This is a genomic window from Spongiibacter sp., assembly GCF_984394615.1.
The window spans coordinates 1-57,671 of record NZ_CFHTQA010000022.1 but is presented as its reverse complement, the minus strand read 5'-3'; the positions used below and the strand labels follow the sequence as shown (position 1 = coordinate 57,671).

At 58.0% G+C, this 57,671-nt stretch carries 47 protein-coding genes (1 of these 47 running past the window's edge); 22 read left to right on the top strand and 25 right to left on the bottom strand.

Annotation, left to right across the window (positions count from 1 at the left end; all coding sequences use genetic code 11):
• From prpF to AC5DB9_RS09940, 4 genes are all read right to left on the bottom strand, one after another.
• Positions 1-1,118 carry the 5' portion of a 2-methylaconitate cis-trans isomerase PrpF gene (gene prpF / locus AC5DB9_RS09955; protein ID WP_273008976.1) on the bottom strand. It extends 67 nt beyond the left edge of the window, so the window shows 1,118 of its 1,185 coding nt (coding positions 1-1,118); the start codon lies at positions 1,116-1,118; its stop codon lies off the left edge, out of view.
• A gap of 42 nt (positions 1,119-1,160) precedes the next feature.
• Positions 1,161-3,782 (bottom strand): Fe/S-dependent 2-methylisocitrate dehydratase AcnD, encoded by a 2,622-nt coding sequence (gene acnD / locus AC5DB9_RS09950; RefSeq protein WP_272992686.1) that lies wholly within the window; start codon positions 3,780-3,782, stop codon positions 1,161-1,163.
• Between the two features lie 70 nt (positions 3,783-3,852).
• A complete protein-coding gene (gene prpC, locus AC5DB9_RS09945) occupies positions 3,853-5,037 on the bottom strand; it encodes a bifunctional 2-methylcitrate synthase/citrate synthase (protein WP_272992683.1) in 1,185 nt (394 codons plus the stop codon).
• Between the two features lie 337 nt (positions 5,038-5,374).
• On the bottom strand, positions 5,375-6,589 hold the full coding sequence (locus AC5DB9_RS09940; protein WP_272992681.1) for a DUF3047 domain-containing protein: 1,215 nt from the start codon (positions 6,587-6,589) through the stop codon (positions 5,375-5,377).
• 359 nt (positions 6,590-6,948) lie between these two features.
• Between AC5DB9_RS09940 and AC5DB9_RS09935 the strand changes: the two genes are divergently transcribed.
• The 4 genes from AC5DB9_RS09935 to AC5DB9_RS09920 all read left to right on the top strand — a co-directional run bounded on the left by AC5DB9_RS09935 (position 6,949) and on the right by AC5DB9_RS09920 (position 14,328).
• Positions 6,949-9,621: a hypothetical protein gene (locus AC5DB9_RS09935; protein WP_272992679.1), complete on the top strand. Its 2,673-nt coding sequence runs from the start codon at positions 6,949-6,951 to the stop codon at positions 9,619-9,621.
• 68 nt (positions 9,622-9,689) lie between these two features.
• Positions 9,690-10,985, top strand: a complete 1,296-nt coding sequence (locus AC5DB9_RS09930; protein ID WP_272992677.1) for an OmpA family protein — start codon at positions 9,690-9,692, stop codon at positions 10,983-10,985.
• A gap of 206 nt (positions 10,986-11,191) precedes the next feature.
• Positions 11,192-13,207, top strand: coding sequence for a BCCT family transporter (locus AC5DB9_RS09925; RefSeq protein WP_272992675.1), 2,016 nt, complete (start codon positions 11,192-11,194; stop codon positions 13,205-13,207).
• Positions 13,204-14,328 (top strand): carbohydrate porin, encoded by a 1,125-nt coding sequence (locus AC5DB9_RS09920; protein WP_272992674.1) that lies wholly within the window; start codon positions 13,204-13,206, stop codon positions 14,326-14,328. The genes AC5DB9_RS09925 and AC5DB9_RS09920 overlap by 4 nt, the downstream gene beginning before the upstream one ends.
• 80 nt (positions 14,329-14,408) lie before the next feature.
• On the opposite strand, the gene sat is transcribed toward AC5DB9_RS09920, so the two are convergent.
• Both sat and cysC read right to left on the bottom strand, forming a co-directional pair.
• On the bottom strand, positions 14,409-15,596 hold the full coding sequence (gene sat, locus AC5DB9_RS09915; RefSeq protein WP_022960438.1) for a sulfate adenylyltransferase: 1,188 nt from the start codon (positions 15,594-15,596) through the stop codon (positions 14,409-14,411).
• 35 nt (positions 15,597-15,631) lie between these two features.
• Complete coding sequence (cysC, locus tag AC5DB9_RS09910; protein WP_028968561.1) at positions 15,632-16,243, bottom strand: adenylyl-sulfate kinase; 612 nt, start codon at positions 16,241-16,243, stop codon at positions 15,632-15,634.
• A gap of 162 nt (positions 16,244-16,405) precedes the next feature.
• On the opposite strand from cysC, the gene AC5DB9_RS09905 reads away from it, so the two are divergent.
• Positions 16,406-17,326, top strand: a complete 921-nt coding sequence (locus tag AC5DB9_RS09905) for a LysR family transcriptional regulator (RefSeq protein WP_022960436.1) — start codon at positions 16,406-16,408, stop codon at positions 17,324-17,326.
• Here the strand turns inward: AC5DB9_RS09905 and AC5DB9_RS09900 are convergent.
• The 4 genes from AC5DB9_RS09900 to AC5DB9_RS09885 all read right to left on the bottom strand — a co-directional run bounded on the left by AC5DB9_RS09900 (position 17,286) and on the right by AC5DB9_RS09885 (position 20,829).
• On the bottom strand, positions 17,286-18,458 hold the full coding sequence (locus AC5DB9_RS09900; protein ID WP_272992670.1) for a sulfotransferase family protein: 1,173 nt from the start codon (positions 18,456-18,458) through the stop codon (positions 17,286-17,288). The genes AC5DB9_RS09905 and AC5DB9_RS09900 overlap by 41 nt on opposite strands.
• A 28-nt stretch (positions 18,459-18,486) precedes the next feature.
• Positions 18,487-19,620 (bottom strand): DUF1214 domain-containing protein, encoded by a 1,134-nt coding sequence (locus AC5DB9_RS09895; RefSeq protein ID WP_272992668.1) that lies wholly within the window; start codon positions 19,618-19,620, stop codon positions 18,487-18,489.
• 77 nt (positions 19,621-19,697) lie between these two features.
• Positions 19,698-20,378, bottom strand: a complete 681-nt coding sequence (trmH, locus tag AC5DB9_RS09890; RefSeq protein WP_022960433.1) for a tRNA (guanosine(18)-2'-O)-methyltransferase TrmH — start codon at positions 20,376-20,378, stop codon at positions 19,698-19,700.
• A 25-nt stretch (positions 20,379-20,403) separates the two neighbouring features.
• On the bottom strand, positions 20,404-20,829 hold the full coding sequence (locus AC5DB9_RS09885) for a hotdog fold thioesterase (RefSeq protein ID WP_272992666.1): 426 nt from the start codon (positions 20,827-20,829) through the stop codon (positions 20,404-20,406).
• Between the two features lie 150 nt (positions 20,830-20,979).
• Here AC5DB9_RS09885 and AC5DB9_RS09880 point away from each other — a divergent pair, with 150 nt between their 5' ends.
• Both AC5DB9_RS09880 and AC5DB9_RS09875 read left to right on the top strand, forming a co-directional pair.
• Entirely contained in the window at positions 20,980-22,128 is a 1,149-nt protein-coding gene (locus AC5DB9_RS09880) for an acyl-CoA dehydrogenase family protein (RefSeq protein ID WP_272992664.1), read from the top strand.
• Positions 22,129-22,279: 151 nt separating this feature from the next.
• Entirely contained in the window at positions 22,280-22,933 is a 654-nt protein-coding gene (locus tag AC5DB9_RS09875; RefSeq protein ID WP_272992662.1) for an adenosylcobinamide amidohydrolase, read from the top strand.
• Between the two features lies 1 nt (position 22,934).
• On the opposite strand, the gene tadA is transcribed toward AC5DB9_RS09875, so the two are convergent.
• A complete protein-coding gene (tadA, locus tag AC5DB9_RS09870) occupies positions 22,935-23,459 on the bottom strand; it encodes a tRNA adenosine(34) deaminase TadA (protein ID WP_272992659.1) in 525 nt (174 codons plus the stop codon).
• Positions 23,460-23,475: 16 nt separating this feature from the next.
• Positions 23,476-24,393, bottom strand: a complete 918-nt coding sequence (locus tag AC5DB9_RS09865; protein ID WP_272992657.1) for a LysR family transcriptional regulator — start codon at positions 24,391-24,393, stop codon at positions 23,476-23,478.
• 107 nt (positions 24,394-24,500) lie between these two features.
• On the opposite strand from AC5DB9_RS09865, the gene metE reads away from it, so the two are divergent.
• Both metE and AC5DB9_RS09855 read left to right on the top strand, forming a co-directional pair.
• Positions 24,501-26,780, top strand: coding sequence for a 5-methyltetrahydropteroyltriglutamate--homocysteine S-methyltransferase (gene metE / locus AC5DB9_RS09860; protein ID WP_272992655.1), 2,280 nt, complete (start codon positions 24,501-24,503; stop codon positions 26,778-26,780).
• A 146-nt stretch (positions 26,781-26,926) separates the two neighbouring features.
• Positions 26,927-27,907: an AraC family transcriptional regulator ligand-binding domain-containing protein gene (locus AC5DB9_RS09855; RefSeq protein ID WP_272992653.1), complete on the top strand. Its 981-nt coding sequence runs from the start codon at positions 26,927-26,929 to the stop codon at positions 27,905-27,907.
• Positions 27,908-28,000: 93 nt separating this feature from the next.
• Here AC5DB9_RS09855 and AC5DB9_RS09850 read toward each other — a convergent pair whose 3' ends face one another.
• Positions 28,001-28,468, bottom strand: coding sequence for a YiiD C-terminal domain-containing protein (locus AC5DB9_RS09850; protein WP_022960425.1), 468 nt, complete (start codon positions 28,466-28,468; stop codon positions 28,001-28,003).
• Positions 28,469-28,726: 258 nt separating this feature from the next.
• Here AC5DB9_RS09850 and AC5DB9_RS09845 point away from each other — a divergent pair, with 258 nt between their 5' ends.
• The gene (locus tag AC5DB9_RS09845; RefSeq protein ID WP_272992649.1) at positions 28,727-30,151 is read left to right on the top strand and encodes a helix-turn-helix domain-containing protein; all 1,425 of its coding nucleotides are present in this window, start codon (positions 28,727-28,729) and stop codon (positions 30,149-30,151) included.
• Between the two features lie 60 nt (positions 30,152-30,211).
• On the opposite strand, the gene AC5DB9_RS09840 is transcribed toward AC5DB9_RS09845, so the two are convergent.
• Positions 30,212-31,525, bottom strand: coding sequence for an HmuY family protein (locus AC5DB9_RS09840; RefSeq protein WP_272992647.1), 1,314 nt, complete (start codon positions 31,523-31,525; stop codon positions 30,212-30,214).
• The gene (locus tag AC5DB9_RS09835) at positions 31,525-33,348 is read right to left on the bottom strand and encodes a TonB-dependent receptor plug domain-containing protein (protein WP_272992644.1); all 1,824 of its coding nucleotides are present in this window, start codon (positions 33,346-33,348) and stop codon (positions 31,525-31,527) included. The genes AC5DB9_RS09840 and AC5DB9_RS09835 overlap by 1 nt, the downstream gene beginning before the upstream one ends.
• A gap of 406 nt (positions 33,349-33,754) precedes the next feature.
• Here AC5DB9_RS09835 and AC5DB9_RS09830 point away from each other — a divergent pair, with 406 nt between their 5' ends.
• The 7 genes from AC5DB9_RS09830 to AC5DB9_RS09800 all read left to right on the top strand — a co-directional run bounded on the left by AC5DB9_RS09830 (position 33,755) and on the right by AC5DB9_RS09800 (position 40,625).
• Positions 33,755-34,165 carry a TraR/DksA family transcriptional regulator gene (locus AC5DB9_RS09830; RefSeq protein WP_272992642.1) on the top strand — a complete coding sequence of 137 codons (411 nt, stop codon included), beginning with the start codon at positions 33,755-33,757 and terminating at the stop codon, positions 34,163-34,165.
• On the top strand, positions 34,152-35,360 hold the full coding sequence (gene zigA / locus AC5DB9_RS09825; RefSeq protein WP_272992640.1) for a zinc metallochaperone GTPase ZigA: 1,209 nt from the start codon (positions 34,152-34,154) through the stop codon (positions 35,358-35,360). The genes AC5DB9_RS09830 and zigA overlap by 14 nt, the downstream gene beginning before the upstream one ends.
• Positions 35,357-36,025 (top strand): DUF1826 domain-containing protein, encoded by a 669-nt coding sequence (locus AC5DB9_RS09820; protein ID WP_272992637.1) that lies wholly within the window; start codon positions 35,357-35,359, stop codon positions 36,023-36,025. The genes zigA and AC5DB9_RS09820 overlap by 4 nt, the downstream gene beginning before the upstream one ends.
• Positions 36,026-36,075: 50 nt before the next feature.
• Positions 36,076-38,496, top strand: a complete 2,421-nt coding sequence (locus tag AC5DB9_RS09815) for a TonB-dependent receptor (RefSeq protein ID WP_272992635.1) — start codon at positions 36,076-36,078, stop codon at positions 38,494-38,496.
• A gap of 52 nt (positions 38,497-38,548) precedes the next feature.
• Entirely contained in the window at positions 38,549-39,079 is a 531-nt protein-coding gene (locus AC5DB9_RS09810) for a ZrgA family zinc uptake protein (RefSeq protein WP_272992633.1), read from the top strand.
• Positions 39,080-39,086: 7 nt separating this feature from the next.
• Positions 39,087-39,548: a Fur family transcriptional regulator gene (locus AC5DB9_RS09805; RefSeq protein WP_022960416.1), complete on the top strand. Its 462-nt coding sequence runs from the start codon at positions 39,087-39,089 to the stop codon at positions 39,546-39,548.
• Positions 39,549-39,626: 78 nt separating this feature from the next.
• On the top strand, positions 39,627-40,625 hold the full coding sequence (locus tag AC5DB9_RS09800; protein WP_272992631.1) for a CobW family GTP-binding protein: 999 nt from the start codon (positions 39,627-39,629) through the stop codon (positions 40,623-40,625).
• 2 nt (positions 40,626-40,627) lie between these two features.
• On the opposite strand, the gene AC5DB9_RS09795 is transcribed toward AC5DB9_RS09800, so the two are convergent.
• Positions 40,628-41,200, bottom strand: coding sequence for a DUF3299 domain-containing protein (locus AC5DB9_RS09795; protein WP_273009566.1), 573 nt, complete (start codon positions 41,198-41,200; stop codon positions 40,628-40,630).
• 133 nt (positions 41,201-41,333) lie between these two features.
• On the opposite strand from AC5DB9_RS09795, the gene AC5DB9_RS09790 reads away from it, so the two are divergent.
• Positions 41,334-41,999 (top strand): ABC transporter ATP-binding protein, encoded by a 666-nt coding sequence (locus tag AC5DB9_RS09790; protein WP_272992043.1) that lies wholly within the window; start codon positions 41,334-41,336, stop codon positions 41,997-41,999.
• A complete protein-coding gene (locus AC5DB9_RS09785; RefSeq protein WP_272992041.1) occupies positions 41,999-43,246 on the top strand; it encodes an ABC transporter permease in 1,248 nt (415 codons plus the stop codon). The genes AC5DB9_RS09790 and AC5DB9_RS09785 overlap by 1 nt, the downstream gene beginning before the upstream one ends.
• Before the next feature lie 83 nt (positions 43,247-43,329).
• Here AC5DB9_RS09785 and katG read toward each other — a convergent pair whose 3' ends face one another.
• From katG to AC5DB9_RS09745, 8 genes are all read right to left on the bottom strand, one after another.
• Entirely contained in the window at positions 43,330-45,513 is a 2,184-nt protein-coding gene (gene katG / locus AC5DB9_RS09780; protein ID WP_272992039.1) for a catalase/peroxidase HPI, read from the bottom strand.
• Between the two features lie 217 nt (positions 45,514-45,730).
• Positions 45,731-46,834: an NAD(P)-dependent alcohol dehydrogenase gene (locus AC5DB9_RS09775; RefSeq protein WP_272992037.1), complete on the bottom strand. Its 1,104-nt coding sequence runs from the start codon at positions 46,832-46,834 to the stop codon at positions 45,731-45,733.
• Position 46,835: 1 nt separating this feature from the next.
• A complete protein-coding gene (locus AC5DB9_RS09770) occupies positions 46,836-47,282 on the bottom strand; it encodes a DUF4334 domain-containing protein (protein ID WP_022960409.1) in 447 nt (148 codons plus the stop codon).
• Positions 47,283-47,491: 209 nt separating this feature from the next.
• Positions 47,492-49,102: an ATP-binding cassette domain-containing protein gene (locus tag AC5DB9_RS09765; RefSeq protein ID WP_491732048.1), complete on the bottom strand. Its 1,611-nt coding sequence runs from the start codon at positions 49,100-49,102 to the stop codon at positions 47,492-47,494.
• Entirely contained in the window at positions 49,038-50,723 is a 1,686-nt protein-coding gene (locus AC5DB9_RS09760; RefSeq protein ID WP_272992820.1) for an ABC transporter ATP-binding protein/permease, read from the bottom strand. Before AC5DB9_RS09760 ends, AC5DB9_RS09765 begins: the two co-directional genes overlap by 65 nt.
• A 29-nt stretch (positions 50,724-50,752) precedes the next feature.
• Positions 50,753-50,866 (bottom strand): cytochrome bd-I oxidase subunit CydX, encoded by a 114-nt coding sequence (cydX, locus tag AC5DB9_RS09755; protein WP_022960406.1) that lies wholly within the window; start codon positions 50,864-50,866, stop codon positions 50,753-50,755.
• A gap of 20 nt (positions 50,867-50,886) precedes the next feature.
• Positions 50,887-52,026, bottom strand: a complete 1,140-nt coding sequence (gene cydB / locus AC5DB9_RS09750) for a cytochrome d ubiquinol oxidase subunit II (protein WP_022960405.1) — start codon at positions 52,024-52,026, stop codon at positions 50,887-50,889.
• Positions 52,023-53,582 carry a cytochrome ubiquinol oxidase subunit I gene (locus tag AC5DB9_RS09745; protein WP_022960404.1) on the bottom strand — a complete coding sequence of 520 codons (1,560 nt, stop codon included), beginning with the start codon at positions 53,580-53,582 and terminating at the stop codon, positions 52,023-52,025. The genes cydB and AC5DB9_RS09745 overlap by 4 nt, the downstream gene beginning before the upstream one ends.
• A 512-nt stretch (positions 53,583-54,094) precedes the next feature.
• Between AC5DB9_RS09745 and AC5DB9_RS09740 the strand changes: the two genes are divergently transcribed.
• The gene (locus tag AC5DB9_RS09740; RefSeq protein WP_272992826.1) at positions 54,095-56,032 is read left to right on the top strand and encodes a TonB-dependent receptor; all 1,938 of its coding nucleotides are present in this window, start codon (positions 54,095-54,097) and stop codon (positions 56,030-56,032) included.
• Positions 55,998-56,360 (top strand): TonB-dependent receptor, encoded by a 363-nt coding sequence (locus tag AC5DB9_RS09735; RefSeq protein WP_272992829.1) that lies wholly within the window; start codon positions 55,998-56,000, stop codon positions 56,358-56,360. Before AC5DB9_RS09740 ends, AC5DB9_RS09735 begins: the two co-directional genes overlap by 35 nt.
• Positions 56,361-56,430: 70 nt before the next feature.
• Here AC5DB9_RS09735 and AC5DB9_RS09730 read toward each other — a convergent pair whose 3' ends face one another.
• A complete protein-coding gene (locus AC5DB9_RS09730) occupies positions 56,431-57,225 on the bottom strand; it encodes a PhzF family phenazine biosynthesis protein (protein WP_272992832.1) in 795 nt (264 codons plus the stop codon).
• A gap of 174 nt (positions 57,226-57,399) precedes the next feature.
• Here AC5DB9_RS09730 and AC5DB9_RS09725 point away from each other — a divergent pair.
• A partial coding sequence (locus AC5DB9_RS09725; protein WP_491732047.1) for a GntR family transcriptional regulator occupies positions 57,400-57,671 on the top strand: 272 nt, incomplete at its 3' end.

Below are 57,671 nucleotides of genomic sequence, written 5' to 3'. Positions count from 1 at the left end.
GCGCGCTTCACACGCCACTCGCCGTTTTCTTCTGCCACCTCGGCACCCACACGCAGCGTGCCGGAGGGATGTCCGAAACAGACGGACTCACGAGCACGGCCGCCCGCCGCAAGATTGACCAAGGTGCCGGGAATTGCCGCCGCGGCGGCGATGGCAACGGCCGCTGTACCCATCATGGCGTGGTGCAACTTGCCCATCGACACCGCCCTCACCAAGAGGTCGATATCTTCGGCAGAAACGGTGCCCCCACTTGCTGCAAGGTAGTCAGCAGGCGCGGCCACGAAAGCAATTTTGGGGGTGTGCTGGCGCTGCAGTGCTTCTTCCGGCGCGCGGATCAAGCCCATGCGCAGCGCACCCGCCACGCGAATGGCTTCCAGCTTTTGCAGCGCCACCGTGTCATTATTGATATCGTCGCGAAGCTCAGTGCCCTGGTAGCCAATGTCTGCGGCGTTGACGAATACAGTGGGAATCCCCGCCGTCATCATCGTGGCAGGCAGCGTACCGATCCCCGGCACGTCCAGCTCATCGACAGGATTGCCTGTGGGAAACAGCGACGTATCCTCACCGTCATCGGCCGGGTCGAGAAATTCCAGCACAACCTCTGCGGCGGGAAAGGTCACACCGTCCAGCTCAAAATCGCCGCTTTCCTGCACCTGACCATCGCAGACCGGCACGCGGGCAATAATGGTTTTGCCGATATTGGCCTGCCAGATACGCACCTCGCAGTAGCCGCTTTCCGGCAATCGCGACGGCTCAATCAACCCGGCGTGAATGGCGAAGGCCCCCGCCGCCGTAGACAGATTGCCGCAATTGCCACTCCAATCCACAAAGGGCTTGTCAATTGACACCTGGCCATAGAGGTAGTCCACATCGTGATCAGGCTGCTGGCTTTTCGACAGAATCACGCATTTGCTGGTGCTGGACGTCGCGCCACCCATGCCATCAATATGGGCGGCATAGGGATCGGGACTGCCGATCACCCGCATAAACAGGCGGTCTCTGGCCTCCCCCGGCTGCTGACAAGCAACAGGGAGATCATCCAGCCGAAAAAACACCCCTTTTGAGGTGCCGCCACGCATATAGGTAGCGGGAATACGAAGCTGAGGTGAACACGACATACGCTGTCCTTAAATCGTTAACACGGCGGCAAGGCAACACATTTATGCCGCCTCATTGCCCGCCAGAAAATCCTGAGCAAAGCGCTGCAATACCCCGCCTGCCGCATACACCGAAACCTCTTCGGCTGTATCCAGGCGACAGGTCACCGGCACCTGCACGCTATCGCCGTTCTGGCGGTGAATAATCAAGGTCAGCTCGGCGCGGGGCGCAATGTCGCCCACCACGTCGTACAACTCGGAGCCATCAATCCCAAAGGTATTGCGGTTTTCCCCTGCCTTGAACTCCAGCGGCAGAACACCCATGCCAACCAGATTGGTGCGGTGAATGCGCTCGAAGCCTTCTGCCACAATGGCCTCAACCCCGGCCAGACGCACACCTTTTGCCGCCCAGTCGCGGGATGAGCCCTGTCCGTAATCGGCCCCCGCGACAATAATCAGCGGCTGCTTTCGAGCCATATAGGTTTCAATGGCCTCCCACATGCGCACGATATCGCCCTCCGGCTCCAGTCGTGCCAGCGAGCCCTGGATAAGCTCGCCAGTCTTGCCATCCAAGCACATTTCGTTCAACAACTTGGGATTGGCAAAGGTTGCCCGCTGCGCGGTGAGATGGTCGCCCCGGTGCGTGGCATAAGAGTTAAAGTCCTCCTCGGGCAGCCCCATTTTGGCCAGGTACTCCCCCGCCGCGCTGGAGGCCAGAATCGCATTGGAGGGAGACAGGTGGTCGGTGGTGATATTGTCACCCAGCACCGCCAGCGGGCGCATACCCGTCAGACTGCGCTCTCCGGCCAGTGCGCCCTCCCAGTACGGAGGACGGCGAATATATGTGCTCTGAGGACGCCAGTCATACAATGGGCTCGGTGCCCGGGCGCCGCGATCCAGATCAAACATGGGGATGTACACCTGCCTAAACTGCTCGGGATGGACATGGTCGCGAACAATGGCGTCGATCTCCTCGTCGGAGGGCCACAGCGTTTTCAAGGTAATCGGCATGCCATTGTCATCGAAGCCCAACACGTCTTTTTCAATATCGAAGCGCACCGTACCGGCAATGGCATAGGCCACCACCAGCGGTGGTGACGCCAGAAAGGCCTGCTTGGCATAGGGATGAATGCGGCCATCGAAGTTGCGATTGCCCGACAACACCGCTGTGGCATACAAATCACGAGCGATAATTTCCTGCTGAATCGCCGGGTCCAGTGCCCCGCTCATGCCGTTACAGGTGGTGCAGGCATAGGCGACGATCCCAAAGCCCAGCTTTTCCAGCTCCGGCAGAAGCCCTGCTTCTTCCAAATACAGACGAGCCACCTTGGAACCCGGCGCAAACGAGGTTTTCACCCAGGGCTTACGCAGCAGCCCCAGCGCATTGGCCTTTTTGGCAAGCAAGCCCGCCGCGACCACATTGCGCGGATTCGAGGTATTGGTGCAGGACGTAATGGCCGCAATAATCACCGCGCCATCGGGCAGCTTTCCCTGAGCCTCCTCTTCACGCGCTTTTTCCAGACCCACCGCTATTCCCCGCTCATGAAGGGCTGTGGTCGGCAGGCGGCGATGCGGGTTGGATGGCCCGGCCATATTGCGTGCCACGCTGGACAGATCGAACTCCAACACTCGCTCGTATTCTGCGCCCTCAAGATCGTCGGCCCACAGTCCGGCGGTTTTGGCATACTGTTCAACCAGCTTGACCTGCTCCGGTTCGCGCCCGGTTAGTGCCAGATAATCCAGCGTCTGCTCATCGATATAGAACAGCCCAGCAGAAGCACCAAACTCCGGCGTCATATTGGAAATGGTCGCGCGGTCGCCGATGGTCAGGTCGCGAGCGCCCTCGCCAAAGAACTCCAGATAGGCCGACACCACCTTTTGCTGACGCAGGAACTCCGTCAGCGCCAGCACAATATCGGTCGCGGTGATACCGGGCTGACGCTTGCCGCTCAGTTTCACACCGACAATATCCGGCAGACGCATCATCGATGGACGCCCCAACATCACCGTTTCGGCTTCCAGGCCACCTACGCCAATAGCAATGACGCCCAGCGCATCCACATGCGGGGTGTGGCTGTCGGTGCCTACGCAGGTATCCGGGAAAGCGACGCCGTCGCGAGACTGAATGACCGGCGACATCTTCTCCAGATTAATCTGGTGCATGATGCCGTTGCCTGCGGGAATCACATCCACATTCTCAAATGCGGTTTTGGTCCACTCAATGAAGTGAAAACGGTCTTCATTGCGGCGATCTTCAATCTCGCGATTTTTCTCAAAAGCTTCGGGATCAAACCCCGCCGCTTCCACCGCCAGAGAGTGGTCGACAATCAACTGAGTGGGCACTACCGGATTCACCTTGGCAGGATCCCCTCCCTGCTCGGCAATGGCATCGCGCAAGCCAGCAAGATCAACCAGCGCCGTCTGGCCGAGAATATCGTGGCAAACCACTCTGGCGGGATACCAGGGAAAATCGCTGTCTCGGCGGCGCTCAACCAACTGCGTGAGTGCCTCGGTCAGGGCGTTCGGCTCACAGCGTCGCAGTAACTGTTCGGCGAGCACCCGCGAGGTGTAGGGCAAGCCCTCATAGGCACCCGGCCGGATGGCATTCACCGCGCTGCGCGCGTCGTAATAATCCAGTTCGGTACCCGGCAGAGCAATGCGATAGGCAGTATTTAACGATGACAATGTGGAACCTCATAACATCACAACAGCGGCAGACTAGCGTTGCTGCCGCAACAACAAATGGGAAAAAGCCTCAGGCGCGCTGGGTCATCGGCGTAAACGCCATATCTTCGGGACCGATATAGTTGGCACTGGGTCGAATGATTTTGTTGTCGATACGTTGCTCGATCACATGCGCCGACCAGCCCGCCGTGCGAGCAATTACGAACAGCGGCGTAAACATTGCCGTGGGCACGCCCATCATGTGGTAGCTGACGGCACTGAACCAATCGAGGTTGGGAAACATCTTTTTGACCTCCCACATCACTGACTCCAGTCGCTCGGCGATGTTAAACATCTTCATGCTGCCCGCTTCTTCTGAAAGCTGCCGGGCGATGTTTTTGATCACCTCGTTGCGGGGGTCGCTCACGGTATAGACCGGATGACCAAAACCGATGACCACTTCCTTGTTTTCCACCCGACGGCGAATATCCGCCTCGGCCTCATCCGGCGAGACGTAGCGCTTCTGCACCTCGAAAGCGACTTCATTGGCCCCGCCGTGCTTGGGCCCCCGCAGCGCCCCGATCCCCCCGGCAATGGCCGAGTACATATCGCTGCCAGTGCCCGCAATAACCCGCGAGGTAAAGGTCGAGGCATTAAATTCGTGCTCGGCATACAGAATTAATGAAACGTGCATGGCCTTCACCCAAGACTCGCTGGGAGTCTCGCCATGCAGCAGGTGCAGGAAGTGCCCACCAACCGAATCATCATCGGTTTCCACCTCGATGCGGCGCCCCGAGGTAGACCAGTGATACCAGTAGAGCAGCATGGAACCCAGCGATGCCACCAGCCGGTCAGCAATATCGCGGGCGCCCGGAATATTGTGATCCTCTTTTTCCGGCAACACGCAGCCCAACGCCGAGACGCCACAGCGCATCACATCCATCGGGTGAGCCGCAGCGGGCACGGCCTCCAAGGCGCTTTTCACATTGGCGGGTAGACTGCGCAGCGATTTAAGGCGCGTCTTGTAAGCACGGAGCTCGGCGGCGGTTGGCAGCTTGTCGTGTATCAGCAGATGGGCAACTTCTTCGAATTCACAGTTCTGCGCCAGATCGAGAATGTCGTAACCGCGATAGTGCAGATCGTTGCCCGTGCGCCCCACCGTGCAAATCGCGGTATTGCCGGCCACGACCCCGGACAGGGCGACCGACTTCTTGGGCTTTTTGCCAACCGGCGTCGCGCCCGTTGAGGCTTCTTTTGAGATGAAGGCTTCGCTCATGATCGTTCTCCGCAACCGCTGACCCCAGCAATGGACAGCCAGTTAGTAACTTCAAGATATTCGCAATACTTGCAAAGCGGATCGGCCAGACCATGATCTCTACTGGCCCATTGGCAATGACAATTACTGCGTGTTCACGTACAGCGGGAACTCGGCCCACAGCGCTGCACGGCCGCCATAGTTGCGCGGCAAACATCGTGTAACAAGGGCTAAAAAAGCGGGTTATTGCGAAGAAAATTTGCGAATTTGCAAATCTTGCAAATATTTAAAGACAGGAAAAAGAAGGCCAGCCGCAGGCTCGTCGCCATGTCGGCCGGCAGTGATCACCGCACGGCGCTCAACTGGCACTCTCTGCTGCGCCTTGCGCCACCGTCCAAACGGGGTGATGGCCATCGACATTGTCAAAGCCGATATCCCGATAGCGGCAGCGCCCCTCTCCGCGCTGAAAAACAGAGTTGGCGATTAGCCATACGGCGACAACACGCTCAGGCGGCTCCCCCCCAATAGCCCGCCGGTAATCGGCAAGCAGGGAGCGCCGCTCCTGCAGCCAATGCCCTAATTTTTCGTGATCATTGCGCAGCACCCAATGCGTTTCACGTTGATCCCACCAGGGAAGTGGACACTGAAAAATCGTGCCCTCGGCGAGCTCGGTACTCCACATGTAGGTTAAATCCAGGCCGTTATCAAACTCGACAGCGATAGATAGGTAGTCGTGCGTTGCCTGAATATTTTCTGGCAGATCGGACCGCAGCGACTCAGCCATCCATGCCCAGTTCAGCGTCAACGCATCGTCGAGAGGAAGGTCAATCGGGTATTGAACAATCCCCACATCGCCACAGGTACGACAGCTTATTTCGCCGCAGCCGTTCGTCGAGAAAATGCGCCCCTGGCCCATTCGCCATAAATCCTTCCAGCCCTCGGGCAACGGCTGCGCTTCGGCAACATCGGCAAATAGCTCGGGCGCTGACTGCCGCGCTCTAGCCAGCAACTCGGCATCCGCAAGCGCTGGAACAGGAATCACCGCCATCGTTCCAGTCAGCGGCAAGGGTGGCTGCGCCACCTCATCAATATCGCCAGTGGTCGTCGCAAAATCGCCGGGAGCTACAGCAATAAGCTGTAATTCACCATTACAGTCAGCAGTAAGGATCGTGGCCTCGCTCAAGGCCTTCTGCACCTTGCCCTCACCGAAGCGATACCAAAGCGCGGAATTCGGCCCCAGACCTACGTCGAGCGCCCTGGAAAGATACAGACGTCCGCAGGCGAGCAGCATGACGCGATCACCGGCCTGACACTGCACTCCGGTGGAATGCCAACGCAGCTCTCCCCCAACAAGCGTCATCGGCTCTGGGACATCAATCTCCAATTCAGCGGCCAGGCGCATGACTCGTAAACTGAAGTCACTGGGCGTTACCGGCGTATCGCGCCTAAACCGACTCGCCACAAAGCGCAAAAGAACTGACAGCGGAGATGGCATGCCTTGCGCAGTCACGGTGCCTGGCGCCCCGATAAGTCCCATACGTTGATAAAGTGAGTGAAGCCGGTAGCGCGCCATTAGAAACTCCTTACTTATTGTTCATGTTCAGGAGCTTGCGTCTGACGGCAGGCAATGACAATGTCATTCGCGGTCAAAAACCGCTGCGCATTTGTTTGTGCGGCTTTGGCTGTACAGCTCGGGCATGTCGAAAGGTAAAAATGTCACCCACTTGGAAATTCTGCGTAAAAATGCACAGTTTTTTACCCTGAGCCCGTGCATAGATCACAGAAATGCCCGCCACCCCTGCTCTAACATCTAAGCTTAGATGCGGCAATAGTTGTTTTTACCTGCTACATCCGTGAAACTACTTAAGTTTTTAGACGAACGTATTTAATAACGCCCTGTAACACCTGCTCGACTCTCCTGGAGGGGGATAAATGAAAAGTCTCAGACTCGCGGTGTGGCTCTTGATCACATCCAGCTTACTTGCGGCCTGTGGTGGTGGTGGCGATGCCCGAAGCCCTGATCGTCCCGGCCTAAGCATCGACCCGTCGACCATGCAATTGGAATTCATCGACGGCATCACCACTCTACCGGGAACGGGTAACAACCGTATTTCCGTAAGAATCATGGCCCTGCAGTCTGACGGCATTAACAAAAATGTCGGCCCGGCCCAAAACATTACCTCCCGCGTTAACTGGACGCTCACCAATACCCCTCTTGCGGCACTGTCTTCAGATGAAGATGGCGACCTGTCTTTCCGGACGGTCACCCGCAATGGTATTGGTACTGTTATCGATATCGAGAGCACCCAGCAAATGGAGATCGACGCGGCCGTGGTCAGCGCGTCAATCACTGGCACCTTCCAAGGGACCTCTCGAGTAGGCGACTTCACCATTGTTCCGCCAACCCCGAGTGGCGCCGAGCAACTGGTGGGCAAAGACCTCATCCTGCTTGACCCGACGATTCCCGGTGACAGCGAGACCAATGGTTACCGCCTCCTGCAATACTTCACCAACACCTCGGTGCCGGAGAACCGCACGCATACCGTGGTGATCTGTTCAAGCAGCGAGTTTGCCACCGTGGAAGCTGGCCAGCCCGTCAGCCCCGGCGATGGTGTTGTGGATGTCACGTATACCAACCCCTTCACCCCCGACGGTGATAACACTGCTGTAGAAGTGACCCTGTTCGCCGTTGATGGCGACAGCAATGTTGCCTGCGATGGCGCCTCCTCCGATGGCGTACGAGAACTGAAAGTCACTCTTCGCCCGGCAACCTTCTCCAGCGTTGATATCTGCGCGGTGATCAACCCCGCTGGCGATGCCTGTAGTGCAGGTGGAGCATTCAATGAGGAATACGTTGCGGATTGCCGCGGCCTGGATACTGACAGTATCTTTGTACCCGCCGCGCAAAATCTTCAGTTCGTGGCCCGCAAGACGTTCAACTCGACCACGGATACTACGCAAACGCTCACCGAATACTTGTGTAGCGAAGAACGCGAGAATGCTACTGCACCGACGTGGAGTGTCGACGAGCCCGATATTTTCTCCAGCGATCCCGCTGTTGACCCTGATCAGGGTACAGCCGCCACTATCGACCGCCTCGCCTACGCACAACTTGTCGAAGTTGTCGCCAACCCCAATGCAGTTGTTACCGGTAACTTTGGCGAAGGCGTTCCCGAGCTGCAAGACAGTCTGACACTGAATCTGGTGGATGCGCGCGTAGACGCTATCAAGATTGAGCGCACTGACGGCCTCAACGCGGACGATCCCCAACAGAGCCCAGATACCATCTACGTCAACAGCTTCCTGGATGGCATTGAGTACCGCGCTCTGTGTCAATTCAGCGACCTGTCTGGTACTGAGCAAGAGTTCGAGACCTGCCCCAACGGCCTGATCCGCTGGACCTCTTCCGCGCCTGATGTTGCAGAACCCAGCGCAGAGGCAACACCTGTTATCACTCTCGAGCCGAAAACCGGTGTTCAGTTGGCGGAAGAGCCCTTCCCGTTCACACTGACTGTGACTTACATCGGCAGCGATGAGGACATCAGCGGCAGCCGCAACATTGAAGCGCGCGACCCCGGCGAACTGCAGGCGCTGCGTCTGTTTATGGTGCCGAACCGGTCCGAGCCGGATGAAGTGGAAATCGACCAGTTCGCCTGTGTGGGCCGCTTAGACCTCGTATCGTCAGTCAGCAATGACGAAAACTTTGTAGAGAACGGCCAGCAGTTCGAGATTTACGCCGTATTCTCCAACATCCCGGGCTCTGCAGACCCCAACCTGGATGATCCCAATGCACCGGACTCCGGCCTCGTCTACGTCACCCCTGAGACTGAGATCCAGTTCAGCGCGGAATCGGGCTACTGGAGTGGCAGCTGGGCAGATCCTGCCATGTGTCGGAGCATTTCCAACCTCGGTGAAATCCCCGACCTCGGCGAGGTAACCGGTGGCGTGATTGTTAACTCACCGGCGGCCAGCTTCGACCCGAACAAGAAAGGTCGCCTGAAGTCCGATGGCTTGCTGCGCCTTAACACTGTGTGCGTAACAGGCTTTGCGCTGAAAGACGAAAGCAAGCAAATCCCTGAGGACATCCGTACGGTTGACGGCACCACCATTCTGGTTCTGCCTGTCGCGGACGACACACTGCTTGCCTCGTCTAATGAGCTCTGTGAAACACTGGAGCCGGTACTGACGCTCGGCGGCTCACTGCCATTCGTTGACGGCGACGGCCCAGGCATTCTTCTACCTGTCATCTACGGCGTAAGCCTGGTTGCAGACCCGCTGCTGGCCAGCCTGGTTGCCAATGACGACGGTGGCCTACTGCCCGTGGAAGAGATTCTGGATGGCCTGCTCTACGGTGACTTCACTGGCTTGAGCGAAGATGCCCCTGACCTCGGCTTTGGCCTGGCGACCATCACCGACGGCTTGATTAACGGTGTCGGCGATGTTCCCGGCCTTGGCGTACTGGTCGACTTCCTTGACTCCTGTATTCTCTCCACAACGCTGGATATAGTGGGTGGCCTACTGGACTTCATTCTGGGGCTGGGCGATACCAGCGGCTTTGAGGATATTGACTTCTCCTTTGAAGACTGCGCCGCCTTATTTAACTAAGAAAACAACAATACCAGCGCGGCCTTCGGGCCGCGTTTTGCCATTGGATAGCTACTAGGAGACTCCCAATGAAACTGCGTAATTTTGCGCTAGGTGTTGCCGCGATGGGCCTGGCGCTCACCGCGGTTGCCCAGAGCAGCGATGAGGAAAAGGTATTCGACGATCGCTGGCGTGTGCACGGTATGCTGGGTGCACAGGTTGCCGACGACGAGGACCTGGACAACGGCGCTCAAGGCAAACTCGGTTTCGGTAAACCCATCAGCCCCTACATTATGCTGGATGGCCATATTAACTACGGCGAACTCAAAACCAGCAAAGACGATATTTACAAGCGCGCCGCAACAGGCCTGGATATTCTGTTTTTCCCCTTTGGCGCCTTTTATCTGGATGCCAGCGCATTGCAGCCCTACTTCGGTCTGGGTCTGACTTATCACGAAATCGAGTTTGTTGGCGACATCGAGTCCAACTACGGTAACGACGCCATTCTCGGTCTGACTTACGAACTGGATCATGCCTCGCTTCGCGCTGAAGCCCGCTACCAGATCGATAAGATCCACGAAAAAGACGTGCTGGTTGACGATTACTTCTACACCTATGCCTTCATGCTCGGTGTATCGGTACCGTTCGGTGACAAGCCCCTGCCGTATAACTACGACAGCGATGGCGACGGTGTGCCGGATCGGATCGACAAATGTCCGAACACCCCTCGCGGTACACCCGTTGATTCCAGCGGCTGTCCTCTGGACAGTGACGGCGACGGCGTACCCAACTTCCGCGACCAGTGCCCGAACACTCCCGCTGGCGCGAAGGTTAACGTAAACGGCTGTTCCATCGACGACGACCGCGACGGTGTACCCAACGATATCGACCAGTGCCCAGGCACACCATACGGCGTCCCCGTTGACACCCGTGGCTGTCCGCTGGATACCGATAACGACGGCGTGCCCAACAAGATTGACCAGTGTCCTGGCACCCTGCCCGGCATGAAGGTTAATTCACGTGGCTGCGTAATTTCGCAAACCGTTGAGCTGAGCGGTGTTCACTTCGAGTTCGACAAAGCCCGCTTGATGCTGGATTCGAAAACGGTCATGAGCAATGTCGCCAAGTCACTGACCAACGAGCCTGATGTACGCATCATCATCGCCGGTCACACCGATTCGATGGGCAGCGATGCTTACAACAAGCGCCTGTCACAAGAGCGTGCTCAAGCCGTGGTTGATTTCCTGATCAGTCAGGGTATCGATAGCAGCCGCCTGCGTGCTGTGGGTTATGGTGAAAGTAAGCCGGTTGCCGACAACGGCACGGAAGAAGGACGCGAGCGTAACCGCCGCGTAGAGCTGCAGGTAATCAGCTCGGAAAGCTAAGCCAACACAGGCAATATCGACAAGGGGCGGATTTCCGCCCCTTTTTTTATTGATTCACCGCGCAACATTGCTATCTCCCCTGAACGACTCTACAAATTCCCGCCTTTTTTAGCGCTTTACTTGTATTCAGCAGTTCTGGCGACTTAACTAATACTATTCCACTCATCCTTGCGAGGTCACACACCGTTAATCGGAGCATGCGCAACATGCCTAACTCTTCCCCCGGTTTCAGTTTGAAACACATCAATCCGCCGGTTTTTTTCGGCTCTGTCATTCTCATTTTCGCCGTCGTTCTCTTCGCGGTCAGTAGCCCGGACTTGGCGGGCAGCGTCTTCAGCCAAACTCAAAGCTGGATCGTCGACAGCTTTGGCTGGTTTTATCTATTGGCTGTCGCGGTCTTCCTGCTGTTCTCGCTTTATCTGGCACTCAGCCAGTACGGCAGCATTCGCCTGGGCCCCGAGCATTCACAGCCCGACTTCAGCTACAGCTCATGGTTCGCCATGCTGTTCTCCGCTGGCATGGGTATCGGCTTGATATTCTATGGCGTCGCCGAACCCGTGATTCATATGAGCAGCCCTCCCCAAGGAGAAGGTCATAGCGTGGAAGCCGCAAGGGAGGCCATGGCCACCACTTTCTTCCACTGGGGTCTGCACGCCTGGTCTATCTATGCCGTGGTGGGCCTGTCACTGGCCTATTTCGGTTTTCGCCACGGGCTGCCACTCACCCTCCGCTCAGCCCTCTATCCCATCATTGGCGAGCGTATGCACGGCTGGATCGGTCATGCGGTAGATATCTTCGCGGTACTGGGCACCATGTTTGGCGTAGCCACATCACTGGGCCTCGGGGTGATGCAGGTAAACGCGGGATTGAGCTACCTGTTTGATATTCAGGTATCGACGACCGTTCAAATTATATTGATCGCCATCATTACCGCCTTTGCCACGACCTCGGTCGTTGCGGGCCTTGATGCCGGTATCCGTCGACTCAGTATTCTCAATCTGATACTGGCCGGCGCCTTGATGGTCTACATGCTCGTCAGCGGCCCCACTCAGCACCTGCTGCAGGCGGTCGTTCAAAACACCGGCCACTACCTCGATGGCCTGATGGAAAAAACCTTCAATCTTTACGCCTACGAACCCACCGAATGGATGGGCGCGTGGACGCTCTTCTACTGGGGCTGGTGGATTGCCTGGTCGCCTTTCGTCGGCATGTTCATCGCCCGCGTATCGAGGGGCCGCACCATTCGTGAATTTGTGATGGGCGTTCTCTTTGTGCCAGTGGGCTTCACCTTCGTGTGGATGACGCTGTTCGGTAATACCGCGATAGCCTTGGACTTTGGTATTGCCGATGGCGCGATTGCCGCGGCAGTAAACAGCGATGTCTCCACAGCTATTTTTAAAGTGTTTGATTACCTGCCCATGGGGAATATTGCATCGATGCTGGCGACCCTGTTGGTCATCACGTTTTTTGTGACTTCCTCCGATTCAGGCTCACTGGTCATCGACATAATCACTTCCGGCGGCAACCACGAGCCACCCACATGGCAGCGTGTATTCTGGGCGGTCACCGAAGGTGTTGTTGCCATCGCCTTGCTGCTTGCCGGTGGTCTGGCGGCCCTGCAAAGCGCCGCCATCGCCAGTGCCCTGCCCTTCACGTTTATCATGCTGGTGATCTGCTACGGCCTGCACAAAGGCTTGAGACGCGAAAGCCTGCGACTGGAAGCACGCAGCCAGGACGACCACAGCATTACGGCCAGCGAGGTTCCCTGGCAGGTTCGTCTGAAACGCATGGTGACCTTCCCTGGCCGGGAGCGTGCCACCGCGTTTTTGAATTCGGAAGTGCTGGATGCCTTTACGGCGGTGCGCAAGGAGTTTGCCAAGCACGATCTGCACTGTGAGGTGCAGCGCGGTGACGACAATATTGTGCTCAAAGTCTTCCATGGCGACGAGGAGAACTTCCGCTACGGCGTCTTTCTGAGCAGCCATATTGCGCCCAGCTTTGTCGTGTCTGATCTGCACATGGACGCCGCCCGGCAGCATCATGTCTTCCGCCTGGACGTACACCTTAGCGATGGCGCCCAGCATTACGACATCATGGATTATCCGCGCGAGCAGATCATCAGTGACATCCTGTCCCAATACAACAAACATCTGCTGTATCTGGACATGGCGCGAGCAACCATCGCCCCCAACGACTCACTGACTGAGGAGGCCAACGCATGAAAAAGCCTCTCGTCTGCCTGGCCGCTACGCTGCTGCCATTGACGGCTTCGGCAGCCACCGACATTACGGTCGGTGGCGCCGTGCGATTTCAGTATACCTTCGAGGATTACGACAACGGCAATCGCGAGCGGGTCGGCGACCTCGACCTGGATACGGTCCGCCTGAACTTTGATGGCACTGTGGACAATATTCTGCTGTCGGCGGAGCTGCGCTACTACCAGTATATGGAAGTGGTACACCACGCCTGGCTGGGCTACCAGATCAATCCCGAATGGCAGGCACAACTGGGGATCACCCAGGTGCCCTTCGGCAACCTCAGCTATAACTCCCACAGCTTCTTTTTCAGCAGCAATTACTATGTCGGGCTGGAAGATGACTACGACTTCGGCCTGAAGTTTCTCTATCAGGGCGAGCGTATCGAAAGCCAGATCGCCCTTTTCAAGAACGATGAACAGGGTGGTATTGACGGCTATGTCGACAATCGTAGCGACCGCTACTCCTACGATGTCGTCGGCAGCCGACAAGCCGGAGAAGGCACCTTTGATGCACCGGGCAGTGCGCTGGCAGAGAGTAATACCTTGGCCTGGCGGTTAGCGGGCAATGTTCTGCAAGATGAAAACCGCAAGGTTCAGTTGGGCGTCTCCCTGTTGCATGGACAGTTGCACAATGACCAGGAACAGTCGGCTGGCGATTACGGCGCGTATGCACTCCATATGGACGCCAATCTGGGCAACTGGAACCTGCAACTTACCACCGGGCATTACGAGTACAACAGCGACGATGGCGCGGAGCGTATGGTAGTGGGCGCCTATTCCTTCTTCGACAGTATTGCCGCCGAGGCGGATATTCACAGTGCCAACATCGCCTACCGCTGGGATAAGCCCCTGGCCGGGCTGGATGCGATAACGTTCTATTTGGACAACAGCCTGATCAGCAATAAATCGGGGCAACTCGACGACACGCAGATGCATGTCCTCGGGGCGTCGATCAGCAAAGGCAGCCTGTTTACCTATGTCGACCTGATACACGGTGAAAACCAGCCGTTTATCGGCGGCAGCATGGGCGAGAACGCCGGCAATGCGAATACCCGCTTCAATATCAACTTTGGCTTTTACTTCTAATCGGACACACACCGCCCATAAAAAAAGCCCTGTCGCTCGCGCGGCAGGGCTTTTTATTTGCTTGCGCTCAGCGCCGCAAATCAGCCTTCAATCTGATAGTAATCCATCAGAATCTGAGCCACTTCAGGACGAGAGAACTCAGGCGGCGGCGCAATACCGTTGCCCAGCATTTCACGAACCTTGGTGCCTGACAGCAGAACAAAGTCTTCTTTCTCGTGATCTGGCGCATCGCGCATCATCACCACCTTGTTCAGCTTCTTGGAGTACGCCGTGTGGTCTGCACGATAGATATCGATTTCCAGGGCACCGGCGGGCACTTTCTCATCGAAGATGGTCTGCGCATCAAAACCGCCGTAGTAGTCGCCCACACCGGCGTGATCGCGACCCACAATCAGGTGAGTACAGCCACAGTTCTGACGGAATACCGCGTGCAGCACCGCCTCACGGGGACCGGCATAGAGCATATCGAAGCCGTAGCCAGTGATCATTACGGTGTTTTTGGGGAAGTACACTTCCACCATCTTACGGATCGCCGCGTCGCGCACATGAGCAGGAATATCGCCAGCCTTCAGCTTGCCCAGCAGCATGTGAATCAGAATACCATCGGTGCCCAGGTCTTCCATCGCCATACGGCACAGCTCTTCGTGCGCACGGTGCATGGGGTTACGGGTCTGGAAAGCCACGACTTTTTCCCAGCCGCGCTCAGCCATTTCGTTGCGAATTTCAACAGCGGTGCGGAAGGTGTCGGGGAAGTCGTCCTGGAAGTAGGAGAAGTTCAGCACCTGAATCGGACCGGACAGCAGAACATTGCCCTGACTTTTGAAGGTCTTCACACCGGGGTGGTCCATGTCCAGGGTGCCGAAGATGTTTTCGGCCATGAAGTCGATCTGCTCGTCGCTCACGCTCTCAACCGCCTCCACATCCATGATGGCGAGAACAGGGTTGCCCTCAACGTTAGGGTCGCGCAGGGCGATACGGCTGCCCGCTTCAACGCCTTCAGCGCTGGGCATCAGGTTGATAATGGGCACAGGCCAGAACAGGCCATCAGCAGTGTGCAGATTTTCAGCCACACTCAGTGAATCAGCCAGATTCATATAGCCGGTCAGCGGGGTGAAGTAACCGCCACCCAACATCACCGCGTTGGCCGCGGCGGCAGAGCTGACGACGATAGACGGCAGACTTTCAGCTTCTTTGTTCAGGGCATGGTGTTGCTCGGTGTCATAGACGAACAATGGCTTCAGTTCGTCGGCGCCATGAGGCTTAATCATAAAGTAACTCCCTTAATACTTCGGTCGATTCGGGTTCAGATAACGCCGCGCTCTTTGAGCATGGCCAGCAGTACGTTCACTTCTTCTTCCAGGCTCAGCTCATGGCTGTTCAGCACCAGCTCGGGCTTCTCTGGAGCTTCATAGGGATCATCGATGCCGGTGAAGTTTTTGATTTCGCCCGCACGCGCTTTTTTGTACAGACCTTTCGGGTCGCGCTCTTCGGCCACTTCCAGCGGCACGTTCACGTAAACTTCCACGAAATCCATGCCGCTTTCATCGTGCAGAGCGCGCACAGCGTCGCGGTCAGCGCGGTAGGGGCTAACGAAGCTGCTCAATACGATTACGCCGGTATCGACGAACAGCTTGGCTACTTCGCCGATACGGCGGATGTTTTCGGCGCGATCTTCGGCGCTGAAACCCAGATTTTTATTGATACCCATGCGGATATTGTCGCCATCCAGACGGTAGCAAAGGTGGCCCTGCTCCATCAGCGCTTTCTCCAGCGCCACGGCTACGGTGCTTTTACCGCTGCCAGACAGGCCGGTAAACCACAGGGTTACACCCTTCTGCTTAAGCAGGGCGTTGCGATCTTCACGGCTGACTTCGCCGTCGTGCCAGTGAACATTCGTCGCTTTCACTTCTGTCATGCTGATCTCCGAATAGGAATGGCTGTATGCAAAGGGCAGTGATCTGCCACTGAGATAGTGCGGCATCATAGGCCTCCGACTACTACAAGTAAAACGACTTGTTGCTATACTCAGTATCGATTTTATCGATACTTAATTTCCAGCAATGCGACGGCAAACATCATGAACTACACCCTTCGCCAGTTGAGCATTTTTTTAGCCGTGGCACGCCACGAAAACGTGTCCCGTGCCGCCGCCGATCTCAAGCTGTCCCAGTCGGCCGCCAGTGCAGCCCTTCAGGCTCTTGAGAACAATTACGGCGTGTCGCTGTTCGAGCGTCAGGGCAACAAGCTGTCCCTCAATGCAGTGGGCCGCAGCCTGCGTCGCGACGCCGAGGTGCTCTATGCGCACTGCCAGGAGTTTGACCAGCGCTTGCGCAGCCACGGCGAACTGGGCCATCTCAAGGTAGGCGCCAGCTTTACCATCGGCAACCACCTCGTGGTGCGTTATCTGGCCGATTACTTGAGTCTTTACCCGGAAGCCGATGTGCAGTTGACTACCGCCAACACCCCGGAGGTGGTCAGCAAGGTGCTTAACTACGAGGTGGATGTCGGCATGATCGAGCGTGAAGTCCAGCACCGCGACCTGGAGCTGATTCCCTGGATGGAGGACGAGCTGATTGTGTTCTGCAGTGCGAGCCACCCGCTGGCCGAGAAGCAATCCCTCAGCGATCGCGATATCAAGAGCGCACGCTGGGTGCTGCGCGAGCCCGACTCCGGTGCTCGTCACACCTTCGACCGAGCGTTGGCGGGCCTGCTGCCGGAAATTAATATCTACCGCGAATTCCGCCACAACGAAGCGATCAAAAGCGCCGTGGAATCGGGGCTGGGCATCGGTTGTCTGTCACAGGTGGTATTACAGAAGGACTTTCAGAACGGCACCTTGGTGCCGCTGAAACTGAGTCGACGGGATATGCGACGGCGGTTCTATTTCGCCCTGCCCCGCAAGCGTCACGACAAGGCGGCGGTCAGGGACTGGATCGACCTCTGCCGCCGCCAGGCCCTTACAGATACGCCTCGCGATACTCCGCAAACATCGCCTTGAGCTGGTCTTCGCTGAAGCCAAATTGCTCCAGCGTGTAGTCGTGGGAGGGCCGTGCATCGCGCTTGTTATCTTCGCGATACCGCTCCATGGCATCGCGGGCGGCATCGGTCAGCGGCATACCGATAAAGTCATACACCCTTTCGACAGTTTTCAGCGGATCGCCGATGGTGTCCTTGTACCACACATCCAGAAATGCCTCGGGATGCTCCCGCCGGGTCGCCATGGTGTGGCGTGTTCCCCGCGCGTATTTTTCAGCCCATTGAGCGCCGACGACTTTCGGGTCGACCTCATCGCTGCACATAATCCACAGGTTGTAGTTCATACTGGCCGCGGATGGAATAGTTTGCAGCGGATCGCGATGGGTCTGTACGATTTTCGCGTCGGGAAACACCTTTAACAGCGTCGCCACATGGTGAAGATGGTGCGGGGTTTTCAGCAGCCAGCGTTGCGCCTGCTGACCACTGCGTTTTTTCTGCCACTGCAAACATTGCAGCAAGCGCTTCAGATACTCGTAGCCCGGCGTATTGTCGTGGCTGTCGTTCCACTGGCCATAGCTGGGCACATTACAAAAGGCATCGGGAATGGTGCTGTAGAAGCTGTGCTCCAGCAGCATGATGTCTTCATCTGCCGCCACCGGGTCCATCGGGTGAATCGCGGCCAACTCCGGGTTCGCTTCCAGCATCGCCGCCACTTCGGCCTCCGCGGAGGTAATGCGCGCATCCTTGCTCTTGAAGTCCCAATCCAACGCGGGTGCCGGATTACGCACCTCGTACCACAGCGGCGCGAAAAAGCGCTGGTCGCTGGCGAGAATGCGATGGGTATAAGTAGAGCCGGTGCGCTGCAGGCCAATAATGACCACCGGCGCCAACACCTTCTCGTCGAGAATTTCCGGGTGTTTGGCTATCCACGCCTCTACCCGCAGACGGTTGATCAAAATATTGAGAATACGTTCGTATTGCCCGAAGCGACCTGCCGCATTCAGGTTCGCTTCTTCGTTCAGCGCCTTGACCAGCACGGCCATGGGCTCGCGAAAGCTGTCGTCGCCAAAATCACTCAGCCCGGTGGCCTCACTGGCGGCGGCCAGCAGCGCGTCTACACTCAGCTCGACCTCGGGAATGGCCTGTTCTGTCATGTTCAAAATCCTTACTACTGAGTTGTTGTTATGAAAGTTCGCTAAGCTTGACCACGCGACAACGCGGGTCGACGATGCGGTCGGCGCCAATCCAGCGGAAGGCCATGGTGCCCTCGCGGTGTCCAGTGGTATCCAGCCAGTTATCACAGCCGGGATCACGCGCCGACACGACGATGCGTACACCACCATCGGGGCGGTATTTAGCGGTGTGCTTGTTCACATGAATATCGACGTAGCGGTATTCCAGCGACTCCATCCAGTAGTTATTGAGCTGGAAATTCCAGTTGTCGCAATCGGGAATCTCATCCGCTTCGATTACCAGGGCCTCGTCATCGGCCAGATTGAAATAGCCATGGTAGTAATAAATGTTCGGGTCGCCGCCCAGCTTCTGGCAGTACTCCTGGTCTGCCGCAGGCAGGGTGTTGGGGTGTTGTTTAAAACCCTCGGCCCAATCTGCAAACAAGGTGGCGGTGCCTTTTACAAAGGCCGCAGTGCTGCGCAGCTGACGAGCGAAGGTAACCGGGTCCAGCGGCGCGGGCTTGGCGCCGTTGCGGTGCAGGCGCTCAATTTTCAATTCCGCCGCACGCTCTGTTTTGCGATCGAGATAGGTCTGGCGCACCAGCACCGCCACCGTATTTTCGGTGATCGGCAGCCAGTTCCCCTCGTGAGGCTGTCGAGACAGGATAATTTCGATATTGCCGTTGGCATCGACTTCCAGGCCGCTGTGGGTATCCAGAGCACCCACCGAGCGCATATTGCCATCCTCTTCTTCATAACCCCCGGCAATGGCGATAAAGCCGAGGTAGGCGACCGAGCCGCGCGTACCGGTGATTCGGTAATCGTAGGCACCGTTGATCTCGGCTCTTTGGTAATAATTGTCCGGGTTATCAGCCCCGATCTTGGCGGTCTCGTGAGAAGGACGATAAAAGCTCGGGAAATCGCCGTCAGCGCATTCCACAAACATGTCCAGGGCGATGCGTGTCAGTCGGGTGAGATAACGCCAACCTTCTGCGCGATGTAGCGGGTCACCGGGGGCTTCTTCTCGCAAAATCTGCTGACCGGTGGCTTTGAGCTGATCACAGAATTCAGACCACAGCTCGCCGCTCATCACAGCAGACAGCGCCTCATCGGCAGCAGGATTGGGGGATGTTGATTCAGGCATAGTGCTCTCCTTTTTATTGTTTAACACTATGGCCCAGCCGCAAGCAGGTGGCATCACCCAGAGGGGTGAACGCGTCATCAGCCCTCGCGAATTCGCCGATACCAGGCGGCGGGATCATCAATTTCTCCGTCGTCACGCAGGGGCGGATAGTCCAGATTCCGCTGGCGGCAGAAGTCTCGAACCTCAGGGTGTGCCCATTCAAACAACAGGCGCTGGTAGGTTTCTGCATCCAGCCGCGGCTGGGCGTACATCCCCGCACGCTGGCGCTGGTACTGGGCTTCGGAAAGAATAATGCCCGCCGCAACCGACACATTGTAGGACTGCACCATCCCCATCATGGGGATAGTGATATGCGCGTCAGCCAGGGCACAGGCTTCGGCGCTGACGCCGCGCTTTTCCGCGCCGAGCAGCACCGCGGTCGGACGTGTATAGTCCGGTTCGCGGTAGTCTACCGATGACTCGTCCAGGTGCGCGGCCAGCACTTGCACACCTTGCGCCTGCAAGCCGGTAATCAGCCCGCCAATATCGCGATGCCGTTTGACCTCTACCCAACTGTGGCTGCCCATCGCAGTCCCGCGAAATGCCTTGTAATCCTTGTCATCAATGACCGCGTGCATTTCGGCGATACCCGCGGCATCGGCAGTACGCACAATCGCAGACAGATTGCGTCCCTTATGAACATTGTCGGTAATCAGGGTCAGGTCTGGCTGACGGCGGTCCAATACCGCACGCAGCCGCAGGTAACGCTCAGGAGTCATGATATTGCTCAATAAAAGCCGGCGATTATAGCGAACCGGCGATGACCGCCATCGTCAAACGCGAAATACAGACATCACGGTCAGCCTCATCGCGAATGCGGATCTCCCACACCTGCGTGGTTCGACCTATATGGATCGGCTTGGCGACGCCGGTCACCCGGCCACTCGTCACCTTTCGCAGATGATTGGCGTTGATATCCAAACCCACGCAGACCGTTCCCACCTCTGCCGCCATCGCCGCAGCCATGCTGCCGACCGTTTCAGCCAGGGCCACCGAGGCACCACCATGCAGAATCCCCATCGGCTGATGCGTGCGGGCGTCGACAGGCATACTGGCTGTGACCGACGCCTCATCGATAGCTTCGACCCGAATATCGAGGGCTTCGGCCAGGGTGTTACGCATACGCTCATTCATGTCTTCTACGCTGCGCGCTTGCTTCCATAGACTCATGATCTGTTCCTCAACAGCAGACTTATACAAGGGGCCGGGGCACGATTAAACCGCTAATTCACAGGAGATAGCTGTGCGCTGGATTTAAAAGTTTTCCCTGTTAACATAGGTAAAAATAACACAGCACTCTAACACAGAGGAGAAGCAGCAATGAGCGGCATGCCACGCTTTGTCTACGAAGAAGAACACGAGATGTTTCGCACGTCAGTGCGCAAGTTTCTGGAAACCGAAGCAGCCCCCTACCACGCGCAGTGGGAGAAAGACGGCCATGTCGACCGCCAGCTCTGGATCAAAGCCGGCGAACAGGGCTTTCTCTCGCCGACCGTCGGTGAAGAGTACGGCGGCGTCGGCGCCGACTTCCGCTACAACGCTATCGTCGATGAAGAGATCGGCCGCAGCGGCCTGACCGGTATCGGCTGGGGTCTGCACTCTGATATCGCGGTTCCCTACATCGTGCGCTACGGCAATGAGGCCCAGAAAGAGAAGTACCTGCCCAAGTGTGTGACCGGTGAAATCATCACCGCTATCGCCATGACTGAACCCGGCGCGGGCTCCGACTTGCAGGGCATCAAAACCACCGCCGTGAAAGATGGCGACGACTACATTCTGAATGGTTCGAAAACCTTCATCACCAACGGTCAGCTGTCGGATCTGGTGATTGTGGTCGCCAAAACCGACCCCGCGGCGGGCGCCAAGGGCACCAGCCTGTTTCTGGTAGAAACCGGCACCCCCGGCTTTACCAAGGGCCGCAACCTGGAAAAAGTCGGCATGAAGGCGCAGGACACCTCTGAGCTGTTCTTCCAGGACGTGCGCATTTCCAAAGAACAACTGCTGGGCGAAGAAGGCATGGGCTTTGTGTACCTGATGCAGGACCTGCCCCAGGAGCGTCTGAGCGTGGCGATCAACGCCATTGCCAATGCCCGCTCGATTCTCGACCAGACCATTGAGTATGTGAAAGAGCGCAAGGCCTTCGGCAAGTCCGTTGCCACCTTCCAGAACACCCAGTTCAAACTGGCGGAAATGGATACCGACCTGACCGTTGCCGAAGCCTATATGGATCGCTGCCTGCAGCTGCATGTCGAAGAGAAGTTTGATTCCGTGGCGGCGGCCAAGTGCAAACTGATGTCGACCGACCTGCAGTGCAAAGTCATTGACGAGTGCCTGCAATTACACGGTGGATATGGCTTCATGTGGGAATATCCTGTCGCGCGCGCCTTTGCCGATGCTCGCGTACAGCGTATTTACGCAGGGACCAACGAGATCATGAAACTGATCATCGGCCGTGACCTGGTGAAATAAGCCAAGCCACCGCCGTCTGTAAAGGGTCGCCTCGGCGGCCCTTTTTTATGGCCGTGCGTTGATGGCCATATTTCATCACCCCCCATAAATTGTCTCAGCGCATTCACTCCCACATCGCGTACAATAGTCGACTGCAACCCGGAGGCAAGGTGTGACAGACTGGCATTGGCAACACAGCAGCGACTGTTTCAGTCTGCAATGGTCACAGCCTCGCCCCTGCCTGAGTTCAGCCGTCTTCAACGGTGGCCTCTGCAAGGCACGCTCGGTACTGAATCTGCGCGTCAGTGGCGATCCCGTCTCCCCTCTGCTCACGCCGGAACAAAGCCTGCATCAGGCCGCGAATCGTCTCGACCTGCCGGGGCCTACCATCGGCCTGATGACCAGCGCCTTGATGGCTTCTTTCCGCTACCGCCAGACAGAATACGCCGATCACGCCATTGCGATATTTCTCACCTGTGGATTGGGAAACGCCCGCCGCGCCGGTGACCCGGCCGACTGGCTGGGCGATAGCCCGACCCCGCGCGGCACCATTAACAGCGTATTGATCAGCGACCTGCAATGGAGCACGGCCAGTCAGGCCGAGCTGCTGGCACTGCTGGCAGAAGCCAAGGCCGCCGCACTTCAGGAGATGGGCATCCGCAGCCCACTGTCGGGAAAACCGGCGACGGGCACGGGCACCGATGCCTCGGTCATTATCGGCGGCCACGGCCGTGCGGAGCGCTGGTGCGGGAAACACACAAAGCTAGGGGAAATTATCGCGCAGCTATATATGGATGCGCTGTGCAGCAGTATTCGCGAGGACTGACTCAGCCCGACTCAGCGTCTTTTTTCGCGGCCCTGAGCTGCTTCTTCTCGGCGCGACGACGATTGAAAAAGGCCTGCATGACGGTAGTGGCCTCGTCGGCCAGTATCCCACCCTGCCACTGCACCCGATGATTCATCTGCGCCTGATCAAATAATTGTAAGTGGCTGCATACTGCGCCCGCCTTGGGTTCAGTCGCGGCAAAGACCACGCGCTCAATCCGGCTGTGGATAATCGCCCCGGCGCACATGGCGCAGGGCTCGATCGTTACGTACAGCGTTGCACCGGGTAGCCGGTAATTGTCGGCGGCCAGCGCAGCCTGACGCAAGGCCAGTATTTCAGCGTGCGCGCTGGGGTCGCAGGACGAAATCGGCTGATTAAAGCCCTCGCCCAACAGTGCGCCATCGCGCACGATAACCGCCCCCACCGGCACCTCGTTGAAGGTATCTGCCTGCTCGGCCAGCGCAATGGCGCGCTGCATCCAGTATTCATCGTTTTCCACAATCACTTCCCGAGAACAGTCACTCACTCTCTATGGCTGGGAGTCAGTTTACGCGATGCCTCTGTATGCTGACTATGCGCTCTCTCTCTGCGGCCATCTCGACAAATGCCGCGAGGTAAGACTGCTCGGCATCGACTTCGCGCATCCCAAGAAAAATCTGCTTTTTCACACCGTGTTTGCCCATCCGTACAGCGCGAATGGGTAAGCGCCGGGCGTACTCTGCCACCAGCCAGTCGGGCAGCGCAGCAATGCCTCGCCCGGCAGCGACCATCTGCAGCATGATATCGGTGGTTTCAACGGTCTTATGCTTGCGCGGGCTACAGGCGGCGGGCAGGAAAAACTCACTGAACACGTCCAGGCGCTCGATATCGACCGGATAGCTGAACAGCACCTCAGAGTCGACCTGCTTCGCCGAAAGCCAGGGTGAGTCGGCCAGACGATGCTCGGCAGGCAACACCAGCACCTGCTCATAATCAAATACCGGCGTAAACCGCAATCCCGGCTTATAAAGCGGATCGGGGGTCACCAGCAGATCGATATCGTGGTTGAACAGGGCTGCTATGCCACCGAACTGAAAGGCCTGTTTGACATCAACATCCACATCGGGCCAGGCCGCCAGAAACGGCGACACCACCGTTAGCAGCCATTGATAACAGGGGTGGCACTCCATACCAATGCGCAGCTCGCCGCGCAGCCCTTTCGCCATTTGCGCGATCTGCGCCTCGGCATGTTCAAACTGTGGCAGCAAGCGATTGGCCAGCGTCAGCATCTGCTGACCGGCGGGGGTCAATTGCAAACGCCGCCCCTCCCTGCGCCACAGCGGCGTATCGAGGAGCTGTTCCAGCTTGCGCATCGCATGACTGAGTGCCGACTGGGTCAAACAGAGCGTATCGGCCGCCGCCGTGAGGCTGCCCTGCCGATCCACCTCACGAATAATGGCCAGATGACTGCGCTCAATCATGAACAAACCTCATAGATAGATGCAAAAACACCATTATTATTCATACAAGCCTCTCACTACCATAGCCCGCATCCAAAACCTTTACTGAAACAAGCAGGAGTGCGGCCATGGCCATTCTTCACAACCTGGGCTTCCCCCGAATTGGCGCTTCGCGGGAATTAAAATTTGCACTGGAATCTTACTGGCAGGGACAGACCGGCAGCGACGACCTGCTCGCCACCGCCGCCAAACTGCGTGAGCGACACTGGCAGTTGCAGTCCGGGCTGGACTGGCAGCCGGTCGGCGACTTCTCGCTATACGACCAGATGCTGGATATAAGCGTCACCCTCGGCAATCTCCCCGCGCGTGCACTGGGCGGCAAGGATCTGGACAGCTACTTCCGCGCAGCACGGGGCCGTGCGCCCCACGACAGCGACTGTCAGTGCAAGCACGCGGCAGAGATGACAAAGTGGTTCGATACCAACTACCACTATCTCGTGCCGGAGCTGGACGCCAACAGCCAGTTCGCGCTGTACCCCGCCCGGCTGCTCGGCGAATTGGGGGAAGCCAAGGTGCAGGGCGCCAGACCCAAAGCGGTGATTATCGGCCCCATCACCTATTTGTACCTGAGCAAAACCAAGGACGGAAGCGATGCACTGGACCTGCTTCCTCGCCTGCTGCCGGTTTACCAGCAACTGCTCGACCGCCTTGCCGCCACGTCGCTGGAGTGGCTGCAAATAGATGAACCCGCTCTGGCCTGCGATCTGGATGAGGACTGGCAACAGGCATTCATCGACAGCTATCGGACACTTGAAAAGCACGGCCCCAAAAAATTGCTGTGCAGCTATTTCGGGCCGCTGCTGGAGAATTTCACGCTGGCAGCAGAGCTGCCCGTCGACGGCCTGCACATCGACTGCGTCAGCCAGCCCGAAGAAGGCCGCAGAGAGGCCGTCGCCCTGGCGACCGCCCTGCCCCCCGAACGCATTCTTTCACTGGGCGTGATCAACGGGCGAAATATCTGGAAAACCGACCTGCTGCCCCTGCTCGACTGGCTGGAACCTCTCTCGCAACAGCTCGGCGACCGCCTGTGGCTGGCCCCCTCCTGCTCGCTGCTGCATGTGCCTTACTCGCTGGAAGAGGAAACTCAGCTCGACGGTGAGCTGAAATCCTGGCTGGCGTTTGCCGTAGAGAAGCTCGCTGAACTGCAAACCGTCGGCGCTGCATTGAACCGGGGGCGAAGCAGTGTCAGCCACGCTCTGCAGTCAAACGCCGAAGCACTCGCCCGTCGACGCCACTCCAGCCGGGTGCACAAATCCGAGGTACAGGCTGCCGTGAACGGCATTCACCGTGGACTGGGCAATCGCCAAAGTCCCTTTGCAGATCGCGCCGAGCAGCAGCGACGCCTGTTGCAACTGCCGCGCTTCCCCACCACTACCATCGGCTCCTTCCCGCAGACCGCCGATATTCGCCAGTTCCGGCTGCGCTACAAACGCGGTGAACTCAGTGAACAGCAATACCGTCAGTATATGCAGCAGGAAATTGCCTACTGCATCGCTGAGCAGGAGGCCCTGGGGCTGGATGTGCTGGTTCACGGAGAAGCCGAGCGCAATGACATGGTCGAGTATTTTGGCCAACAGCTGGACGGCTACGCCTTCAGCCAGTATGGCTGGGTTCAGTCCTATGGCTCCCGCTGTGTCAAACCGCCAATTCTGTTCGGCGATATCAGTCGCCCCAGCGCCATGACGGTGGAGTGGAGCTGCTTTGCCCAGAGCCTGACAGACAAGCCGATGAAAGGCATGCTGACCGGCCCGGTAACCATTCTTAACTGGTCCTTTGTCCGCGACGACCAGCCGCGCCGCGACAGTTGCTACCAGCTTGCACTGGCCATCCGCCAAGAGGTACTGGATCTGGAAGCCGCCGGCATCCGCATCATTCAAATCGACGAAGCGGCGCTGCGCGAGGGCCTGCCACTGCGTCGCGCCCAGCGGCAGGAGTATCTGGACTGGGCGGTGGAGTCCTTTCGGGTTGCCGCCAACGGCGTGCGCGATGACACCCAGATTCACACCCATATGTGCTATTCCGAGTTCAATGACATTATCGATAGCATCGCCCGAATGGACGCCGACGTCATCACCATCGAAACCTCGCGCTCGGAACTGGAGCTGCTCGATGCCTTTGACGATTTTAACTATCCCAATGACATCGGTCCGGGCGTGTACGACATTCACTCCCCCAATGTGCCCAGCAGCGAGGCGATTGTCAGTCTGATGCGCAAGGCCGCCGAAAAGCTGCCCGCGGAAAGGCTGTGGATCAACCCCGACTGCGGCCTCAAAACCCGCGGCTGGAAGGAAGTCCTGGCGGCCTTGCAAAACATGGTCAGCGCCGCCCATCAACTCCGTGCAGGCTGACAGAGGCACACTGTCGTACAGCGGTTAATGCTAATGGCACCCTTAGTTCTCATGGCACCGTAATTTGGGCACAGAAATTGCTCCCAGATGTCCAACAGATGTTTCCGTAGAAATGTCTTATCGACAGCCAGCACAAGGTGAGTGCCATGAGACCCTTCCTTTCCGATGAAGAAGATGTCCTGAATGCTTTCCTCAAAGCCTGTAACGAACTCGGCATCGATGCCAAGGATGCCCTGAAAAGCCTTGATCTCGCGCCCTCGCTGCTCGCCTCACCGGAAAAGCTGGTTCCCAGCCACCTGTTTAATCAGTTGCTCGAAGAAGTGGCCCGACTCTACCACTGCCACGACCTGGCGCTGCGCGTCGCGCAACAACTGGGTGCACCACGACTGGGCTTGCCCGGCCGCCTGATGGCCTACTCTCTCGATCTGCGCAGCGGACTGAACAAGGCCGAGCACTACGCGGTGTACTATCAGGATACCGGCTACTGGCAGCAGCACACAGACAATGGCCTGGTCACCCTCAGCAAGCAGCCATCGCCCTTTGCCAGTGAATACAATCATCAGCGCAACCTGTTGGGCACCGCGCAATTGTTTTTGTTGCTGAGACAGATTACCGGCGGCTTCTGGCAAGCCAGCCAGCTCAGTTTCAGTTTTCCGGACCCCGGTGGAAAATTTACTGATACCTTCCGGGCATTCTTTCGCTGCGAACTGCGCTTTTCCCAGCCCAGTGACGCCATTCACTTTGCGGAGGAATACCTCGATACCGATCTGAGCACCGCGGACCCCGGCGCACTGAAAAGCCTTGAAAACCAGATCAGCGCCTTTCAAGCAGAGTTGTTAGGCGAACAGGCACCGCTCGGTCGCGCCCGTCTGCTTCTGGATCAACGCCTGCGGTTCGCCAGCTGTGATTTTTCTGAACTGGCGTTTTATATGGGAATCAGCAAAGAAGCACTGCGGCAGACATTTCGCGATGCCGCTTCAAGTTTTGATGAGTTCAGGAGAGAGCGTCAGGCAGAACGGGCGCAGTACTATGAACGGGTATTTCATGCGCCAACCGCCCTGCTCGCCCGCGCAATAGCACCGGAAGCGAGCGATGCACTGATGGCACGGCTGGGTAAAACCTCCTGATTCGCAGCCAAAAAAATGCCCCCGCCCCTCACAGGCATGGCGGAGGAACGAGGGAGCGGGATCGGGTCCGCCAACATTGCCGCTAGACAATTCTTATCCGGGTAAGCGCTGCGTCACTTTGTAAGTCCCCGTAAAAACAGCGAGTTGTCTGCCGTCCTGCTCAATCCCCGTCTGAATGGTCATTCGCCCGGAGCCGCGCTGATTGAGCATTTTGTAGAACGCACACATCGCCGACTCGGTAACGGATGCCAAGGCATAGCAATTCGCGGTTACTGGCGCCAGATAACGGATATGGCTCTCGACAATCAGAACCTGATAATCCCGTGACAAGCCCTGCATCAGCAGCTGCAGCATGGCCCAACCTGCCGTGGTTGCCAGCGCGACGATACTGCCGCCAAAACCGGTGTTTTTGTCATTGATGTTCGGCGCCAGCGGCATATCGACGCGCAAGCTGTAATCGCTAAACGCCGTGAAGCGAACATCCATAGACTGCAGCAAGGGAATAGCCGTGATGGCCTGCTGAGAAAACGCCTGCAAACGCTGCTGCTGTTGACCGTTCATGATCCCCTCCGAAATCAAAGAAAAAAGCCCGGCAAACGCCGGGCAACACTGACAGCCTGTCGAATTCGATACACGCCCCGGTTCAAAACCCGCTTCGGGCAGACAAGTGCCGCAGCAAAGTTCGCAACCATAGTATTTGCAAACATTGCAAAATCACATAAGCTATTGTTGTTAAAGGGTTTAATAGGAAATATTTCGCAAATCTACATGCAAAGAAGCGAAGTATTTGCAAGCCGATGTCCTTGTAGCGAGAGCGCCATGAAGAAACTGTTTGTCGGGCCGAGAATCCGACGCCTGCGCGAGCAGCACCAGCTCAACCAAATGCAATGCGCGAGCAAGCTGGGCCTGTCGCCCAGCTACCTGAACCAGATCGAAAACAATCAGCGCCCGGTCAGCGCCTCCGTGCTGATCAAACTCAGCAATGTCTTCAATATCGACGTGGCGCAGTTTGCAGACAACAGCGATGCGCAACTGGCCGCCGATATCAATCTGGCGCTGAAAGACCCGTTTCTGGCCGACAGCCAGATTCAGTGGCAGGAGGTAGAGGCCTTCACCCAACAGCAGCCGGAACTCGCCACCAGCTTTACCCGGCTGTATCAGCGTTTCTCACGCTTGCAGGAGGAATACCAGCAGTTGGTCAGCCGCTTCTACGGTGAGCAGCACACAGCGCACCTGTCGCCGCTGCCCCACGAGGAAGTGCGGGATTATTTTTACCGGCACAATAACTACATCGACCTGCTGGATCAGGCCGCCGAACAGCTTTACCGGCAGCAGGACTTCGACAGGCTGACACTCCATCAGCAACTGCAGGACTATTTGCGCACCGCTTTCGACGTCACCGTCAATATCGACCAGCCTCCCCACAACGGCGCGCTGCGGCACTACGACTCAAACACTCGCCAGCTTTTTCTCAGCAGCCAGCTCCAGCGTTTTCAGCAGTGCTTCCAGATGGCCAGCCAGATCGCGTTGCTCGATCAGGACAAGCAGATCAGCCAACTGTGTGCCGACGCCGACTTCAGCAGTGAGCAGACACAACGTCTGGCGCGCATTGGCCTGGCTAATTACTTTGCTGGCGCTCTGCTGATGCCCTACGGCGCATTTATGCAGGTGGCCGAACAGCAGCGCTACGATATCGACGCGCTATGTCAGCACTTTCGCGTTTCTACCGAGCAGGTCTGCCACCGCTTGAGCACCTTGCAGCGCAGCGGACAAAAAGGCATTCCCTTCTATTTTGTGCGGGTGGACCAGGCGGGCAATATTTCCAAGCGACAAAGCGCAACCAGCTTTCACTTTGCCCGAACCGGCGGCGCCTGCCCCCTGTGGAATGTCCACGAAGCCTTCGGCACCGACCGCCGGGTGTTAACGCAGATTGCACAGATGCCCGATGGTCAGCAGTTTTTCTGCATTGCGCGGGAAGTGACTCAGGGCGGCGGCGGCTATCATGCCCGAGTGCGACGCTTTGCCATTGGGCTGGGCTGCGAATTACAGCATGCCCACCGGCTGGTTTACGCCGATGGCCTGGACTTGAACAGCAAAGCACTGGTCACGCCGATCGGCCCCGGCTGTCGCGTCTGCCCTCGCAACGATTGCACGCAGCGGGCGTTTCCGCAGGCCGGTCGGCCACTGGATATCAACGACCAGTTACAGGCGGCGGTGCCCTACCGGGCGGATGACACCGTCTGACCAAAGACTGTAAACCGCAGTCGTGGTCGCATGTCCGCTGCCCGACCTGATTGGGCGCGATCAGTCAGCGGCAATCGGCGCGAACTCAAGAGAGAGGTGTCCCGAGTCACCGGCGTCGCTGTAGTAATCCAGCATGCGCAACTTCCAGAATTGATCGCCATCCTTAACGATATACACCACATCGCGGGGGGAAATATGGTGGATACCATCCCCCTCGTTGCAGAAGTAAGAATAGTGATACCAGCCGTAGTCGGTATCCACGCCCTGACATGAGCCATCCCCTTCCGGGTACGTCACAAAGGCCAGCGCATCGCTGTCATCGCTGTGGTAGTCCGCATCGTCGGGGACCGTGGTAATCGCCTCCCAGTCCCCTTGCAAGATATCGTGAATACCGACCGCGCCAGTTCCCGAGGCACCGCTGTTGATCTTAATATCGGAGCGCTGGAAGGCGACGTCCCAGCTATCCGGCTCACTGGCGGGCGCAGAGGGGAAGACCTGACTGAGACTCTGCAGATCCACATACACCCACTCTTCTTCGCCGGAGGCATCCACTTCCGCCGCCGTCACATTATTTTCAGTGGAGAAGGTCGCTCGCTGTTCGCCCAGCGGATCTTCCGAACAACTGCTGCCGGGAATCTCCAGAAACTCGTATTGAGGATAGCCCTTGTCGCCGTCGTCATTGCTGTAATCGAGCATGCGAAACTTGAAGTAGCGGCACTCGTGAGTGCGCAGCACATAGCCGACGTTTTCGCGGGGCGTAATGTTCACCGCAAAGGCCGATTCGTGATACCAGCCCTTGTCGCCACCAATCAGCGCGACATAGTTCTGGTCGGCCTCAGGGTAGGTGGTCATTGCATAGATCAACTGGTCTGGCGTGATTGCCAGCCCATCGTGGTCACCCACCACATCAGTGCGATACGTCACGGAATTTTCCGGCGGCGCGCCGACGACAGTCTCGAAAGGAAAGGCCTCGCCCTTCTCCACCTTCTGGCCGTATATGGCATTGCTGACACCGGTACTGGGTGCACCAGAATCGCCGCCATTCAACTTGATTTCCGTGCCCCGGTGCGCCAGATGCCAGGCATCGCTCACTTCGGGATTGGCGGGATTCACCTGCTGCTGATTGATAATATCGACATATATCCAGGCGTCCTCGCTGGCATCCACACTGGCGATGAACGTAGCGCTATCGGTCATACTGAAGCTGAGCTGTTGGCCGCCGGGGCCGGGCTCAGTGGCAGGCGGTGGGGTACTGTCGCCGCCGCCGTCGTCCAGCTCGGTATCATCACTTTTAGAAGAAATATCCTCCGAGCAGGCGCTCAATGCCAGTAACAGGCTCAAGGCCACGACATGGCTCCAATGCAGGCTTCTCATTACAAACTCCAACTGACTTCCAGGTAATAACTACGGGGTTGGATGGGCAGGTACTGGGGGTCACCAGCGTCGGTCATATTGTCCACCCCCAGCGATAACAGCAGCGGTGCAAAGCCTTTCCAACTGGCTCGCGCATCGACCAGCGCATAGGCCTCTGCTTCGCCGGCACTGGTGGGTGCGCCGCCACTGTCCAGCTCAACCGCAAACACGCGCTCACCGGTCCAAGTGCCACGCAATCCCAATGAGTAGCGTGGTTTGTCCAGCGACACGGCAAGATTGACGCGCTGTTCGGGACGCCCCGACAACTCGTCGCCGGTAGCTTCGTCCTCACTCCACAGGTGGCCATAACCCAGCTCCAGCCGCAGCGGCCATGTCTGCCCCTGCCAGGTCCATTGCACATCGACACCGGAGACCGTGGCATGCGCCACATTGCGGTAACTGAACAGAATGGTGGGCGTGCTCTCGACCTGAATAATTTCAATCAGATCGTCCACATCGTTGTGGAAGGCCGAAATCGACACGCTATGTTGTTCACCTGCCAGCCAGGTGAGGCCAGCGTTAAAGCCGGTGCTTTTCTCGGGTTCGAGATCCAGCTCGCCCTCTACCCGGTAACCCACGGCCGGGTTATCAAAGCGCAGCAACAGCTCGCGGAAACTGGGAGGCCGATAACCCCGCCCGTAACCGAGCCGGGTAAACAGGCTGTCACTGATGTCATAGCGCAGTGACAGCTTGGGCGAAACCTGCTGACCAAACTGGGAGTCGCGATCAAAGCGCACACCGGGAATCAGATGAAGTCGCTCATTGCCGAGCAGAATATCGTCCTGTACATACAGTGACTGTCGATCCCGCTCGGCGGATTGCCCCAGCCGGTCAGCGTCCAGACGCTCCAACTGAAACTCGGCCCCCAGTGACAGCGTGTGCTGCCCCGGCAGGGTATTCAGCCAGCCGGGAGACACATCCCACTGCCCGCCGCCAAACAGCAGTTCATTTACGGTTTCTTCGTCAATCGTATTTTCTGTACTGCCCAACTGGTCCTGCAGGAACTGGTCAGCGTAGCGGTTGTAATACATATCCAGTGTCAGACTGCTGTCGTCAAAGTGAATACGCGGCTGAACCCCCACCCTCACTTCTTCAATTTGCTTGTAGGTGGCATATTGCTTACCGCCGGTGCCACCATCACGCCGCTCGGTATCGTCCAGCGAATAGGACGCATCAAAGCCCAGATCAAAACCCTCACTGGCCTGCCAGCGTCCACTGAGGCTGCCGAAGCTGGACTCTCCGCTCACGCCATCTTCAGCGAAGGTCGAGTCATCCAGATCGAACCCTGCCAGACGGCTGTAGCCCGCCGAGACCGAGGCCGAGACCGAATCGGCGACGAGGTCGGCGCGCGCAAAGGCATCGCCGTTGCCTTCGCTATCACCTCTCAGGGTGACGACGCCGCCCGGCTCGCCATCCGCACCTCGGCGGGTGATGATGTTCACCACCCCGCCCAGCGCATCGCCGCCATACAGCGCCGAGGACGGCCCCTTTACAATCTCCACGCGCTCGATATCGGCAATATGAAAACGGCTGAGATCAATCGCACCATTAATGCGACCGATCATCCGCCGCCCGTTAACCAGCACCAGCACATGTTCGGAAGACAAACCCTGAATCTGAATGGAGGTCCCGCGCCCGGATTCGCGACTGGCATACACGCCTCCTTCGCGCTCCAGCAACTCCGCGACATCCCTCGCGCCGGAAGCCTCGATATCCTCCGGGCCGATCAGTTGAACCTCTACCGGCGCATCGGCCAGCGAGTACGGGGTACGCGTCCCCGTCACGACAACGGTTTCCAGCAACCTTGGCCGCGTGTCCACTGAGGAGGACGCGCTGTCGCCCAGAGCGCCGGTCGAGCTTGCTAAGCAATAGATGCCGAAAAATACGGGCGCACAAAACACGCCTCGACGAAAACGATTCTGACTGGTCGATGCCATGGGCAAGTTGATTCACTTTTATGAATAGCGGAAACCGGGGGTTGCGAGGGACGATCAACCAACGCTAGATCACACTATCAGCAATGGTTGTCATTATCAAATACTAATGATTCTTATTTGGAGGATGGTCGTAACTGCACGCCTTTGCCGACCTCCCTTTCCTGCCACTGAATTCCTTCGACAAAACCATTGCACAATCCATCTTTGGCGAATTATGATATGTTGTATCATATCTTAGGCGACTACCGGACCGATGCCCGAAACCTTTGCCAGACAACACCGAGATCGCGGCGGGAGCTATATGAACCCAGACCACCTCGCGGCGTTTTCTCGCCAGCTCAATGCCCTGCGCGAAAACACCCTGGCAACGATCCGACAGGCACAAAACACACTGGGCGAACGCACTGAACCCGGCGACGAAGCCGATCGGGCACAGCACGAGGAAGACACGCGGCTGGCATTGCGCACCGTGGAGCGAGAAACCCGCCTGCTGCGCAAAATCGACGCGGCACTTCGGCGCATCCGCGATGGCGAGTACGGCTACTGCTTGGAGAGCGGTGAAGAGATCGGCCTCGAGCGACTTCGCGCGCGCCCCACGGCCGAGTACTGCACGGAAGTTAAAGTGCAAATGGAAGAGAAGGAAAAGCATTATGGCAAACGCTGAACGCCTGCCCGTAACGGTACTTTCCGGTTTTCTCGGCGCAGGGAAAACCACCGTTCTCAGTCATGTACTGAATAACCGGGAAGGCCGCCGGGTCGCGGTGATTGTCAACGATATGAGCGAGATCAATATCGACGCCAGCGCCGTGCAGAATGACGTTACCCTCAACCGCAGCGAAGAAAAACTGGTGGAAATGAGCAACGGCTGTATTTGCTGCACCCTGCGCGAAGACCTGCTGTTGGAAGTGCGCCGACTGGCCGATGAAGGACGTTTTGACTACCTGTTGATCGAGTCCACGGGCATTTCAGAGCCCCTGCCCGTTGCAGAAACCTTTACCTTTGCCGATGAACAAGGCGTGAGCCTGTCCGATGTCGCCCGCCTGGACACCATGGTGACCGTCGTTGATGCCGTGAATTTTCTGCGCGATTACGACGAGGCGAAATTCCTGCAGGAAACGGATGAACATCTGGGTGAGGCTGACGAGCGCAGTGTGGCTGACTTGTTGGTGGACCAGGTGGAGTTCGCCGATATTATTCTGATCAGCAAGACGGATCTGGTGGACCAAGCCACTCTGCAACGCCTTATTGCGGTGATCAAAACGCTCAATACAGAAGCGGACATCCTGCCGGTAAGCAACGGTGACATTCCCGCTGGACGCATTCTGGGCACGGGCAAATTCAGCTTCGAACGCGCTCAGCAGGCGCCGGGCTGGCTGAAAGAAATGCGCGGTGAGCACGTACCGGAAACCGAGGAATACGGCATCAGCAGTTTCAGTTACACCGCGCGCCGCCCCTTTCATCCGCAAAAGTTTTACGACTTTCTGCACAGCAAAGACATTCAGGGAAAGCTGATACGTTCCAAGGGCTACTTCTGGCTGGCCAGCCGCCCCGAGTTCGCCGGGCAATGGAGTCAGGCTGGCGGCATGGCGCGCTATGGTTTCGCAGGACTGTTCTGGAAAGCCGTCCCCAAAGACCGCTGGCCTGAAGATGAGGACTATCTCGCCTCGATCCATAAAAACTGGCAGGAACCTTTCGGCGATATGCGCCAGGAGCTGGTATTTATCGGACAGAATCTGGACGCTCGAACGATTACGGAAGCACTGGACAACTGCCTGCTCAGCGAGGAAGAACTGCTGGGCGGACGGGCTTACTGGCAGCAGCTGCCCGATCCGTTTCCACGCTGGGGAGACGGAGCATGATTGCCGCTCAGCACACAAGCCCTGCCACGACGGCAGCAGCAAGCTTCCGGCACGACGTACTGGGCCACTCTCCGGAGCGCCTGACCGAAATTTATCAGGACGACGTGAATATGGCCGTGTGGCGGCGCCAGCAGTCGCCACCGCTCCTGCAGGAAGACGCCCGCGCGCTGCTGCGCGCCGGGGGGCTGAGTGACCACCGGGTGGTACTGAGAGCGGCCAGCGATGTCGACCGCGCCCTGCCGGGCATCGCCGCCTATCCGCATCTGGCCGCGGATCTTCGCTTGCTCACCGAGATGTTCTGCTGCCTGTTCGATCTGCGCAGCGGTGGACTCAGGATGAATGCCCTGCGATCAGAGATGTGCCCAAAGTTTCACATTGACCACGTACCCTGTCGCCTGATTTGTACCTACACCGGCCCCGCAACCGAGTGGCTACCCCACGAGGTGGTGGATCGCCGCAGGCTTGACGCGGGTAGCCAGGGGCTTAGCGATGCCGACAGCGGCTTATATCCGTCACCAGCCGCTATCTGCCAGTTAGCCGCGGGCGATGTGGCGCTGCTGAAGGGCGAACAATGGGCGGGCAATGAGGGCGCGGGACTGGTGCACCGCTCTCCCTGCGTGCCGGATGGTGAAACACGACTGTTACTCACCCTGGATTTTGCTTAAATGGTCGCGCTCAGCGCTGCCGGATTAATGATTCAACTAGGAGTTTTTGTATGAATCGTTCTGCGAGCTTTCTCGCACTGCTCACGCTCTCCAGCCTGGGACATGCCCTGTCTGGGCAGGTGCAGGATGCCAACGGCAAGCCGCTTGCAGGTGCCACCATCGAGCTGCTGGGCAGCCAGCAAACCGCAACGACCGACAGCCTCGGTAATTTCAAACTCAACGTAGACGACAGCCAGGTTGACGAGGTGCATATCAACGCGCCCGGCTACAGTCACGAAACGCTTCACCTGCACGGTGAACACCGCGGCACATTGACGGTAAAACTCTACCGTTCGGTGATTGAGCAAGTCGACGTGACCGCCGTGCCGCTGCACATCTCTGTGATGGAGTCCGCTCAGCCGGTGACGGTCGTTGCCGGTGAAGACCTGCGCCGCAAGCAGGCCTCAACGCTGGGCGAAACCTTGAAAAATGAAGTGGGCGTGCACTCCAGTTATTTTGGTCCGGTTGCCAGCAGCCCCATTATTCGCGGCCTTAACGGCCCTCGCGTGTTGATTACCCAGAATGGCCTGGACGTCAGCGACGCCTCGCGGGTCGGCCCCGACCACGTGGTATCCACTGAGGCCAGCACTGCCGAGCAAATTGAAATTCTGCGCGGCCCCGCCACGCTGTTCTACGGCTCTGGTGCTATTGGTGGTGTGATCAATATTGTCGACGACCGCGTGCCCTCTTCCAGTGAAGAGCGCGGCGCCTTCGCCATCGGCCACAACAGCGTTGCCGACGAAAACGAGGCGTCCTTCGCCTACACCGGCGGCACCGAGCAGTTTGCCGTCCACATAGACGGCTTCAAACGCGACGGCAATAACTACGAAATTCCCGGCGCTGCAGCGCTTGAGGAAGAGCATGACCATGAAGACGAGCACGAAGAGGAGCACGAGGAAGGCCGCGACGGTGTGCTGGAAAACAGCGCCTCGGAAAGCAAGGGCTTCAATATTGGCGGTAGCTGGTTGCTGGACAACGGCTATGTGGGCCTGTCCTACGGTCGCCTGGAGCGCTTGAACGGTATTCCCGGCCACAGCCACGCTCACGAGGAAGAAGAACACGAGGGCGAGGAAGAACACGAAGAGCATGAAGAAGACGTGGCCGTGCAATCCGATCTGGTGCAGGACCGCTGGCAGCTGATCAGCGAACTGTCGCTGGATACGCCCCTGCTGAGCGGCATTAACACCCGCATCGGCTACACCGATTACGAACACAAGGAGATTGAGGGCGGTGAAGTCGGCACCATTTTCCGCAATGAAACCCTGCAGGCCCGCGTAGACCTGTTGATGCAGGAGATGGCAGGCTGGCGAGGCGCGGTGTCTGTGGAAGTGACGCATTCCGACTTTGAAGCCATTGGCGAGGAAGCCTTTACCCCACCGGCGAAAACGGAAAGCTACGCCATCGCCCTGATGGAAGAGAAGCATATTGGCGATGTGCTGGTGCAACTGGGCGCTCGTGTGGAGCAAGTCAGCATCAAAGCCGACCCGATTGAATGGGAAGATCACCACGCCGAAGACGATGCTGACAGCCACACCCTGCAACACTTCGACGATATGGAGTTCACCCCCATCAGTCTGTCCGCCGGACTGGTCTGGGAATTCACGCCGGGCTACAACGCCGGTATCTCATTGACCCACGCCCAGCGCGCACCGAGTGCTGCCGAGCTGTTCTCCTACGGCCCGCACATTGGCAGTGGCGCGTTTGAAGTGGGTGCGGTCTTCGATCTGCATGCGGGTGACCATCCCCACTTCCATTACCACGACGATGTCACTGAGGAAGTGTCCAACAATATCGACCTGAGCCTGCGCAAACACGCCGGCAATATCGCCTGGGTACTCAACTTCTTCTACAACGAAATTGATGATTTCTACTATCAGCAAAGCACTGGGTATAGCAGTGGCGATATCAGTGGTCACGATCACGAAGAAGAAGCTGGCGGCGAAGAGGAGCACGAACACGGCCATGACGACTTCCCGGTCTACGTCTTCCAGCAGGCCGACGCCACCCTTTACGGTGTAGAGGCTCAACTGGCCTGGCAACTCGCCAGCCCGCTAAAACTGACACTGATGGCCGACACCACTCGCGGCAAACTTAAAGACGGTGGCAACCTGCCTCGTATTCCCCCCGCGCGTCTGGGTGGCGAACTGCGCTATGCGCTTAACGGCTGGAATGCCGCGTTTGGCATGAGCCGCTACTTTGAGCAGGATCGCGTAGCCGAACTCGAAACCACCACCGGCGCCTACACGCTGATGGATGCAGAGCTGGCGTACACCTTCGCCGGGCTCGGCGACACGCGCAACGGCGATGTGACCGTCTACGTCAAGGGCAGCAACCTGAGTGATGAAGAAGCACGAGTCCACTCTTCATTCCTCAAAGACCTGGCTCCCCTTCCTGGCCGGAATATCAGCATTGGTCTGCGTGGCAGCTTCTAAGCCCTGCACGACGCGGCGGCGGGGATTCGACTCCCCGTGGCGGCGTCAGCGCTTGCTCAAGACCAGCGGGCTGATTGGCCTGTTGACGCTAGTTCTGGCGACACACGCTGATGAGCCGGCCTTGCCGAGTGCACATGTTCACGGTCAGGCCACACTGACCGTGGCGGTGGAAGGAAAAGCACTCGAGATCCATCTCGACTCGGCGGCCATGAATCTGCCGGGCTTCGAGCACCGCGCAAACAGCCAGGCGGAGAAACGTCGGCTCACTGCGCTGCGCAAAGAACTGGGCGATGTCCAGCAGCGCCTGCAACTGCAAGGCGGCAAGTGCCGACTGCGTGAGCAGTGGACCAATATCGACGAGCGATTCGAGCCCGGCTCGGACGAGCACCGCGATGTTGCTCACAGGGATATTGAGGCGCACTACCGCTTCCACTGTGAGCGCCCATCAACACTGCGCGGTCTGCGAACTGATCTGCTAAGCAAATACCCTGCGCTGAACTTACTGTCGGTGCAATGGCTTGTTGGAGGTCGACAGGGCGCGTTAACACTGGATAATAGCCGGGACAATGTTTCCTTCAGGTAAGCCCATCATGCACACCACCGCCCAAATTCTCGATCGCGCCGAAGCCAACTGCCGCGCTCACGGTGCCCGGCTGACGGAAAAGCGCAAGCGGGTGCTGTCGGGATTACTGGAAAGCAACAAGGCGATGTCGGCCTACGAGCTGGCCGACTACTGCGGCAAAACCTTCGACGAGCCGATTCCCCCCATGTCCGTGTACCGTATTCTGGATTTTCTGGAAGGTGAAAATCTGGTCCATAAGCTGCACCTTGCCAACAAATATGTGGCCTGCTCACATATCAGTTGCGATCACCGACACGAAGTCCCGCAGTTTTTGATCTGCGATGAATGCGGCACGGTGAAGGAAATCGGCATTAAAAAAGATTTGATCAATACACTGAAGGACAATGTCAGTCAGGCGGGCTATGTGCTGAAAAGTCCGCAACTGGAACTGCATTGCCTCTGTCAGGATTGCGCCAACCTGGCCGCCTGAATACTCCCAGCTAATACACCTATAGCTATACACCGCCAATCGCCGTCGGGCAGTAACCCGACGGCAAGGACCCTGCTTATGTCTGCACTTCACGCCATTCCCTGCAATGTCATTACCGGCTTTCTCGGCGCGGGTAAAACTACCGCGATTCTAGAGCTGCTTAAGCAGAAGCCCACCGATGAGCGCTGGGCCGTACTGGTGAATGAGTTTGGCGAAGTGGGTATCGATGGCAGTCTGTACAACGGCAGCGAGTCGGAGGCCAATGGTTTATTTGTTCGCGAAGTCCCGGGCGGCTGTATGTGTTGTACCGCGGGCTTGCCCATGCAGATTGCGCTCAACCGCCTGCTCACCGCCGCCCGCCCTCACCGCCTGCTGATTGAGCCCACCGGACTTGGCCACCCCCGCGAAATCCTGGAGTCACTGAGTGCGGAGCACTATCGCGAGGTGCTCGACCTCAAGAGCACACTGGCACTGGTCGACGCCCGCAAAGTCCACGACGAACGCTATACCCAGCACGCCAGCTTTCGCCAGCAGCTGGCCATTGCCGATGTGATCATCGCGAACAAAGCCGATCTCTACAACGATGGGGACCTGCCCGCACTGATGGCCTTTCTGGAACAGATCGTTGATCTGAATGAAAAAGCGGTCTACCCCGTGGCGCACGGTCAGGTGGACACAGATTGGCTGAATGGCGCGGCGACAGCGGCCGACGACACGGCTCATCACCACCACGGTGAGAGCCCCGCGACACTCGACACCCACGCCCTGCCGGAACAGGGCTATGTGAGCGTCGACAATCAGGGAGAAGGTTTCTTCAGCCGGGGCTGGGTTTTTGATCCCGCTTGGACCTTTGACGCCGACAGGCTTTACCAGCTGTTACTCGGGATCAGGGCCGAGCGGATCAAGGGCGTCTTCATTACCGCGCGCGGCATCGTGGCCTATAACAAGGCCGACGAGGTGCTCAGCGAATTTGAGTTGGATGACACGCTCGACAGCCGCATTGAATGCATCAGCAGCGACACCGCCGCCTTCGAAGGTCTGGAAGCGGCGCTACTGGACTGTGTCGTCAGCCGCTGACATCACTCTTCGTCCTCGTAGGGATCGAGACGATCTACCGTCATGGCATAGGCCGAGGTGGCCATTTCATTCTCTGTCAGCGAGGTGCGCATGGTGCCCGACATCCAAAACGGCTCATACAGCGATTCAAGCTTAAAGCCTTTGGGGTATTCGGCATAAATAATCTGGTTCGGCGGTGGCGGTGGCACGTGAATACAGGCGCCGTAATAGGGAACCAGAAAAAAGCGGGTTACCCGCTGCTGCGCGTCATGCTCCAGCGGCACGATAAACCCCGGCACCCTGATCGCCTGACCGTCAAAGGCATCAATCACACGGGTCGAAACCAAGGCTTGCTTGTAGCGCGTATCGTCAACGTCGACCGCGCTGCGATTGTCGAGTTGCCCGGCAATCTGGTCAGCCTCGGTACCGTCCTCAATGTCGTTAAGCGATTCGGGCGGATTCAGAAACGCCTCCAGATCGTCGGCGGGCATCAGCTCAATCCACTCAATCGTTCGATAATCTGCAGCCTGCGCGCCCGCTGCCATCAAACTGGCGGCGAGCAGCAGCGGTGCCCACAGCATTTTCAGTTGCGACACGCCTTTCCCCTGTTTTATGCCGATTTTCAGGTGGCATTGCTGACACCCAGTGATCCTTGAAGCGCGATATGTTATATCATGATCGACCATCGCCGATACCGATTCTCCGACACCGCTGCATAGGAATTGTGCCTTGCTTGTTCACCTCGACCATCTGTGCTTTCACTACCCCGGCAGTGACCAGTCGGTACTGAATATTCCCCACTGGTCGGTGGATGCTGGCGAGACAGTGTTTCTGCACGGCGCCTCGGGTAGCGGTAAATCGACCCTGTTAAACCTGCTGAGTGGCATCCTCCTGCCCAGCAGCGGTTCGCTAAGGGTGCTCGACACCGCGCTGAACACCCTCTCCTCGCGCCGGCGCGATGCCTTTCGTGCCCGGCATATGGGTGTGGTTTTTCAACAGTTCAACCTGATTCCCTATCTGAGCGTCATCGATAACATCCGGCTGGCCCCGCATTTCGCCCATCGCCCCTGCAGCATTGACCAGATTCAGGCCATGCTGAGTGCACTGGATTTGGAGATTGCACTCAAGCAGCGGGCCTCACATCTCAGCATTGGTCAACAACAGCGGGTCGCGATTGCGCGGGCCATGATTCATCAGCCCGAGCTGCTGATCGTGGATGAACCCACCTCATCGTTGGATGAGCGCAACCGCGACCGCTTTATGAATCTGCTTCTGGAGCAGGTTAAGCAACAGAACAGCGCGCTGATTTTTGTCAGTCACGACGCCGAACTCGCCCGACACTTTTCACGGGCGGATAATCTCGAACAGCTCAACTGTGCCGGAGGGCCGTCCTGATGTTTCTGCGTCTCGCCTGGCAAAGCCTGCTCAGCCGCAAAGGATCGGCACTGCTCACTCTCTTCGCCATTACCGTCAGCGTCTTCGTGCTGCTGGGCGTGGAACAGCTCCGCCACCAGGCCCGAAACAGCTTTGGCAATACCGTGTCCGGCGTCGACCTGATTGTGGGCGCTCGCACCGGCAACGTGAACCTGCTGCTGTACTCAGTGTTCCACCTGGGCAATGCCACCAATAATGTTCGCTGGCAGAGTTACCAGTCGATTGCCGACAACCCGGCAGTAGACTGGACCATTCCCCTCTCACTCGGCGATTCCCACAAAGGCTACCGCGTGGTCGGCACCACGGCAGCGTATTTCCAGCACTTTCGCTACGCTCAAGGAGAATCACTGCGCTTCGGCAGCGGTGAAGCCTTCAGCAAGACCCTCGATGTGGTGCTGGGCAGCGATGTGGCCCGCGACTTGAATTACCATCTGGGCGACCAACTGGTGCTGGCCCACGGCATGGGCACGACCAGTTTCAGCAAACACGACGACAACCCCTTCAGCGTCAGCGGCATTCTCAAGCCCACAGGGACGCCGGTAGACCGCGCCCTGTATGTCAGTCTCGGCGCCATTGAAGCCATTCACGAGGGATGGCAGCACGGCGTGAAACTGCCGGACCACCTCGGCAATCAGGCGAACCAGCACCACAGCGAAACCCCCGACAATATCACCGCGTTTATGGTGGGCCTTGAATCCAAAATGGCCACCTTCGGACTGCAGCGTCAGATCAACAACTATCGCGGCGAGCCCCTGCAAGCCATTCTGCCCGGTGTTACGCTGAGCCAGCTTTGGGACATGATGTCAGTCATGGAGACAAGCCTGCGGCTGATTTCCGCGCTGGTCCTGCTGGCCGCGCTGCTGGGACTGGCGGCGATGCTGCTGACATCGATCCGCGAACGCCAGCGGGAAATGGCCGTGCTGCGCGCCATCGGTGCCTCGCCGTGGTTCCTGCTGGCGCTGATTGAAATGGAGGCACTGATAATCAGTCTGGGCGCCTCACTGCTCGCCGTCGCCTTGCTATGGTTGAGCACGAGCGTCGCGGGTGAGCTGCTGGCTGAACGCTTCAGCCTGTTTCTCGACGGCACGCTGCTGTCGCCCACGGCCATCAGCTACCTGCTCGCTGTCCTGGGATGCAGTTTGCTGATTGCACTGATTCCCGGTATCAGTGCCTACCGTCAGGCACTTCACCAGCAGCTCAACAACTAGCCGCCACTACCCTAGCGACCACGTCAGCTAGACACAAAAAAGGCGCCGCGTGTGAGCGGCGCCTTGTGGCCTTGCCAATCGCCTTATTTCAGATCGAAGCGATCAGCGTTCATCACCTTGGTCCAGGCCGCCACAAAGTCGTTCACGAACTTCTCGGCGGCATCGTCCTGAGCATACACCTCGGCATAGGCGCGCAGTATCGAGTTGGAACCAAACACCAGATCGACCCGCGTGGCGGTCCATTTCACCTCGCCGCTTGCCCGGTCGCAAATCTCGTAGAGATTGCTGCCCTTGGGCACCCAGCTATTGGCCATGTCGGTCAGGTTGACGAAGAAGTCGTTGCTTAACACGCCTTCCCGATCGGTAAACACGCCGTGTTTGCTGCCACCGTGGTTGGTTCCCAGCACACGCATGCCACCGACCAGCACGGTCATCTCGTGAGCGCTGAGGCCCATCAGTTGCGTGCGATCCAGCATGAGCTCCTCAGCGGAGACCACATAGTCTTTCTTCAGCCAGTTGCGGTAGGCGTCATGCAGCGGCTCCAGCGGCTCGAAAGAATCCACATCGGTCATCTCCTGCGTGGCATCACCGCGTCCCGGCGCAAAGGGAACGCTGACCGCGACGCCAGCATCCTTAGCCGCTTTTTCTATCGCCGCACTGCCGCCCAGCACAATCAGATCAGCCAGACTGACCGGTTTGCCGAAGCTGCTTTGAATGCCGTCCATAACGCCCAGTACCTTTTGCAGGCGGGCGGGCTCATTGCCCTCCCAGTCTTTCTGAGGCGCAAGGCGAATGCGGGCACCGTTGGCGCCTCCGCGATAGTCCGAGCCACGGAAAGTCCGCGCGCTGTCCCAGGCCGTGCTGACCAGCTCGGCAATGCTCAGACCGCTGTCGAGCAGACGGCTTTTCAACTTGGCAATGTCCGCATCGCTGAGCTGATACTCTGCAGCCGGTACCGGGTCCTGCCAGATCAAATCTTCTTGCGGTACGTCCGCGCCAAGGTAACGCGACTTCGGCCCCAGATCCCGGTGGGTCAGTTTGAACCAGGCGCGGGCGAAGACTTCAGAGAAGTACTCGGGGTCCTTGTAAAAGCGCTCGGAAATTTTGCGGTATTCCGGATCCATCTTCATCGCCATATCGGCGTCGGTCATGATGGGGTTGTAGCGGACACTGTCATCTTCCACATCCACCGGCTTGTCTTCTTCCTTGATATTAACCGGCTCCCACTGCCAGGCGCCGGCAGGGCTTTTCTCCAGTTCCCAGTCGTAGTTCAGCAGCAGATAGAAATAGCCGTTGTCCCACTGGGTGGGGTGTGTAGTCCACGCTCCTTCAATGCCGCTCGTTACCGTATCGCGGCCGATGCCACGCTGAGTTTTATTGATCCACCCCAAGCCCTGGTCTTCCAGCTCGGCGGCTTCCGGGTCGGGGCCCAGCAGCGCGGCATCGCCGTTGCCGTGACATTTACCGACGGTGTGACCGCCCGCAGTCAGCGCCACCGTCTCTTCATCGTTCATCGCCATGCGTTCAAAGGTAACGCGCACATCGTGAGCGGTTTTCAGTGGATCCGGTTCGCCGTCCACGCCTTCGGGGTTCACGTAGATCAACCCCATCATGACCGCAGCCAGTGGATTTTCCAGATCGCGCTCACCGGAATAGCGGCTGTTGGGACTATCACTGGGTGCCAGCCACTCTTTTTCTGACCCCCAATAGGTGTCTTTCTCCGGGTGCCAGATGTCCTCACGACCACCGGCAAAACCAAAGGTTTTCAGGCCCATGGACTCATAGGCCATATTGCCCGCGAGAATAATCAGGTCGGCCCAGGACAGCTTGTTGCCGTATTTCTTTTTGATCGGCCACAGTAAGCGCCGTGCCTTGTCGAGATTAACGTTGTCGGGCCAACTGTTCAGCGGTGCAAAGCGCTGGTTACCCGTACCCGCCCCACCGCGGCCATCGGCCACACGATAGCTGCCCGCCGAATGCCAGGCCATGCGGATCATCAAGCCGCCGTAGTGTCCCCAGTCTGCCGGCCACCAGGGCTGGCTGTCAGTCATCAGCGCTTTCAGGTCGCTTTTGACCGCCTCAAGATCAAGGCTGGAGAAAGCCTCGGCATAATTGAAATCGTCGCCCAGCGGATTGGTTTTGCGGTCATGCTGATGAAGAATGTCGAGATTCAGCGCTTTGGGCCACCAATCCATGGTGGTGTGGTCGTTGCTGGTATTGCCGCCGTGCATAACCGGGCATTTACCCTGCGTAGAACTGTCGCTCATTGAACACCTCTCCTGTCATTGTGTTGTGATGCTGCTAAGGCCTGTATCTGTCGACGATAACATGACCCTGAAAATGTAAAAGCCGAATCATCCAAGCATAGTCGATGGGCACTAAACAGCTAGCGCCACCACAGCCCTGTTGGCATGAATTGCTACGCAATACCGCTTGAGCCAGCTCACCAAATGACGATTTTCGCGCCAATTTGCGAACTGGCTATTACATTGATTGCTGCATCGATAGTACCGCTTTCACAACACGTCCGCGTTTGGCATCTTCAATCGCCTGATTGATCGCGGAAAAAGGATAGGACGTCACCAACTTCTCCAGAGGTAACTCTCCCTGTCGATAGTGTTGTATGAGTCTTGGAACAAAGTCGGCAGGCAGCGCATCGCCTTCGATACAGCCGCGAACCGTCTTGCCCTGCATCAGCAGACTGGCCATATCCAGCGACAGCTCACTGCCCGGTTTGGAGACGCCGACACACAACAAGGTGCCACGAGAGCGCAGACCGGAGAAGGCCTCGCGCATCACATCGGTAATACCCGTGGTATCCACGACATAGTGCATACCCCCCAATTTTTTGAGGGCTTTCTTCAGCGGCTGCTCTGCCGAGTTCAGCGTCACCGACGCCCCCAGCTCCTCCGCCAAGGCCAGCCGCTGCGGATTAACATCCACTGCCACAATCGGCTCACACCCGGCGATTTTCGCTGCCATAATCGCCGACAGCCCAACCGCCCCGCAGCCTACTACGGCAATCGCACAGCCCTTCTCGGCCTGCAAGGATTCCAGCACTGCCCCGGCGCCGGTAAGCACACCGCAAGCCAGCGGTGCCATTAACTGCGGCGGCAAATCAGCCTCGAGTTTGACCAGATTAACGGTGGACGCAATCGCATGGCTGGCAAAGGACGACTGTCTGAAAAAATGGCCGCTGACACGCTCGCCACGACAGCTAATCGGCGACGAACCGTCTTCCCTCTGCGCCAGCACCTGAAAGACCGGCGCCTGCTGACAGTAGCCGAGCTGCCCTTCGCGACACGACCCGCAGTGGCCGCAGGCACCGAAGCTCATCAGTACACGGTCCCCCACCGCGAACTGGGTAACGCCCTCTCCCAGCGCCTCGACGATGCCAACACCCTCGTGCCCCAGCACGGCAGGCAGTGGCACCGGCCAATATTGGTCTCTGGCAACGAGGTCTGTATGACAGATGCCACAGGCTTCTACGCGCACACGCACTTCACCCCGTTGGGGCGCTTCCAGTTCGCAGCTCTCCAGCTCGAAAGGCTGCCCCGCTGTTCGGGCAACGGCTGCCGTGATACGCATATCAACCGGCACGCATCAGATAAAAGTAGAGGGGCATCTCATCGCCTTTGCTGTCCATCACACCAAGCAGCTCGGTGTCACTCACTCGGCGAAAGTGATCAAAGATGGGGTGCTGATCATAGACCATAGTCGCCGTAACAACGCCCCGATACTCCACTCGTCTCAGCGACGCTGTGCCCATCACATCATTGACCACCAACTGATCATCCGCATCGGCGCTCATAATAGGATTGACGTCATTCACAGCAGTAAAGCGCTTACCGGCCCAGCCCAGTTTCTCGAGCATCGCCTCACCGCGATGTCCCGTGTTAAAACAACCTCCACGCCAGTCGCCCAACATATCCTGACATTCCACAGCGGGGAGACTGTCGAACAGCTCGTGCAAGGTATCAATCGGTAGAAGGCCGGGGTTATCCAGCAGTGACGCCAATACGGGAGAGCGCGGCATGGTGTGTTCCTCTTTGATGATGTGGCTGCGGCTTCACAAAGGGACGCATTCAATCAGCAATACACTTGAATGCCCTTGGGGAAAATCACGCCATGAAAGAGGCCTACGCTAACAAAACCGTGGACGAATGATATGGACCAAGCTGCCGGGAAACGGCCTTGAGCGCCAACGCGCAGACGGGGGCAGCATCTTGTTAGCAGGCAATGCCATCAGACATCGAGAGACAGGCGGACATCGGGCTGCAAACCCTCCAGCTCGCGGTGCGATACCACGATCAGAATTCGCGATTCCCGCTCGCGGCTCAGCAAGACCGACAAGCGCTCTATAGCCGCTTGATCCAGCCCTTCAAAGGGCTCATCTATCAGCCAGACCGGCGCCTCACTGAGCAGTGCCCGGGCGATGCCGAGGCGCTTTTTCTCGCCCCCGGACAACAGGCGGCCGGTTTCACCCAGCCACTGATCCAGACCATCATTCAGCACGGCTTCCAGGCCGGTCGCCACGAGGGCATCGCGCAGTGCATCGTCGCTGGCACCGGGCGCGGCCACCAGCAGGTTTTGCCGCAGTGTATCGGCCAGCACGACCGGAAACTGCTCGATGTACAGCAGGTTTCTCCGGCGCTGGGCCGGTGATATCGTCGACACGTCTCCGCCATCGATGAGCAGCTTCCCGCTCATTGGCAACAGCCCGGCAATTGCCAGTAGCAGTGAGCTTTTGCCGCTGCCGGAACTGCCCTGCACCAGCGCCAGCTCGCCGCGTCGCAGCGTCAAATCCAGACCCGATTCGTGGAACTGTCCTCGCTGCGGGCGCAGCGACGACAAGCTCAGCGTATCAATCGGCAGTCGCGCGACGCCCTCCTCTCCGTCGACGGCAACGCGATCGCTCACCGCCATCAGCTTGTGCAGTTCTGCCTCGGCGAGCTGGGCTTCGGCCAAGGGCGACATGGCACGGATTGCCGGCCCCAACCAGTCCGGTAACGACAGACAGAAAAACAGACCCAGCATTAAATACGGGCTGCCCAGCCACTCCTGCGGGGGCGCAGCGGCCGCAAACAGTAGCAGCGACATCGCAAAGACGGTCATTCGCCAATCGCCCCAGTTTTCCGTTTCGCGCAGGCGGTGACGGGCTGACTGCCAATCCGTCTGGCTGGCCTCCAATGTCCGATTTGACATGCCGTGGTGCCAGAGCGAAGCCGATGTCAGGTAGTGCTCGATAGCCGCCGTATACGCTGTTTGTCCTTTTGCCAGCTGACTCCGATGACGGTGCAGGCAACGCCACTGCCACAGCGCGATCAACAGCGCCGCAGGCACCGTGATGGCGAGCAACAGCAACAGCGGGGGGAAAACCAGCAGGCCGAAAACACTCAGCAGCAGCGCCAGTACAGCTGCGGAAATCAGCGGGAACAACACGGCGATATCCCGGCTGGCCAGCGCGTCCGTGTGTTGACCCAATCGTTCCAGCTCTTCGGCACGACTCTCATCGGCACGGCCATTCATCACGCCATCGAATACCGACAGCCGAAGCTGACTGACCTTATCCAACAACGCCGCATGACCGAAGTATTTCTCGCCATAGCCCGCGAGAATCCGCAGCAGCGCCAGAAAGCGAATCATCGCCGCGGGAATCACATAGTTAAACGTGGCAGCGAGGGGCGCCAAGCCAGCCGCAGCGCTGGCGGCGATAAACCAGCCGGACAACAGCAGTAATACCACCCCCGCCATCAAGTGCGTGGTGGACAGCGCCATGGCCGCATAACGCTCAGTGCGCATCGTCACCTCGCCGTGCATCCAAGACTGGCGGCTTGCCCAGGACAAGGTCGCCATCAATAATCTGCCATTGCTCAGTGAAGAAATCGTTCATTGTCTGACCGTGGGCGATCCAGACCACCGTGCGATCCGCTAGCTGCCGCTGCAGTAAAACCGTAATGGCCTCGCGCTGCTCTGGTGCCAAATGTGCCGTCGGCTCGTCGAGAAACGCCACACTGGCCTGCTGCAACACCAGCCGGGCAATCGCCAAGCGCTGACGCTGACCGCCAGACAGGGGCGGATAGTCGCCCATTAGCGTGTCCAGGCCCTGAGACTGTTGCGACAGCCACTCACCGAGACCGACATCGTCCAATGCCGCCAGCAATCGCGCATCGTCCAGAGGCTGACCCAGTGCGAGATTCTCGCGAATGCTGCCCGGCAACACGGGCGGCGACTGATCCAGCCACGCGACATCGCCGCGCTCAAGGCGAGACATGCGCGTGTCGCTGCGCACCGGGCGCTGCCCCAGTAGCGCCTCAAGCAAACTGGTTTTGCCGCTGCCGGAAGCGCCGCTGAGCAAAATCCGCGCTCCGTTGCCGAGGGTCAATCCGGGCACACTAAGAATGCTGTGTCCCGCATCTGACGCCAGCACCTTGAACGGCGGCAGTGTCAGAGGAAGACCCCGAGGCATCACGGCCAGCGGCGGCAGATCGAGAATGGACTGCAATTCATCGGCCGCACCAAGGGCTTCGGCTTTGCTGTGGTAGTGACGCCCGAGCAGGCGCAACTCACTGAAAAACAGCGGCGCCAGTAACAGCATGAACAGGCCATCCCGCAAACTGAGACCACTGGACCAGTGACCGAAGCTGATTTCACCCAGCAATGAAAAGCCGACGAATACCGCAACCAGCGCGATGGACAGCGTGGTGAAAAAATCGAGCACCGAGGACGACAGAAACGCCAGGCTGACAACGTTCAGAGTGCGCTGTTTCAGATTCGTCGAGGCGTCGTTAAAGAACGCCCGCTCCGCCCCTACCCGATTAAATATCTGCAGCAGTTGCCGTGCCCGCAGCCGGTCGAGAAACAGGCCCGTCAGCCGCTCGATGGCGACAAAGTGCTCGCGATGCGCGACTGCCGCGCCCATGCCGACCAACCACATAAACAGCGGCACCAGCGGTGCGGTTACCAATAACGTCAGGGCTACCAGCCAACTGAAGGGCAATACAATCACCAAGACCAACAGCGGGACCAGCACCGCCAGCAGTGTCTGGGGAACGTAATCACAGAAGTAAAGCTGGAGCGCCGACACGCGCCGGGTAAAAAAGGATTGCCAGCTCGCCACACTGTAATCGCGAATCAGCGCCAGACTGCGCTCGTCAAGACGCCGACGCAAAGCACTCTGATAGTGGGTTTGAACACAGTCAGCCAGACCGCTGCGAAACCGCTCCCGCAGGCGTTGAAACAGCAACTGCACGACGAGCGCGCTGCCCAGCCCCAGCAGCAGTCCGGGGCTGGCGCGCTGCCCATCAATCACCCACTGCTGAGCGAGCGTTGCCAACAGAAAAAGCGCCGCGACCTGAGCGATGGTTGCCACCATCGACAGGCCAACGACGCCCGATACACGGCGGCGAAAGCGCTTGCCTTCCGTGCGTAACCAAGCGGCTAACTCGCGCTTGTCGCGCGCGAGCTCAGCCGCCATACCGTGAACACCGGCTTCGCATCGCGGCCCTACTGATCGTCCACCTCGCGGTCGAGGTTTTCAACGCTCTCCAGCCACATGGCATTGATAATGCCGAATGAGCAGGCCAGCAATACACCGAGAATCCAAGTGAAATACCACATCGTTCGTCTCTCCTTGCCTGTCAGTACAGTGAATGGCCATTTTCAGCAATATGCGATTCGCGAATCCGCCCGCGCATGACGTAGAAGGTCCAGGCGGTGTAAGACAGCACAATCGGCACCAGTACAACGGCGACCCAGAACATCACCGAGAGTGTGAAGTGGCTGGAGGTGGCATCCCACACCGTCAGCGAAGCACTCGGCATGGTGGTACTGGGCATCAGGAACGGGAACATGGAGAAGCCCGCAGTCAGAATGATGCCTGCCAGACTGATACAACTGGCGACAAAGGCCCAACCAGCCCGGTGTGAGCGCGACTGCAGGCTCACCAGAATCGGACCGACAATCCCCAGAACCGGCGCAATCAGCATCCACGGGTACCGGGCGTAATTGTCCAGCCAGCCACCGGGCACGGTGTCCACCGACTTGAGTACCGGATTGGACGCCGCATTCCCATCGACCGGTGAGGTAATCACATACCCATCAAGTCCGAAGGCCACCCACACACCGGCGAGAATAAACAGCACCGGCGTGACGATCCCCAAACGCTGAGCCACCAGCTCGGCGCGACCACGCAGGGTATCGGCAGTTTTCATTTGCAGCCAGGTGGCCCCGTGCATCATCAGCATACTGACGCTGATCAAGCCGGACAAAAGTGCAAACGGCGTAAGCAGGCCGAAGAAGGACCCGGTGTAGGTCGCTTTCAAGTTGCCATCGAACTCAAACGGAACGCCCAGCAACAGATTGCCGAAGGCCACGCCGAAAATCAGCGCGGGAACCAGGCCGCCACAGAACAGCGCCCAGTCCCAACTCGCGCGCCAGCGCGGATCTTCCAGTTTACTGCGGTAATCAAAGCCCAGCGGACGCATCCACAGGGCCACCAGGGTAAGCATCAAAGCCAGATAGAAGCCGGAGAATGCCGTCGCGTAAATCAGCGGCCAAGCGGCAAAGATCGCGCCACCCGCCGTAATAAACCACACCTGGTTGCCGTCCCAGTGGGGCCCGATCGTGTTAATCAGCACCCGGCGTTCGTCGTCATTGCGCCCCACCAAAGTAAGCAGTGCTCCGACGCCGAGATCGAAGCCGTCGGTGATGGCGAAGCCAATCAGCAGCACACCGACCAACAGCCACCAGATAATTCTCAGGGTTTCGTAATCAATCATGACTCCACTCCTTGCAGGCGCTCAGCCGACGCAGCGGGTGCGATAACGCCCGGCCCTTTGCGTGCAAACTTGATCATCAGGGACAGGCCAATAATGAACATCACGGTGTAGAACACGGTGACGGCGATCAGCGAGATCACCACATCACTCACCGCCAGATTGGAAACCGCCGTGTGGATCGGCAGAATCTCGGCAATCGCCCAGGGCTGGCGGCCATACTCGGCAACAAACCACCCCGCCTCACTGGCAATCCACGGCAAGGGCAGACTGAACAGAGCGAGCTTCAGCAACCACCGGGGCTTCTCTTGCCCGTGGCGAGCGCTGTAGAAAAACGCCAGCGCGAAGACCAGCAGCATGAAGAAGCCACACGCCACCATCAGACGGAAGGCCCAGAACAGGGGCGCGATTTTGGGGATGCTGGCATCAACGGCAGCCTGCACCTCGGCATCGGTCGGTGCACTCAGGTCTTCGGCATAGGCATCCAGCAGCAGGCCATAGCCCAGACTGCTCTTCACTGAATCAAACTGCGCGTTTTCCTCTTCGCTGAGACCTTCGCTGCGCATTTTTTGCAGCAGGATACTGGCCTGTGCGCCCTGATAAATTTTCTCGCGGTGCTGTTCCTTAAGGTCTGCCAGACCAATCACCGGCTCATCCAGCGAGCGCGTGGCGATCAGCCCCATCACATAGGGAATGCGAATCGCGTAGTCGGTATGTTGCGTTTCTTCATTGGGCATCCCGAACAGCGTGAACGCCGCCGGAGGCTCGTGGGTTTCCCACTCGGCTTCCACCGCAGCCAGTTTCACCTGCTGCACATCACCCAGCTCGTAACCGCTCTCATCGCCAAGAACAATCACCGACAGGGCTGAAGCCAGACCGAAACTTGCCGCAATCGCGAAAGAGCGGCGGGCAAATGCCATGTGGCGGTTGCGCAGCAGGTAATAAGAGGAAATAGCCAGCACAAACATGGAGCCGGTCACGTAGCCCGCAGATACGGTATGAACAAACTTCACCTGCGCTACCGGGTTCATCACCAAATCGGCAAAGCTCTGCATCTCCATCCGCATGGTTTCCGGATTGAAAACCGAGCCTTCCGGGTTCTGCATCCAGCCGTTGGCGATCAGAATCCACAGCGCAGAGAAGTTACTGCCAAGGGCTACCAGCCAGGTCACCATCAAATGCTTGACCTTGGACAAGCGATCCCAGCCGAAAAAGAACAGACCGATGAACGTCGACTCGAGGAAGAAGGCCATCAGGCCCTCGATCGCCAGCGGCGCACCGAAAATATCGCCGACATAATGGGAGTAGTAAGACCAGTTCATTCCGAACTGGAATTCCATGGTAATCCCCGTGGCAACACCGATGGCAAAGTTAATGCCAAACAGCTTGCCCCAGAACTTGGTCATTTCCTTATAGACCTCGCGTCCCGTCATCACATAGACGGACTCCATGATGGCCAACAGGAAAGTCAGACCGAGGGTCAGGGGAACAAAAATGAAATGGTACATCGCGGTGACTGCGAACTGCAGGCGCGATAGCTCGATCAGGGTTTCATTCATTGCTCAGCTCTCTCTGCCGTGGTGCGGGTGGTCGCAACCGCTAACCAGGGAGGCTAACGGCGTAGCAGCTTTACCCAGAAGGCTCAGTGTTCAGACCAACGACCTAAACACTGTTGTCGTGACGAGTATAGAGTCTTTATGCAATAAAGTTCGACCCTTATTCCATGTCGAATTTATTGCCGTTGACTTGCATCAAGGAACACGGGGGCTTCAGGCGAAGCACGCGACAATGTGTCGCAGCAGCAGGTTCTGCAAACAACAGAAACAGGCACGCAGCTCGCCGAAAACGAATGCCATCTCATACAGGGGTGCTCCTCCGCATTACCACGTCGGTGGAAACTCACTAACTCTCCCCATTGATAGATTCGATCGCGGTGCCTCACTTAGACTCGCTACCTGATAGGAAAACACGGAGAAAGCACCGCAGGAATTGTCGCCGCAATTCTTGATATGCCCACACCGGCAAGACCATCCATTCCGTTTATAAATCTAATAAAAGAAAGGAAGCTTCGATGCCAAAACACAAGTTCCCACTATGCTGTCTGTTTGCCGCGACGGCCGCTTTTCCCGCAAGCATGACGCTGGCAGCCCCGCTGTCGACAACGCTTGAGGAAGTGCTTGTCACAGCCCAGCGACGGGAAGAAAGTATGCAGGAAACGCCGATATCGGTAACGGCGATCAGCAGCGATACACTGACTGAAATCGGTGCGACAGACGTCAGTGGCGTCTCTGACTACACGCCCGGTCTGGTGATTACCCCCACTATTGGCGGCTCGGTGAACGCCGGCATTACTATTCGCGGTGCCGGCAACTTCAGCAACAATCTCAGCCGAGACAATGCAGTAGGCATGTACCTGAATGGCGTTCCCATCTCGAAGACCTCGGGCGCCATTTTTGATGCGGTCGACCTTGAGCGTATTGAGGTGCTTCGCGGCCCACAGGGAACGCTCTATGGAAAAAACACCATCGGCGGCGCTATCAACCTCATCACGCAAAAACCCAGTGGCGAATGGGGCGGACAGTTACGCGCAGGCATCGGCAACAAACGGCTGCGTGAAACCCGCGCGTCGGTGGACCTGCCCTCTGCGGGCACCGTTGGTGAGGGGCTTGGCGAATTCAGCATGCGTGGCTCGGGGTTCTATCGCAAGCGTGACGGTTTCTACAAGAACGAAGGTCCGTCGAGTGATGACTTCGACAACCGCGATCAGTGGGGGCTGCGTTTCGATGCGAGCTTGCTGCTCACCGAGCGTTTCAGCGTCGACTATGGCTACGACAGGTTCAATGCTGACCAAACACCGCCCATGCTGGCACTGACCAATTCAGACGCCTTCGCGTTCGTCTCGCCGCAACTCAATCCCCTTGTTGCCGCCGCCACACAGACCCAGCGCCCCGACGCCATCAGCAACGACAGCGCAATCACCAGCCAGTCAACCGTGAGCGGACACACGCTGACGCTCCACTACGATATGCCCGGCACGGCCATCGGTGATCTGAGCTTCAAATCGATTACCGGCTATCGCGATCTTCATACACTGAGCATGAGCGATTTTGACGGCACCGCGCTGGACCTGTTTCGCTTCAAAATCGAGAACGATTTTGATCAGCTCACGCAGGAATTCCAGTTGGTCGGCAGCACTGAACGCACACAGTATGTCGTCGGTCTTTTTTACTACGAAGACGACTGGTACACCGACAATCCACGCTGGCTGTTCCAACTGGGTGGCAACGACTTTGACGTCAGCCAACGCGGTGCAGAAAATGTCTCCACGGCGGTCTTCGGACAACTGACCTGGACGCCCGATATGTTTGATGACCGCATGGATCTGACCCTCGGCGGGCGCTGGACGGAAGAAACCAAAGACGCGACGAACCTTGCCAAAGATATCAGCATCTACAATCAGGACCCGTCTGCCCCCAACGCGGGCGTCTTCGTTCGAGACCCGGCAGGTAACCCCGTACTGACGGCGTCCGGCGACTTGATTCCGATCAATGCTGATGACCAGTGGCGTGAGTTCACCCCCATGGCAAACGTTACCTGGCGTTTTAACGACGATGTTCACGGCTACGCAAAAGTGTCCACCGGCTTCAAAAGCGGTGGCTTCAACGGGGTTGCCACCAGCAATGCGGCGTTCACCACCCCGTTTTCACCAGAGACCATGACCGGCTACGAAATTGGCCTGAAATCACGCCTTCTGGACCAACGGCTGCAGCTAAACATGTCGGTCTTTTACAATGACTACGAGGATTTTCAGGGCGACCGCTTTGTTCAGGAAGTAGTCGGCACCCTTATCGTCAACGCGGGTAGCGCGAGCTTACAGGGGATGGAGCTTGAACTGGTCGCACGCCCGACAGCGAACCTGGATATCACGCTGAACTACTCGCTGCTGGATGCAAGTTATGACGAGTTTATTGGTGATGTCCAGGCAACGTCAATTCGCCTACGCGCCTGAAAATACGGTCTTCGCGTCCATTAAGTACAGCTTTGATCCCTTCAGTTTCGGCAGCCTGTCGGCGCGTCTGGACTACTACTGGACGGACGATTACTACATTACGATCATCGACGACCCCACCACCAATGTCGACGCTTACAGCCTGATTAACGCCCGTATCGACCTCAGCGATATTCCGGTGGGCTCGGGAGAACTGCGCATCTCGGCATGGGGAAAAAACCTCAGCGACGAGGAATACTGGAACACCGCGATCAATCTGACGGCCTTTACCATCAACCAATGGGCTGATCCACGGAGTTACGGTCTGGAGCTCGCCTACCGTTTCTGATCCTCACAGGCTAAACGCCGAACACGGGCAGGCAGCGACAGCGCTCAATACGCTGTAGCTGCCCAGTCCATCACCCGAGAAATTCTCCCACCAGAACGGTGTTCGCTGCGCCGCGCAATGTCACCCTCTGACCCGATAGCGCCATCTCAACCAGCCCGGTACGGGGCGATGCCTGCAATCCGCGCAAGGTTTTGCGCCCAAGACGCTCACACCAATACGGGGCTAACAGACAATGTGCGGCGCCAGTAACCGGGTCTTCGGGGATTCCCAAGGTCGGCGCAAAAAAGCGTGATACAAGGTCCAGTCCCTCTTCGTCACCACTCGCCGTGATAAGCAATCCGCGATACGGCAAGGCCTGTATCTGCGCAAAATCGGGTTGAAATTGCCGGACTTCTTCGGCGCTGGCAAACACCACCAAGGCATCGTCGCGCCCGCGCCCCAGCCACTGTGCCTTGTCCTTCACGAGCTGTTGAACACTCGCAGCAGCTTCCGGAGAAAGCGGCTCGGGACGGTCCGCGGGAAAATCCAGCTTGATACCTTGGCCATCCCGCTTGGCAGTGAGTACGCCGCTGCGAGTATGGAACTCGATGCTGTCGTGATCACTGCCCCGCTGCCAGAGCGTGTGAGCGGCCGCAAGGGTGGCGTGCCCGCACAAATCCACCTCACAGCGGGGTGTGAACCAACGCAGCACCCATTCATTGCCTTGCAAGTGCCAGATGAATGCCGTCTCCGACAGATTCATTTCCGCCGCCACCCGCTGCATCCATTGCGCAGACTCCTTACCACTGATGAGACACACTGCAGCGGGGTTACCGGTAAAGGGTCCGCAAACGAAGGCGTCAACGATGTATATAGGATGGGGCACGACTCTCTCCTGCTGTGTCACGACGCCACAATGTGCGTCACCGAAACAACAAGAATAATGTCACCCAAGAAATCGATACAGATTCAAAAATCGAATATTGTTACGATACAGATTCCAATCTATATAAATCTGTACCGATATAACACGGCCACAACTGTACTGGATACCCCGTCAATGGAAACGCTATACCAACAAGTCGCCGACGAGCTGCAGCAAAGCATTGAGCGGGGTATCTACCAGCCGGGTGATCGACTGCCCGGCGTGCGCAGGCTCAGCAAGCAACGCAGTGTCAGCATTGCGACCGTGATTACCGCCTATCGCCACCTCGAAAACCTCGGTCTGATCGAAGCACGCAACCGCTCCGGCTATTACCTCCGCGACAGACCCCAGCCGCTGGCGAAGGAACCCCCGCCGACCGCGCCCCCCAACCAGCCCATGCTCGTGAC

Bases quoted from the DNA above. Each gene is read 5' to 3' on its own strand.
- AC5DB9_RS09920 (WP_272992674.1), top strand. From the start codon at position 13,204: ATGAAAAAGCCTCTCGTCTGCCTGGCCGCTACGCTGCTGCCATTGACG.
- AC5DB9_RS09770 (WP_022960409.1), bottom strand. From the start codon at position 47,282: ATGCCGCGCTCTCCCGTATTGGCGTCACTGCTGGATAACCCCGGCCTT.
- AC5DB9_RS09745 (WP_022960404.1), bottom strand. From the start codon at position 53,582: ATGAATGAAACCCTGATCGAGCTATCGCGCCTGCAGTTCGCAGTCACC.
- AC5DB9_RS09900 (WP_272992670.1), bottom strand. From the start codon at position 18,458: ATGACAGAACAGGCCATTCCCGAGGTCGAGCTGAGTGTAGACGCGCTG.
- AC5DB9_RS09815 (WP_272992635.1), top strand. From the start codon at position 36,076: ATGAATCGTTCTGCGAGCTTTCTCGCACTGCTCACGCTCTCCAGCCTG.
- AC5DB9_RS09935 (WP_272992679.1), top strand. From the start codon at position 6,949: ATGAAAAGTCTCAGACTCGCGGTGTGGCTCTTGATCACATCCAGCTTA.
- AC5DB9_RS09850 (WP_022960425.1), bottom strand. From the start codon at position 28,468: ATGAACGGTCAACAGCAGCAGCGTTTGCAGGCGTTTTCTCAGCAGGCC.
- AC5DB9_RS09885 (WP_272992666.1), bottom strand. From the start codon at position 20,829: ATGAGTCTATGGAAGCAAGCGCGCAGCGTAGAAGACATGAATGAGCGT.
- AC5DB9_RS09925 (WP_272992675.1), top strand. From the start codon at position 11,192: ATGCCTAACTCTTCCCCCGGTTTCAGTTTGAAACACATCAATCCGCCG.
- cydB (WP_022960405.1), bottom strand. From the start codon at position 52,026: ATGATTGATTACGAAACCCTGAGAATTATCTGGTGGCTGTTGGTCGGT.
- trmH (WP_022960433.1), bottom strand. From the start codon at position 20,378: ATGACTCCTGAGCGTTACCTGCGGCTGCGTGCGGTATTGGACCGCCGT.
- prpC (WP_272992683.1), bottom strand. From the start codon at position 5,037: ATGAGCGAAGCCTTCATCTCAAAAGAAGCCTCAACGGGCGCGACGCCG.
- AC5DB9_RS09765 (WP_491732048.1), bottom strand. From the start codon at position 49,102: ATGGCGACCTTGTCCTGGGCAAGCCGCCAGTCTTGGATGCACGGCGAG.
- katG (WP_272992039.1), bottom strand. From the start codon at position 45,513: ATGAGCGACAGTTCTACGCAGGGTAAATGCCCGGTTATGCACGGCGGC.
- AC5DB9_RS09865 (WP_272992657.1), bottom strand. From the start codon at position 24,393: ATGATTGAGCGCAGTCATCTGGCCATTATTCGTGAGGTGGATCGGCAG.
- AC5DB9_RS09840 (WP_272992647.1), bottom strand. From the start codon at position 31,525: ATGAGAAGCCTGCATTGGAGCCATGTCGTGGCCTTGAGCCTGTTACTG.
- AC5DB9_RS09760 (WP_272992820.1), bottom strand. From the start codon at position 50,723: ATGGCGGCTGAGCTCGCGCGCGACAAGCGCGAGTTAGCCGCTTGGTTA.
- AC5DB9_RS09930 (WP_272992677.1), top strand. From the start codon at position 9,690: ATGAAACTGCGTAATTTTGCGCTAGGTGTTGCCGCGATGGGCCTGGCG.
- AC5DB9_RS09880 (WP_272992664.1), top strand. From the start codon at position 20,980: ATGAGCGGCATGCCACGCTTTGTCTACGAAGAAGAACACGAGATGTTT.
- AC5DB9_RS09895 (WP_272992668.1), bottom strand. From the start codon at position 19,620: ATGCCTGAATCAACATCCCCCAATCCTGCTGCCGATGAGGCGCTGTCT.
- AC5DB9_RS09805 (WP_022960416.1), top strand. From the start codon at position 39,087: ATGCACACCACCGCCCAAATTCTCGATCGCGCCGAAGCCAACTGCCGC.
- AC5DB9_RS09775 (WP_272992037.1), bottom strand. From the start codon at position 46,834: ATGCGTATCACGGCAGCCGTTGCCCGAACAGCGGGGCAGCCTTTCGAG.
- sat (WP_022960438.1), bottom strand. From the start codon at position 15,596: ATGATTAAGCCTCATGGCGCCGACGAACTGAAGCCATTGTTCGTCTAT.
- AC5DB9_RS09820 (WP_272992637.1), top strand. From the start codon at position 35,357: ATGATTGCCGCTCAGCACACAAGCCCTGCCACGACGGCAGCAGCAAGC.
- zigA (WP_272992640.1), top strand. From the start codon at position 34,152: ATGGCAAACGCTGAACGCCTGCCCGTAACGGTACTTTCCGGTTTTCTC.
- AC5DB9_RS09905 (WP_022960436.1), top strand. From the start codon at position 16,406: ATGAACTACACCCTTCGCCAGTTGAGCATTTTTTTAGCCGTGGCACGC.
- AC5DB9_RS09740 (WP_272992826.1), top strand. From the start codon at position 54,095: ATGCCAAAACACAAGTTCCCACTATGCTGTCTGTTTGCCGCGACGGCC.
- AC5DB9_RS09800 (WP_272992631.1), top strand. From the start codon at position 39,627: ATGTCTGCACTTCACGCCATTCCCTGCAATGTCATTACCGGCTTTCTC.
- AC5DB9_RS09940 (WP_272992681.1), bottom strand. From the start codon at position 6,589: ATGGCGCGCTACCGGCTTCACTCACTTTATCAACGTATGGGACTTATC.
- AC5DB9_RS09845 (WP_272992649.1), top strand. From the start codon at position 28,727: ATGAAGAAACTGTTTGTCGGGCCGAGAATCCGACGCCTGCGCGAGCAG.
- cydX (WP_022960406.1), bottom strand. From the start codon at position 50,866: ATGTGGTATTTCACTTGGATTCTCGGTGTATTGCTGGCCTGCTCATTC.
- AC5DB9_RS09735 (WP_272992829.1), top strand. From the start codon at position 55,998: ATGTCCAGGCAACGTCAATTCGCCTACGCGCCTGAAAATACGGTCTTC.
- metE (WP_272992655.1), top strand. From the start codon at position 24,501: ATGGCCATTCTTCACAACCTGGGCTTCCCCCGAATTGGCGCTTCGCGG.
- AC5DB9_RS09785 (WP_272992041.1), top strand. From the start codon at position 41,999: ATGTTTCTGCGTCTCGCCTGGCAAAGCCTGCTCAGCCGCAAAGGATCG.
- AC5DB9_RS09855 (WP_272992653.1), top strand. From the start codon at position 26,927: ATGAGACCCTTCCTTTCCGATGAAGAAGATGTCCTGAATGCTTTCCTC.
- cysC (WP_028968561.1), bottom strand. From the start codon at position 16,243: ATGACAGAAGTGAAAGCGACGAATGTTCACTGGCACGACGGCGAAGTC.
- AC5DB9_RS09830 (WP_272992642.1), top strand. From the start codon at position 33,755: ATGCCCGAAACCTTTGCCAGACAACACCGAGATCGCGGCGGGAGCTAT.